52 protein-coding genes and 1 tRNA gene (2 of these 53 cut by a window edge) are annotated in these 56,734 nt (G+C 71.2%); 33 read left to right on the top strand and 20 right to left on the bottom strand.

Going from position 1 to position 56,734, the window contains the following annotated elements; genetic code table 11:
* The 5 genes from E3328_RS10985 to E3328_RS10965 form a co-directional block, all read left to right on the top strand.
* Positions 1-316, top strand: partial view of an endo-1,4-beta-xylanase gene (locus tag E3328_RS10985; protein ID WP_135364597.1) — the 3' end only. Its footprint begins 2,384 nt before the window's first position; the window shows 316 of its 2,700 coding nt (coding positions 2,385-2,700); the start codon falls outside the window, past its left edge; the stop codon is at positions 314-316.
* Between the two features lie 99 nt (positions 317-415).
* On the top strand, positions 416-2,053 hold the full coding sequence (locus tag E3328_RS10980) for a cellulase family glycosylhydrolase (protein WP_135364596.1): 1,638 nt from the start codon (positions 416-418) through the stop codon (positions 2,051-2,053).
* Positions 2,054-2,237: 184 nt separating this feature from the next.
* On the top strand, positions 2,238-4,088 hold the full coding sequence (locus E3328_RS10975; RefSeq protein ID WP_246022970.1) for a hypothetical protein: 1,851 nt from the start codon (positions 2,238-2,240) through the stop codon (positions 4,086-4,088).
* 82 nt (positions 4,089-4,170) lie between these two features.
* A complete protein-coding gene (locus E3328_RS10970) occupies positions 4,171-6,012 on the top strand; it encodes a glycoside hydrolase family 5 protein (RefSeq protein WP_135364595.1) in 1,842 nt (613 codons plus the stop codon).
* 150 nt (positions 6,013-6,162) lie between these two features.
* Positions 6,163-6,726 (top strand): DoxX family protein, encoded by a 564-nt coding sequence (locus tag E3328_RS10965; RefSeq protein WP_135364594.1) that lies wholly within the window; start codon positions 6,163-6,165, stop codon positions 6,724-6,726.
* A 220-nt stretch (positions 6,727-6,946) separates the two neighbouring features.
* On the opposite strand, the gene E3328_RS10960 is transcribed toward E3328_RS10965, so the two are convergent.
* Positions 6,947-7,855 carry a serine/threonine-protein kinase RIO2 gene (locus E3328_RS10960; RefSeq protein WP_135364593.1) on the bottom strand — a complete coding sequence of 303 codons (909 nt, stop codon included), beginning with the start codon at positions 7,853-7,855 and terminating at the stop codon, positions 6,947-6,949.
* Positions 7,856-8,150: 295 nt separating this feature from the next.
* On the opposite strand from E3328_RS10960, the gene E3328_RS10955 reads away from it, so the two are divergent.
* On the top strand, positions 8,151-10,316 hold the full coding sequence (locus tag E3328_RS10955) for an ABC transporter substrate-binding protein (protein ID WP_135364592.1): 2,166 nt from the start codon (positions 8,151-8,153) through the stop codon (positions 10,314-10,316).
* Between the two features lie 174 nt (positions 10,317-10,490).
* Positions 10,491-11,540, top strand: a complete 1,050-nt coding sequence (locus E3328_RS10950) for a TrmB family transcriptional regulator (protein WP_135364591.1) — start codon at positions 10,491-10,493, stop codon at positions 11,538-11,540.
* 31 nt (positions 11,541-11,571) lie between these two features.
* On the opposite strand, the gene E3328_RS10945 is transcribed toward E3328_RS10950, so the two are convergent.
* Positions 11,572-11,955, bottom strand: a complete 384-nt coding sequence (locus E3328_RS10945; RefSeq protein ID WP_135364590.1) for a winged helix-turn-helix transcriptional regulator — start codon at positions 11,953-11,955, stop codon at positions 11,572-11,574.
* A gap of 326 nt (positions 11,956-12,281) precedes the next feature.
* On the opposite strand from E3328_RS10945, the gene E3328_RS10940 reads away from it, so the two are divergent.
* Positions 12,282-12,701 (top strand): DoxX family protein, encoded by a 420-nt coding sequence (locus tag E3328_RS10940; RefSeq protein WP_135364589.1) that lies wholly within the window; start codon positions 12,282-12,284, stop codon positions 12,699-12,701.
* 21 nt (positions 12,702-12,722) lie between these two features.
* On the opposite strand, the gene E3328_RS10935 is transcribed toward E3328_RS10940, so the two are convergent.
* Positions 12,723-14,405 carry an NADH-quinone oxidoreductase subunit D gene (locus E3328_RS10935; protein ID WP_246022968.1) on the bottom strand — a complete coding sequence of 561 codons (1,683 nt, stop codon included), beginning with the start codon at positions 14,403-14,405 and terminating at the stop codon, positions 12,723-12,725.
* An 85-nt stretch (positions 14,406-14,490) separates the two neighbouring features.
* Here E3328_RS10935 and E3328_RS10930 point away from each other — a divergent pair, with 85 nt between their 5' ends.
* The 3 genes from E3328_RS10930 (at position 14,491) to E3328_RS10920 (ending at position 17,045) form a co-directional block, all read left to right on the top strand.
* On the top strand, positions 14,491-15,156 hold the full coding sequence (locus E3328_RS10930; protein WP_135364588.1) for a helix-turn-helix domain-containing protein: 666 nt from the start codon (positions 14,491-14,493) through the stop codon (positions 15,154-15,156).
* A 697-nt stretch (positions 15,157-15,853) separates the two neighbouring features.
* Positions 15,854-16,195: a hypothetical protein gene (locus tag E3328_RS10925; RefSeq protein ID WP_135364587.1), complete on the top strand. Its 342-nt coding sequence runs from the start codon at positions 15,854-15,856 to the stop codon at positions 16,193-16,195.
* A 40-nt stretch (positions 16,196-16,235) separates the two neighbouring features.
* Entirely contained in the window at positions 16,236-17,045 is an 810-nt protein-coding gene (locus tag E3328_RS10920; RefSeq protein WP_135364586.1) for a lipoate--protein ligase family protein, read from the top strand.
* A gap of 30 nt (positions 17,046-17,075) precedes the next feature.
* Here E3328_RS10920 and E3328_RS10915 read toward each other — a convergent pair whose 3' ends face one another.
* Positions 17,076-18,176 (bottom strand): aminopeptidase, encoded by a 1,101-nt coding sequence (locus tag E3328_RS10915; protein WP_135364585.1) that lies wholly within the window; start codon positions 18,174-18,176, stop codon positions 17,076-17,078.
* Between the two features lie 144 nt (positions 18,177-18,320).
* On the opposite strand from E3328_RS10915, the gene cysK reads away from it, so the two are divergent.
* Positions 18,321-19,283: a cysteine synthase A gene (gene cysK / locus E3328_RS10910; protein WP_135364584.1), complete on the top strand. Its 963-nt coding sequence runs from the start codon at positions 18,321-18,323 to the stop codon at positions 19,281-19,283.
* A 615-nt stretch (positions 19,284-19,898) separates the two neighbouring features.
* Positions 19,899-20,693, top strand: a complete 795-nt coding sequence (locus E3328_RS10905; protein WP_135364583.1) for a class I SAM-dependent methyltransferase — start codon at positions 19,899-19,901, stop codon at positions 20,691-20,693.
* A gap of 663 nt (positions 20,694-21,356) precedes the next feature.
* Here E3328_RS10905 and E3328_RS10900 read toward each other — a convergent pair.
* Positions 21,357-22,634 (bottom strand): DUF6498-containing protein, encoded by a 1,278-nt coding sequence (locus E3328_RS10900; protein ID WP_135364582.1) that lies wholly within the window; start codon positions 22,632-22,634, stop codon positions 21,357-21,359.
* Positions 22,635-22,746: 112 nt separating this feature from the next.
* Between E3328_RS10900 and E3328_RS10895 the strand changes: the two genes are divergently transcribed.
* A complete protein-coding gene (locus E3328_RS10895) occupies positions 22,747-24,150 on the top strand; it encodes an FAD-dependent oxidoreductase (RefSeq protein ID WP_135364581.1) in 1,404 nt (467 codons plus the stop codon).
* Positions 24,151-24,168: 18 nt separating this feature from the next.
* Here the strand turns inward: E3328_RS10895 and E3328_RS10890 are convergent, their stop codons facing one another.
* The 4 genes from E3328_RS10890 to E3328_RS10875 form a co-directional block, all read right to left on the bottom strand.
* Positions 24,169-24,762 carry a hypothetical protein gene (locus E3328_RS10890; protein ID WP_135364580.1) on the bottom strand — a complete coding sequence of 198 codons (594 nt, stop codon included), beginning with the start codon at positions 24,760-24,762 and terminating at the stop codon, positions 24,169-24,171.
* Positions 24,762-27,143 (bottom strand): outer membrane protein assembly factor BamB family protein, encoded by a 2,382-nt coding sequence (locus tag E3328_RS10885; protein WP_167837365.1) that lies wholly within the window; start codon positions 27,141-27,143, stop codon positions 24,762-24,764. Before E3328_RS10885 ends, E3328_RS10890 begins: the two co-directional genes overlap by 1 nt.
* A 114-nt stretch (positions 27,144-27,257) precedes the next feature.
* A complete protein-coding gene (locus E3328_RS10880; RefSeq protein ID WP_135364578.1) occupies positions 27,258-28,094 on the bottom strand; it encodes a deoxyribonuclease IV in 837 nt (278 codons plus the stop codon).
* Positions 28,095-28,424: 330 nt separating this feature from the next.
* Positions 28,425-29,078 carry a DUF7095 family protein gene (locus E3328_RS10875; protein ID WP_135364577.1) on the bottom strand — a complete coding sequence of 218 codons (654 nt, stop codon included), beginning with the start codon at positions 29,076-29,078 and terminating at the stop codon, positions 28,425-28,427.
* 151 nt (positions 29,079-29,229) lie between these two features.
* Between E3328_RS10875 and E3328_RS10870 the strand changes: the two genes are divergently transcribed.
* Positions 29,230-30,888, top strand: a complete 1,659-nt coding sequence (locus E3328_RS10870; protein WP_135364576.1) for a sensor histidine kinase — start codon at positions 29,230-29,232, stop codon at positions 30,886-30,888.
* An 88-nt stretch (positions 30,889-30,976) separates the two neighbouring features.
* Positions 30,977-31,996: a tRNA 2-thiolation protein NcsA gene (gene ncsA, locus E3328_RS10865; RefSeq protein WP_135364575.1), complete on the top strand. Its 1,020-nt coding sequence runs from the start codon at positions 30,977-30,979 to the stop codon at positions 31,994-31,996.
* A 324-nt stretch (positions 31,997-32,320) separates the two neighbouring features.
* Here ncsA and ftsZ read toward each other — a convergent pair whose 3' ends face one another.
* From ftsZ to E3328_RS10850, 3 genes are all read right to left on the bottom strand, one after another.
* Positions 32,321-33,568 carry a cell division protein FtsZ gene (gene ftsZ, locus E3328_RS10860; protein ID WP_135364574.1) on the bottom strand — a complete coding sequence of 416 codons (1,248 nt, stop codon included), beginning with the start codon at positions 33,566-33,568 and terminating at the stop codon, positions 32,321-32,323.
* A 3-nt stretch (positions 33,569-33,571) separates the two neighbouring features.
* Positions 33,572-33,760 carry a ribbon-helix-helix domain-containing protein gene (locus tag E3328_RS10855; protein ID WP_006881776.1) on the bottom strand — a complete coding sequence of 63 codons (189 nt, stop codon included), beginning with the start codon at positions 33,758-33,760 and terminating at the stop codon, positions 33,572-33,574.
* A 252-nt stretch (positions 33,761-34,012) separates the two neighbouring features.
* Positions 34,013-34,612, bottom strand: coding sequence for a double zinc ribbon domain-containing protein (locus tag E3328_RS10850; protein ID WP_135364573.1), 600 nt, complete (start codon positions 34,610-34,612; stop codon positions 34,013-34,015).
* A gap of 166 nt (positions 34,613-34,778) precedes the next feature.
* Here E3328_RS10850 and E3328_RS10845 point away from each other — a divergent pair.
* Together E3328_RS10845 and E3328_RS10840 are read left to right on the top strand one after the other, a co-directional pair.
* A tRNA-Tyr gene (locus tag E3328_RS10845) sits at positions 34,779-34,852 on the top strand.
* 331 nt (positions 34,853-35,183) lie between these two features.
* Positions 35,184-35,732 (top strand): SPW repeat protein, encoded by a 549-nt coding sequence (locus E3328_RS10840; RefSeq protein WP_135364572.1) that lies wholly within the window; start codon positions 35,184-35,186, stop codon positions 35,730-35,732.
* A 185-nt stretch (positions 35,733-35,917) separates the two neighbouring features.
* On the opposite strand, the gene E3328_RS10835 is transcribed toward E3328_RS10840, so the two are convergent.
* On the bottom strand, positions 35,918-36,721 hold the full coding sequence (locus tag E3328_RS10835) for a formate/nitrite transporter family protein (protein ID WP_209452155.1): 804 nt from the start codon (positions 36,719-36,721) through the stop codon (positions 35,918-35,920).
* A gap of 103 nt (positions 36,722-36,824) precedes the next feature.
* Between E3328_RS10835 and E3328_RS10830 the strand changes: the two genes are divergently transcribed.
* From E3328_RS10830 to E3328_RS10785, 11 genes are all read left to right on the top strand, one after another.
* Positions 36,825-37,154, top strand: coding sequence for a hypothetical protein (locus tag E3328_RS10830; RefSeq protein WP_135364570.1), 330 nt, complete (start codon positions 36,825-36,827; stop codon positions 37,152-37,154).
* Between the two features lie 44 nt (positions 37,155-37,198).
* Positions 37,199-37,585 carry a hypothetical protein gene (locus E3328_RS10825; protein ID WP_135364569.1) on the top strand — a complete coding sequence of 129 codons (387 nt, stop codon included), beginning with the start codon at positions 37,199-37,201 and terminating at the stop codon, positions 37,583-37,585.
* A gap of 225 nt (positions 37,586-37,810) precedes the next feature.
* Positions 37,811-37,984: a hydrogenase maturation nickel metallochaperone HypA gene (locus E3328_RS21985; RefSeq protein WP_167837378.1), complete on the top strand. Its 174-nt coding sequence runs from the start codon at positions 37,811-37,813 to the stop codon at positions 37,982-37,984.
* 252 nt (positions 37,985-38,236) lie between these two features.
* Positions 38,237-38,866, top strand: coding sequence for an HAD family hydrolase (locus tag E3328_RS10820; protein WP_135364568.1), 630 nt, complete (start codon positions 38,237-38,239; stop codon positions 38,864-38,866).
* Entirely contained in the window at positions 38,857-39,846 is a 990-nt protein-coding gene (locus E3328_RS10815) for a CobD/CbiB family cobalamin biosynthesis protein (RefSeq protein ID WP_135364567.1), read from the top strand. Before E3328_RS10820 ends, E3328_RS10815 begins: the two co-directional genes overlap by 10 nt.
* Entirely contained in the window at positions 39,837-40,673 is an 837-nt protein-coding gene (gene cobS / locus E3328_RS10810; RefSeq protein ID WP_246022966.1) for an adenosylcobinamide-GDP ribazoletransferase, read from the top strand. The genes E3328_RS10815 and cobS overlap by 10 nt, the downstream gene beginning before the upstream one ends.
* Positions 40,673-41,215 carry an NTP transferase domain-containing protein gene (locus tag E3328_RS10805; RefSeq protein WP_209452186.1) on the top strand — a complete coding sequence of 181 codons (543 nt, stop codon included), beginning with the start codon at positions 40,673-40,675 and terminating at the stop codon, positions 41,213-41,215. The genes cobS and E3328_RS10805 overlap by 1 nt, the downstream gene beginning before the upstream one ends.
* An 83-nt stretch (positions 41,216-41,298) precedes the next feature.
* Positions 41,299-41,751: a DUF7992 family protein gene (locus tag E3328_RS10800; RefSeq protein ID WP_135364565.1), complete on the top strand. Its 453-nt coding sequence runs from the start codon at positions 41,299-41,301 to the stop codon at positions 41,749-41,751.
* Positions 41,752-41,873: 122 nt separating this feature from the next.
* Positions 41,874-42,923, top strand: a complete 1,050-nt coding sequence (locus tag E3328_RS10795; protein ID WP_135364564.1) for an aminotransferase class I/II-fold pyridoxal phosphate-dependent enzyme — start codon at positions 41,874-41,876, stop codon at positions 42,921-42,923.
* The gene (locus tag E3328_RS10790; protein WP_135364563.1) at positions 42,910-43,647 is read left to right on the top strand and encodes an adenosylcobinamide amidohydrolase; all 738 of its coding nucleotides are present in this window, start codon (positions 42,910-42,912) and stop codon (positions 43,645-43,647) included. Before E3328_RS10795 ends, E3328_RS10790 begins: the two co-directional genes overlap by 14 nt.
* A 63-nt stretch (positions 43,648-43,710) precedes the next feature.
* Entirely contained in the window at positions 43,711-44,385 is a 675-nt protein-coding gene (locus E3328_RS10785; RefSeq protein ID WP_135364562.1) for a cob(I)yrinic acid a,c-diamide adenosyltransferase, read from the top strand.
* 96 nt (positions 44,386-44,481) lie between these two features.
* Here the strand turns inward: E3328_RS10785 and E3328_RS10780 are convergent, their stop codons facing one another.
* The 4 genes from E3328_RS10780 to E3328_RS10765 all read right to left on the bottom strand — a co-directional run bounded on the left by E3328_RS10780 (position 44,482) and on the right by E3328_RS10765 (position 49,228).
* On the bottom strand, positions 44,482-45,261 hold the full coding sequence (locus E3328_RS10780) for a proteasome assembly chaperone family protein (protein WP_167837364.1): 780 nt from the start codon (positions 45,259-45,261) through the stop codon (positions 44,482-44,484).
* Between the two features lie 122 nt (positions 45,262-45,383).
* On the bottom strand, positions 45,384-47,093 hold the full coding sequence (locus E3328_RS10775; RefSeq protein ID WP_135364560.1) for a hypothetical protein: 1,710 nt from the start codon (positions 47,091-47,093) through the stop codon (positions 45,384-45,386).
* Complete coding sequence (locus E3328_RS10770; protein ID WP_135364559.1) at positions 47,090-47,914, bottom strand: ABC transporter ATP-binding protein; 825 nt, start codon at positions 47,912-47,914, stop codon at positions 47,090-47,092. Before E3328_RS10770 ends, E3328_RS10775 begins: the two co-directional genes overlap by 4 nt.
* A gap of 507 nt (positions 47,915-48,421) precedes the next feature.
* A complete protein-coding gene (locus tag E3328_RS10765; protein WP_135364558.1) occupies positions 48,422-49,228 on the bottom strand; it encodes a class I SAM-dependent methyltransferase in 807 nt (268 codons plus the stop codon).
* 135 nt (positions 49,229-49,363) lie between these two features.
* Between E3328_RS10765 and E3328_RS10760 the strand changes: the two genes are divergently transcribed.
* From E3328_RS10760 to E3328_RS10750, 3 genes are all read left to right on the top strand, one after another.
* Entirely contained in the window at positions 49,364-49,552 is a 189-nt protein-coding gene (locus tag E3328_RS10760) for a hypothetical protein (RefSeq protein ID WP_135364557.1), read from the top strand.
* A gap of 147 nt (positions 49,553-49,699) precedes the next feature.
* The gene (locus tag E3328_RS10755; protein ID WP_135364556.1) at positions 49,700-51,262 is read left to right on the top strand and encodes a cobyric acid synthase; all 1,563 of its coding nucleotides are present in this window, start codon (positions 49,700-49,702) and stop codon (positions 51,260-51,262) included.
* Between the two features lie 288 nt (positions 51,263-51,550).
* The gene (locus E3328_RS10750; protein ID WP_135364555.1) at positions 51,551-52,864 is read left to right on the top strand and encodes an MFS transporter; all 1,314 of its coding nucleotides are present in this window, start codon (positions 51,551-51,553) and stop codon (positions 52,862-52,864) included.
* A gap of 51 nt (positions 52,865-52,915) precedes the next feature.
* On the opposite strand, the gene E3328_RS10745 is transcribed toward E3328_RS10750, so the two are convergent.
* Together E3328_RS10745 and E3328_RS10740 are read right to left on the bottom strand one after the other, a co-directional pair.
* Entirely contained in the window at positions 52,916-54,583 is a 1,668-nt protein-coding gene (locus tag E3328_RS10745; protein ID WP_135364554.1) for a PKD domain-containing protein, read from the bottom strand.
* 133 nt (positions 54,584-54,716) lie between these two features.
* Positions 54,717-55,532, bottom strand: a complete 816-nt coding sequence (locus E3328_RS10740; protein ID WP_209452154.1) for a TrmB family transcriptional regulator — start codon at positions 55,530-55,532, stop codon at positions 54,717-54,719.
* A 351-nt stretch (positions 55,533-55,883) separates the two neighbouring features.
* On the opposite strand from E3328_RS10740, the gene E3328_RS10735 reads away from it, so the two are divergent.
* Complete coding sequence (locus tag E3328_RS10735) at positions 55,884-56,678, top strand: TrmB family transcriptional regulator (RefSeq protein WP_135364553.1); 795 nt, start codon at positions 55,884-55,886, stop codon at positions 56,676-56,678.
* 1 nt (position 56,679) lies between these two features.
* On the opposite strand, the gene E3328_RS10730 is transcribed toward E3328_RS10735, so the two are convergent.
* A protein-coding gene (locus E3328_RS10730; protein WP_135364552.1) for a DUF7344 domain-containing protein crosses the window boundary here: on the bottom strand, positions 56,680-56,734 show its 3' end. The gene runs 266 nt beyond the window's last position; only the last 55 of its 321 coding nucleotides appear in the window; its start codon lies beyond the right edge, outside the window; its stop codon occupies positions 56,680-56,682.

The following is a 56,734-nucleotide window of genomic DNA, read 5'->3' as shown; positions in this document are numbered from 1 at the left end:
GGACGGCTCCGACGGCTCCGACGGGTCGGACGGGTCGGACGGTTCCGACGGGTCGAGCGGCGACCTCGTCGCGGAGATCGACCCGAGCGCGACCTCGGCGTCGGTCGGCGAGCGGGTCAGCTTCCGCGTGACCGACACCACCGAGTCGGGCAACTGGGTCGACTCGCTGTCCTGGAGCCTGGGCAACGGCGAGTCGGCCAGCGGCTGGTACGCCGAGGCGACCTACGGCTCGGCGGGCACCTACACCGTCGAACTGACCGCGACGAACAACGAGGGCGCCTCGACCACCGACACGGTCGAAGTCACCGTCTCCTGACGGCCGCGGCGGCGGGTCGGCGACACATCGCCGGCGGTCCGCCGCGGCGCCCGTCCGGCGACACCCCACGCGAGACACGACACAGGCGAGACACGACCCATGGACTCCGACGACTCACCACGACAGGCACAGGACGGCGAACAGCGACGCGGCCGGGCGGTCGACCGCGCCCGGTCCGGTGGCAGCGGCGACGCACCGGGCGGCGGCGGTGACGCGTCGAACGGCGGCCCGCGGCGGCGGACGGTGCTGCGCGGGCTCGGCGGCGGCGTCGCGCTCGGCGCGGTCGGCACGCTCGGCGCGACCGTGTCGACGGCCGCCGGCGCCTCGTTCGGCGACGGCGTCAACCTCCAGCCGTCGTACTTCTGCGACGGGGACCAGGACCTGGGCTACGACCTCATGGCGGAGTACCCGGACATCGAGACGGTCCGGATCGAGATCGAGCCGTTCGACTTCGGCGAGGTCGCCACGACGGTCGAGGACGCCAAGCGCTGGATCGACGAGGCCGCGGCCCACGGGCTGGACGTGATCGCCACGTACCACCACTACCCCGACAACGGGTCGGCCAGTGCCGCGGCGCTCCAGAACGCGGCGGAGTTCTGGGCGGAGCACTACGAGACGCTCTCGGCCGACACCTCGTTCACGGTGAACATGATGAACGAGTGGGGCAACCACCAGGTGACCGCCGGGGAGTACGCCGACGCGTACGACGAGGCGATCGGCACCGTCCGCTCGGAGACGAGCTACTCGGGGCCGATCGTCTGCGACGCGCCCGGGTGGGGCCAGGGCACCTACCGCCTGGCCGACGCCGCCGAGGGGATCGACGACGACGACCTGATCCTCTCGGCGCACGTCTACCCCAGCGCGTGGAACGCGACGACGGGGGAGTACCTCGTCCCGGAGGACCTCGACGCGATGGACGAGACGAGCTACCCCTGCATGATCGGGGAGTTCGGCAACTACGCGAACTCGACGGGCGCCGACTGGTCGGCCATCGTCGACTACGCGAGCGAGCTGGGCTGGCCGGTCGTCGGCTGGGCCTGGAACGGCGACGGCTCGGCGGACCCGATGAACATGGCCTCGCCGTACTGGGGCGACGACTGCTCGGCCGACAGCTACACGGCCAGCGACTACTTCTCGGTCGTCTACAGCCGGCTCGGCGACGGCGGGACCGCGACGGACTCGCCGACCGACGAACCGGGGACACCGACGGACGAGCCCGACACGCCGACGCCCACGGACGAACCGGAGACCCCGACGCCGACCGACGAGCCGGAGACGCCGACGGACACCCCGGCGGCTGACGCGCTGGTGGTCAACGACTACGACGGGGACCCGGCGTGGTCGTCCCATCGCAACGACCTCGGACAGTGGTGCGGGGCCGGGTCCTTCGAGAACGGCGGCGGCGAGGTCGAGGACGGCGCGCTCGTGTTAGCGTACGACAACGGCGGCTGGTTCCAGGAGCAGATCAACCGGCCGGTCGACGGCTACAGCGACCTCGTCCTGCGCGTCAGCGGCGCGGACGGGGGCGAAGAGTCGGAGGTCCTCTTCGACATGGGCGGGGTCCGCACCATGCTCGCCGACGTGACCGACGACGCCGTCGGGACGAGTGCGACGGACGTGCGCGTCGACATGGCGGCGGCGGGGATCGACCGGTCGTCCTCGGCGCTGTCGGTGCGGCTGAACTTCTGGCAGGGCGGAACCAGCACGCTGCGGATCGAGGAGGTGCGATTAGAGTAGGGACCGCCCGCCGCTCCACGGCTGCCGTTCCCCGGGGCTTCGCCCCGCCTCCACACCGTTTCCGGCCCGCGCTGCGGGGGCCGGCCGTCGCCGGGTCCGCTCGACCCGGCGTGGTTAGCGTTCCGCAAAAATTATTTTTCTATTCGTTAAATTTAACAGCTATCGGCCGTATGTGTATTCTGCAATGGTCGACAGACGAACCGTACTGAAGGGGGGTATCGCATTCGGAAGCCTGGGGCTGGCCTCGACGGCCCTGGCCCAGGAGTCCGCGCTGGTCGTCCACGACTTCGACGGGGGGAGCTATCCCGGGTCGAACGACCTGGGCAACTGGGCCGGCGCGGGGAGTTTCGCCAACGGCGACGGCAGCGGCGAGGTCGCCGACGGCGCGCTCCGACTGGAGTACGACAACGCCGGCTGGTTCGCGAGCAACGTCTCGCAGTCGGTCGCCGACCGCGGACACCTGACGATGCGGGTCCGCGGGGACGCCGGCGGCGAGGAGAGCGACTTCCTGGTCGACGTGGGGGGCGCCAGGGACCTGCTCGGCAACCTCACCGACGACGCGATCGGGACGGAGTGGTCGACGGTGTCGGTCGACCTCGCGGCGGCCGGCGCCGACCTGGAGCGTCCGCAGTCCGTCCGGCTGAACTTCTGGCAGGGCGAGTCGGGGGCGGTCGAGATCGACCGCATCGCGTTCACGAGCGACGGCGAGGCGCCGCCGTCGACCGCGACGCCGACGCCGACGGACCCGTCGACGCCGACGGACACGCCGACCGACACGCCGGAGGACGACACACCCACCGACGAACCCGACGACGACACGCCGACGGACGCGCCCGACGACGGGAGCACCTGGGACGTGCCGTTCCCCGACCGGCCGCCGGAACCCGACTCGCTGCCGCCGGCCTCGGAGATCACCGAGAGCACGACCGTAGCGGAGCTGTACGAGCACTTCGACGACCCCTACTACGTCCCGCGGGACTTCACGGACTACCTGCCGGGCGAGACGGGCTCGAAGCTCCAGGAGTGGACCGACTCCGAGAAGGCCGAGGAGTTCGGCTACGACGTGAGCGCCGTCGAGAACAACGTCGGCGACGGGTCGCTGACGCTGGGTCAGCTGGGCACCCAGGCGCTGCCGTACGTGAAACAGCTCGCCGAGAACGACTTCCCGGCCCACGCGACGGTGAAGCTGCTCCCGCGGCTGGCGCTGTTGCCCGACGAGGAGGAGGACCCCGGCGTCCACGACGAGCCCGAGACCGTGTGGGACGAGACAGCCGGGCCGACCGCGGCGACGAACGACCCCGACCAGTTCGTCCAGGACCGCTGGCCGACCGACGCCCGGACCTACCAGCCGATGGAGGTCCGCGTGCGCGACCGCGCCCACGACCAGCCCCAGTACGACGACAGCCGCGAGTGGGGTAGTTCGGGGAACCTCCCCGACTCGGTCTACAACGACGAGACGAATCCGGTGCTGGACGCCGCGGCCGAGAAGGTCGACCCGGTGACCGGCGAGTCGCTCGGCGGCGACGGGTTCACTGCAACGGCGCCGATGGCGGCGGAGATCCGCATCCACGAGACCGGCGGGAGCTACCTCAACCAGTACATCAAGCTGAAGAACACCAGCGAGGTGCCGTACTTCCAGGACGCGGCGGTCATCTGGTGGCTCGGCCCGTCGGGCGACGCCGCCAATCTCTCGGACGGCCACTGGAACAACCCCCACCGTCCGAGCGCGTCGCTGGGCCACCCCCAGCGCGACGTGATCGAGGTGAACCACCCGGACTACGACGAGCTGTCGGTGTACGCCGTCCGGCTGGCCAACCACGACGAGCCGTACCACATGCGGACGATCTACCCCGGACAGAGCGTCGCGATGGAGATCGGGACGCCCCGCGACGGGAGCGCGTGGTCGACGAGCGCCGAACGGCAGGACCTCGTCGACACGATGCTCGACTCGCTGCACGTCGAGCTGGAGACGGACCTGAACCGCAACGACCCGATCATCGACGCCATCGACCTGACCTACCGGGTGCCGAACTGACCGCGACCGGACGCTCCACTCCGGGGACGCCCTCGCGGCAGTCGCGGCGTTCCCGCGAACCGCGACCCGAATTTTTCGACCGATGTCACACGAACGACCACGACCCGACGAATCGACCGACGACCGACCCGAGCGCGACCGGACCCACGGAACCGCCGGGTCCGCCGACGGCCTCAGCGACCGCGTCGACGCCGTCTCCCGGCGGAGGTTCCTGCGGACGGCCGCGGGGGCGGGCGCCGCGACGGCGCTCGGCGTCGGGATCACCGGCAGCGCCGCCGCCGACGGCATTCCCACGCCGTGGCTCCACCGCGACGGCAACCTGATCCGCGACCCCAGCGACAACAAGGTGATCCTCCGGGGGGTGAACGTCCCCGACGCCAGGCGGATGAACGTCAAGGACTTTCGCCCCGACGCCGACGAGACCATCGAACGGGCGACCAGCGCCGACGAGGGGTGGTACTCGCGGATCGTCCGCCTCCCGATCCAGCCGACCGACGTGGGGGACCACGACCCCGGCGGTATCCCGCCGGTCCCCGGTTTCTCGCAGTCCCAGCTCGAACGGTACGTCGAGAACCACCTCCGCCCGGCCGTCGACACCTGTGCGGAGCAGAACGTCTACTGCATCGTCGACTACCACCGCCACCGCGGCCAGGACGACGAGCACGCCTACACCAGCGAGGGCATCGACGAGGAGCTGACGATGTTCTGGGAGACGGTGGCCCCGGAGTTCGCCGACGAGTCGCACGTCCTCTTCGAGGTGTACAACGAGCCGATCCACCCCTACCAGGGCCACTACGAGCCGAACGTCGACGTGGCGCCGAACGACGACGAGGCCATCGAGACGTGGAACACCTGGAGGGAGGCCGCCCAGCCGTGGGTCGACACCATCCGCGAGCACGCCCCGCGGAACCTGGTCCTGATCGGCTCGCCCCGGTGGAGCCAGTGGACCTACCAGGCGCCGAGAAACGAGTTCGACGGCGACAACCTCGCCTACACCGGCCACGTCTACGGCCATCAGAACCTCCGCCCGCTCTCGGAGTACTTCGGGACGCCCGCCGAGGAGGTGCCGGTGTTCGTGACCGAGTTCGGCTGGGGCGAGCACGGCGCCGACTACATCACCGGGACCGCCGACGACGAGGGCCAGGAGTTCCTCGACTTCTTCGCCGACTACGACGTCCACTGGCAGGTCTGGTGTTTCGACAGCAAGTGGCGACCGGCGATGCTCGACCACGACTGGTCGGTCAAGGAGTACGGCGAGTTCTGGCGGGAGGAACTCGCCGCCCACCGCGACGAGGACGTGCCCGCCGGCGAGGTCGATACGGACACCGACTCCGACACGGCCACCGCGACGCCCACCGGCACCTCGACCGCGACGCCGCCGCCGACGGCCACGCCCGCGCCGACGGACACGCCGACGCCCAGCGGCCCCACGTCGACGGCGACGCCGACCGACGAGCCGGAGACGCCGACCGACACGCCGGCGAGCGACGCGCTGGTGGTCAACGACTACGACGGGGACCCGGCGTGGTCGTCCCATCGCAACGACCTCGGACAGTGGTGCGGCGCCGAGTCCTTCGAGAACGGCTCCGGCGAGGTCGAGGACGGCGCGCTCGTGTTAGCGTACGACAACGGCGGCTGGTACCAGGAGCAGATCAACCGTGACGTGAGCGACTACGACACGCTCGTCCTCACGGTTGCCGGCGCGGACGGGGGCGAGGGGTCGGAGATCCGCTTCAGCATGGGCGGCGCCAGCGGACTGCTCGCCGACGTGACCGACGACTCGATCGGTACCTCGCTCTCGCCGGTCGTCGTCGACATGGCGTCGGCGGGGGTCGACCGCTCTGTGGGGGACCTCTCGCTGCGGCTGAACTTCTGGCAGGGCGGAACCGGTACCCTGCGGGTCGGCGGCGTCCGGCTGGAGTAGCGCCGTCGCCCGCCCTCGCGCCCGGTGGGGCCGAACCGTCCGATCTCGTGGTGAGCGATTCTCAGCCGCCGGGAACAGTTCCCGAAAGCGGAGAACAGCCTGTCGGGTATATACTCGCGTCCGTCGTCTCTACAGATAGAGGTCACACCAATGTCGACGACTACCCCCGGAGTGAACGAGTTCGAGAGCAAGATCGGCGGCTACACGGTCCGCGGCAAGGCACACAGCCTGTCGGCGTGGTTCGTGCTGGCGCTGCGGCTCATGATGGGCTACGCGTTCCTGTACTCGGGCGCGACGAAGGTCCTGGAGGGCGGGTTCTCCGCCCGGGGCTACCTGGTCCACGCGGCCGGGACGAACGGCAACCCCCTGGAAGGGGTGTTCGTCTGGATGGGGACGACCGACTGGTTCGTCGCGTTCGCGAACGTCGCCGTCCCGTGGGGCGAGGTCCTCATCGGGCTGGGCCTGCTCGTCGGCGCCCTGGTCCGCCTCGCGGCCCTGTTCGGCGCGCTGATGATGCTCCTGTTCTACTTCGGGAACTGGAGCATCGAACACGGGCTCATCAACGGCGACTTCGCCTACATGCTCGTGTTCCTCGCCGTCGCCGCCTTCGGCGCCGGCCGGATCCTCGGACTGGACGCCCTGATCGAGCGCTACGAGGTCGGCGGCGAGGCGCTCGTCGAGCGCTACCCCCGCCTGCGCTACGTCCTCGGCTGACGCCGGGGGCCGAACCGGTCCGGTGTTCCGCATCCGCCTGTTTCCGTCTGTCTCCCGGACCATCACCGAAGCGGCGCTGTCTCGCCGCATTCTGTGGGCGTTCGGATCCGGCCCGGTTCGTATTTAGTATCGCGATATGTAGTTTATACGTTCGAGATGCTAACGGCGTTTCTGTCGGAACTTGTCGGACAGAAATCTGCAGGCCGGCCGAGAACGGGGTCTACTCCGCGAACTCGTCGACGGACTCGAAGGAATCGTCGGCGAGCGACTCGGCGAGGCCGGGAACGTCCACCTCGTCGACGTGGCCCGGGTACTTGCGGGCGAAGTAGCCGACGAGGTTCTCCACGTCGCGTTCGAGGAGTTCGCGCGCGTTGTCGTGGTCGGTGGGGACGGCCTGGGGCCAGTCGAAGACGACGACGCCCTCCTCGGTGACGAAGACGTTGTACTCGCTCATGTCGGCGTGGACGTACCCCTCGGCGTAGGCGGTCGCCATCTCCTCCAGGATCAGCTCCATGACGGGGATCACCTGGGCGTCGGTGAGTTTCGTCCGGGAGAGCTCGACGCCGTCGACCTTCTCCATGACGAGCGCGTGGCGGTTGTGGTCGACCGGCTGGGGGACGGACACGTCGGGATACAGCGTTTCGAGGGCGTCGTACTCGCGCTCGGCGGCCTTGCGCGCGGTGTACTGCCAGGAGACGTGGTCCCGGTCGGCCGTGTAGTCGCGTTCCTTCATCACCTCGCGGAAGTTGGTGTAGCCCTCGCGGTGGTACTTCAGCGCGAGCGGGCGATAGGAGCGGACCTCGTACACGTCGCTCTCCTTGCCGACGCCGAGGGGGGCGCCGACGCCGTCGAAGGTCTCCCGTTCGGCGAAGGTGTGCAACGCGAGCGCGTCGTACCCCTCGAAGGTGAGTTTGAACCCCTCGTACTGGATGGTCTTGCGCTCGACCAGCCCGCGGTCCTCGCAGCGGTCCAGCCGGTAGTCCACGTCCTCCGGGGAGAGACGGGTGTACTCGGGGAGCTTCTCGCGGTTGACGTACTCCGAGAAGCGCATCCCCTGCTCGACCCCCGAGAGCAGATAGAAGTCCTCGGCCTCGAGGTCGGCTATCACGGATGCCACGTTCTGGACCATCACTCGCCCGTACTCCGTCGATAGGGAAAAGCCCGACGCGTCGGGCCCGTTCCGGCGATAAATCCCATAGCGCGATATCGAATCGGCCGGTGCACCCTGACTGGTGGCCGGGAGCGAGGGTCCACCCGACCTCGCGGGGGTCGACCACTCGTTCGCGATCGTTGCAACCGGGAGTCGGTAAACGGAATCGGCGTTTTCCAGGCCTGAACGGGCGGACGAACACGGTGAAAACATCTCGAAAAAATATTTCTTCCAGAAATTATTTCAAGGGGTGGGCCACAGTAGGGCACGAACCATGGTAGCCAATAACGAGGGTGGCGAGGCGGGCGGCGACTCGACGGGCGGCGTCTCGCGTCGCCGGTACGCACAGTTGATCGCGGGGCTGGGCGCGGCCGGGCTGGCCGGCTGTCCGAGCGAGAGCGGGTCGACGGCGACGCCGGGGTCGAGCGACGACACGGTCGAGCCGATCGAGCGTGAGAACACGGTGGCCAACGGGTCGGGGAACACGGCGGCGCCGACGGCGACGGACCGCGAGCCGGTCGTCGACACGATCGCCTACGCGCACGCGAACTCCCCGGACGTGTTCGACTGGAACCCCTGGACGCCCCAGGACAACACGGCCGGGGACCTGTGGATGTCGGACCTCCACGGGCTGCGGAACGTCCACACGACGAACCTGTCGTACTCGGGGACGACGGTGCCGACGCCGCACAAGCCCGACCACGAGGAGATCGAGATCATGACGTGGATCGAGGGGACCGAGGTCGAACCGCCCTTCGACTGGTACGACCACCACGACGACCGGTCGGCCTACTGGAACGGCGACCCCCACGACGCGGTCGCCCGCGAGAAACACAACCACGTCGAGTTCTTCCAGGCCGGGAACAAGTTCACGGAGGACGCCACGTTCAACCAGCGCGCCGAGGAGCAGTGGACGCTCCACCGGTGGACGGACAAGGGGTCGGTCCCCGAGCAGGAGCCGGACCCGACCGCGCGGAACATCCTGGAGACGAACGCCGGGCCGGTCGACGGCGACCCGCCGCTGCATCCGTCGTTCACGGAGCCGTACCTGGAGCGGTACCGCGACGCGGGGTCGCGCGACCAGGTGACGTCGGTGACCGATGAGCTGAAAAGCGACCGGGTCTCCCTCGACCGCATCGCGCTCTCGGGCGGCACCGACGAGTACCTCGCCGGCACCGGGCCCTACCGGCTGGAGTCGATGGACGACGTGGGCTCCGAGCGGATGGTCCTCCACCTCGACCCGGAGCATCCGAACGCCGGGAACACCAACGTCGAGAAGCTCGCCATCTACTGGGCGGAGGGCGACCGCGCGGAGACGCTGAAGACCGAGGGCGTCCTCGACGTGAACGTCGGTGACGTGTCGCCCGGCGCGTCGCTGAACCGGGAAGTGCTGCCCGACTACATGCAGGAGTTCACCCGGTGGCTGCGCGCCACCGGCGGGGACATGTGGAAGTTCAACTGGAACAACCCGCACCTGGCGAACCTCTGGGTGCGCCGGGCGCTGGTCGAGGCCGTCGACTGGAACGCGGTCTCTCAGAACGGCTGGGGGGAGGGCGGCGCCCAGCCGCTCGCCCACGACACGTTCCTGCTGGACGCCCAGTCGGAGGCGGTCTTCTCAGAGGAGTTCCTCGACGGCCTCCACACCTACTCGCGCGAGCGGAACGTCGAGAACGCCGACCAGTACATGCGAAACGCGGGGTACAGCAAGCAGGGCGGCCAGTGGGTCGACCCCTCGGGCAACGCCGCCGAGATCGACCTGTTCGCCACGTCGACGATCCCCGAACACATCCAGGCGGCCCAGACGATCCGGGCGAACCTGGCCAACTGGGGCTTCGGCGTGAACCTCTCGACGCAGGGCTGGAACACGTGGTCGAACAACCTGGACCCCAACGGCGGGCTCAACTACGAGTCGTCGCTGTACTGGCACGGCGACCCGTACGTCTTCCAGTACTACCACGACGTGGGCGCCTGGTGGGACGAGACGCTCGTCGCCGGCAGCCCGACCGCGCCGGACCCCTTCGAGGCCAAGCCCGAGGACACCGTCGACACCCAGGGCAAGCCGATCGTCCAGCAGGTCCCGAACGAGCCCGGCGCCTTCGACGCGCCCGAGGAGGCCGGGAAGTCGCCCGATCTGGACGACGCGACCGAGGTCAACCTCGTCGAGACGGTCAACAGGATCCGCCAGCCGGGCAACTCCGAGGCGGAACGCCAGCAGCTGTACCGCACCTGCGCGAAGTACTACAACTTCTACGTCCCGCATTTCCCGTTCCACCAGTACATGCAGGGGTCGTTCGGGAACGTCCGCGACTTCGACTGGCCCGGCCCCTCGGCGCGGGCGTTCGACTACGAGCGCTCGTTCGGCATCGAGGACGTGCTCGTGCTGGGCGGGATCGCCCAGGCCAGCTACGACACCGAGTTCGAACCGCCGGAGGAGGGGTAAGGATGTAGCGACGCCGCCGTCGCCGGGCCCTGCGTCGGTCCGGCACCCGACCGTACTCCTTGTCACGCAGTTCCGGCGACCGCGACGCCGCGCGTCGCTCCCATCCGTCGCGGTCGTCGGGGCGACTCCCGCCGAACAACACACGGATTACTCACGAGCGAGAGGTCGATACAAATGGACTCCGACGACGCGGCGCTGCGCGAACAGTTGCGGGTGTTCGGGCTCTCGGACAACGAGATCAACACGTACTTCGCGCTGCTGGAGCTGGGCGAGGCGACGACCAGCGCCGTCGCCGACGAGGCGGGCGTCACCCAGCGGACGGTGTACAACATCGTCGAGCGCCTCGAACAGCGGGGGCTCGTCCGGGTCAACGACCACGTCTCGCCGACGACGATCCGCGCGCTCCCGCCGCGGGAGGCGATGGCCGACATCTCCGAGCGCATCGACGCGATGACCCCCGCGCTGGAGGAGCGGTTCACCGAGACCGGGCCGCGCACCTCGGAGATCGAGATGGCCAAGTCCCGGCGGAAGGCGCTGAAGAACCTCCGGGAGGACGTCGAGAGCGCGGAGTCGGAGGTGCTGGTCTCGGTGCCGGCGGACGTGGTCCCGGAGGTCGAGTCGGAGCTGCGCGCGGCCCGCGAGCGCGGGGCGCTCGTCCTCCTGCTGGTCGGCGAGGTCGACGACCTCGACCGGGCGGCCGAGCGCTACGCGGGGCTCGCGACGGTGGTGCGCTGCTGGGGCGACGAGATGGCGTTCGCCTACGCCGCCGACGACGAGCGGGCGATGATCGGCAGCCCCGAGGTGTTCGACGGCGCCTACTTCGAGGAGGGGGTCGTCTGGGTCTCGGAGTGGGGCCTGACCGGCGCGGTCATCGCCACCTTCCTCGGCGCCTACTGGCCGTTCCCGTGGGAAGTCCACGTCGCCGACCCGCCCGAGCTCCCGGCGACGTTCGAGTGGTTCCGCAAGGCGACGTTCACCGCCGTCCGCCACCGGCGGATGGGGACCGACCTGCGCGCCGAGGTCGAGACCGAGTCCGGCGAGCGCGTCGCCGGGCGCGTCAACGACGTGCGTCAGGCGCTGGTCGACCCCGCGACCAACCAGTTCACGCTGGAGAACGGGTTCGTCCTCGACACCGACGAGGGAACCGTCAGCGTCGGCGCTCCCGGAGGCTTCCTCGAAGACTATCGCGGGAAGTCGGTCCGGCTCCGGCCGGTCGAGGAGTGAAAACCGCCGGAATCCGCTCCGCAGTCGGGGACTACTCGCCGGCGACGGCCTCGACGGCCGCCATCGCCTCTTTCCCGTCGGCGTCCTCGCCGAGCCACTCGTCGGCCCACGACTCGATGGCGTCGAACACCGGACAGAGCGACTCGCCCTTCGCGGTCAGCGAGTAGAACGTCGCCACCGGGGCGTCCTCTTCGAGCCGGCGGTCGACCAGATCGAGTTCCTGCAGGTCGTCGAGCACGCGCGAGAGCGTCCGCGAGCTCGCGCCGGTCGACCGTTTCAGCTCGTTGAACCGCTTCTCGCCCTCTTGGAGGTCGTACAGCACCACCAGCCGCCACTGGGAGCCGATCTGTTCGAGCGAGTCGACTACCGGACAGGCCTCGGGGTTGGCCGCCTCCGCGTTCGCGTTGGTCGCCATGTACCCCGCCATACTGCGCCCACACACTTAGGTAGTTCGTTCACGAACCCGGTAACACGGAGACACCTGATTTCCGGCCGACACTCGGCGGCCGCCGCGGTCGACAGGCGCTACTCGCTACCGGGCGCGTCGGGGAAGTCACGTCGAGCACAGCCGGTAACACCGGTGTCTCCCGGTGACATGAGTGTCAGATAACGTATATTTGTGTGGGGGCTGTACGTGGTACCGATGTCAGAGGCACGCGTTCACGACGGTAGCACGCGCGACGATAGCACGGGCGGCGAAGACACGGACGACGGCTCCGCGGTTCCGGGGGTGACGGCCTGATGGCCGTCGAGTCGGCCGCCGGCGAGGTCGTTTTCCTGCTCGCGCGAGTCCTGTTCGGCGGCGTCCTCGCGTTCATGGGCCTCAACCACTTCTCGGGTGTCGAGCAAATGAGCGGCTACGCGGAGATGAAGGGGATCCCGGCGCCGGCGTTCTCCGTGATCGCGTCCGGCGTCGTGCTCGTCCTCGGCGGGGTCGGGATCGCGCTCGGCGTCGCGCCCGTACTGGCGGCCGGCGCGCTCGCCACCTTCCTGCTGGTCTCGGCGGTGACGATGCACGACTTCTGGGCGGTCCCCGAGGACCAGACCCAGGACGAGATGACTGGCTTCCTGAAGAACGTCGCGCTGGCCGGCGGCGCGCTCGCGCTCCTCGCGCTGGGCGGCCAGGCGTGGCCCTACGCGCTCGGCGTCGGTCTTTTCTAGAGCGGGTCGCCGGCGTCCCCGTCAGCGGTCCACGTCGCCCATGATGGGGTCGAGGCTGCCGATGGTCGCGATGAGGTCGGGGACGAGTTCGCCGCGGGCGGCCTCCTCCAGGACGGAGACGTGCGAGAAGGAGGGGCCGCGGATCTTGAAGCGGGCCGGCGAGTCGGTGCCGTCGCTGCGGACGTAGATCCCCAGCTCCCCCTTCGCGGACTCGACGGCGCGGTAGATCTCCGTGTCGGGGTCGGGCCGCAGCGTGCGCGGGACGTTCGCCTGCACGGTGCGGTCGCCCTCGGGCCACTCCTCCAGCAGGTCGACGCACTGCTCGATGATCCGGGCGGACTCCTCTATCTCTCGCAGGCGCACGAGCACGCGCGCGTAGTTGTCCCCGCCGTCCTCGGTGACCACGTCCCAGTCGAGTTCGGGGTAGTAGCCGTACGGGTCGTCCCGGCGCAGGTCGTAGTCGACGCCGGACCCGCGGGCGACCGGCCCGGTACAGCCGTACTCCCTGACCGTCTCGGCCGACAGCTCGCCCGTGTCGACCGTGCGGATCTGGAATATCTCGTTGCTGGTCAGCAGGTCGTGGTACTCGGCCAGCCGGTCGGGCAGGCCGTCGAGGAACTCGCGTATCTCCGCGAAAAACTCCGCGCGGGGATCAGGCAGGTCCCACGCCACGCCGCCCAGCCGGAAGTAGTTGAACATCAGCCGCTGGCCGGTCAGATCTTCGAGGATCGACTGGACGCGCTCGCGCTCCTCGATCCCGTACATGAAGACGGCGGTGAACTCGCCGACCACGTCGAGCGCGTAGGTGGCGACCGCGAGGAAGTGCCCGAGCAGCCGCGAGAGCTCGGCGCTCATGGTGCGGATCACCTGGGCGTACTCGGGCACCTCGATGTCGGCCAGATCCTCCGCGACGCGGGCGTAGGCCCACTCGTTGCAGAGGCCGGCGCCGCTCCAGTCCCACCGATCCGGGTAGGGCATGATCTGGTGGCGGTAGGTGCCCTGCTGGCACAGCTGCTCCTCGCAGCGGTGGATGTAGCCGATGTCGGGTTCGACCGCGGCGACGTACTCCCCGTCGAGCGTGACGCCCAGCCGGAGCACGCCGTGGGTCGCCGGATGGTGCGGTCCCATGTTGACGTACATCGTGTCGCCGTCGCGGCGGTCGTCGGCCAGCGGGTTCTCGTGTTCGCGGAAGGTGACGATCTGCGGCTCCGTCTGGTCGAAATCGGGATCGAGCGGATGGCCCTGCCATGTCTCCGGCAGGAGGATCCGCCGCAGGTCGGGGTGGTCGTCGTACTCGATGCCCACGAGGTCGTAGGCTTCGCGCTCGTGCCAGTCGGCGGTCGGGTACACCGGCGCCGCGCTCTCCTGTTCGGGGCGGACGGCGGGGGTCGGGACGACCACCGAGAGCTCCCGGGTGGGGTCGTCGTAGCTCCGGAGGTGATAGATCGACTCGTAGCGGTCGCCGTAGGCCTGGCCTGTGACGCAGGCGCAGTGGTCGAAGCCCGCCCGCTCGCGCAGCGCGGACAGCGCCGCCTGTACGCGGTCGGCCCGGACGACGAGTGCAGGCGCGTTCAGGTGCTCCTCTGTACTGGTGACGGCGTCGTCGGGGACGACCGACAGGGCCGTCTCCAGCGGCGAGTCGGCGTCCGCCGCCGGTGTGGCGCTCCCGGCCCGCTCGCCCACCTGTCGCTGTCGTTGGTCCATACGCGCCGTTGGCGCGGCCGGACAATCGCCGTTGGCCCTCACGGGTGGGCGGGATTTAAGTCGAACCGGCGGAACCGATCGGGCGATGCGGTACCTGCGCGTCGCGGTCCACCAGGAGCCGGCCGTGCGACACCCGATGCATCAGTTCGTCGTCGAGCGGGAGGGCTACAGCGTCTCGCGGCTGCTGCAGTACAACACGGCGCTGGACGAGGACCCCGCCTTCCTGTTTCACGTCGACGGCGACCCCGACCCCTACGAGCCGGCGCTGCGGGAGACCGAGAGCGTGAGCGCCTACGAGATCTCCCGGTGTCCCGACGACACGTTCTACCTCTACGTCCGCGAGTCGATCCCGGAGCACAGCCGGGACTTCGTCGGCGCGCTCACCCAGCCGGGGCTGGTCGGGCTGATGCCCATCGAGTACCGCGCGGACGGGACGGTCCGGCTGACCGCCGTCGGCCCCGCCGAGAAGCTCCAGACCGCCGTCGAGGAGATGCCCGCGGGGATGGACGCCGAGGTGCTGGAGGTCGGGGAGTACGACGCCCGCCGGCTGGACGCCGGGGGCGACCTGACCGACCGGCAGTTCGAGGCCGTCGTCGCGGCGGTCGACTGCGGCTACTACGAGACGCCCCGCGAGGGCAGCGTCGAGGACGTGGGCGACCGCCTCGGCTGCGCGCCCGGCACCGCCGCCGAACTACTGCGCCGGGCCGAGCGCTCGGTCATGCGAAACGTCGTCTCGACGGGACCGTTCTGAGTCGTCGCGTCTCGTTCGATCGGATGTGCTCGTTGAGTGGATGTTTCTGTTGGGTCTATCGTGGAAGGAAGTCGTCTCGGAGTGGCCGCCTCGCCGGTGAGCGCTGAACGCCCTCGGCGCGCTCGCTCGGAGTTGGATCGACCGCACTCGACAGCAAGTGTTGAAAGCCCTCGGCCCGCTCGCGGTCGCTGAGCGACATATCCTCGCGGCCGGAGGCCGCTTCGGATAGGGGTCGCTCAGACGACTACATAAACGCGAGCGCGCCTCGCCCGTTCAGTCCACCGGGAGAGCAAGCTCTCCCGAGCCCGCGCTCACACGTTCGCGCGGACGCCAGGAACAGCACGGCACCGCGACCGCCCCGCACAGCAACCGCAGCGGGCCTCACACCTCCCCAACCTCTTGCGCTGTCTGCGGGCGACCCGAGCGTCGCCCGCATGGCCCGAGGGACCGCCGGTCCCTCGCTGCTCGCAGGCTGCGCTTCTCATCCACCGTCAGAGCTCGCTCTGACGAGCCTTCGTTCACACGTTCACGAAGACCTCGCGCGGCTATTTCGAGCGGCCCGCCAGGAGGCGGGCACGCTCGACAGCGCACGCCGACCGCACCGCGCCCGCTCACCGCAACAGCTACTGCCTGTACTGACCACTGCCGCCCCGGTGACTGACGTTTATCAACTTCGACTGTCAACTTCCGACCACCGATGAACCGAGCGACACCGATCGAGGCGCACGGCCGGCGCAGCTGGGTGGTCCGCGCGTACGGGCGCGCGGTCGGCCGGCTGTTCGCGGCGCTGGTGCTGACGTTCCTGTTGTACCTGCCCTTCAGCACGCGGTTGTTGCCGGCCGTCCGGCCGGTGGCACCGCTGGAGCCGGGGTTCCGAGCCGAGTGGGCGCGCCTGTTCGGATTCGACGTGGTCCAGCCGTACGCCTTCCAGTTCGTCGACTTCCTCGTCTCGCGGCTGACGAGCCCGCTGGTCGCCGGGCCGTTCGTCGTCGCCGGCGTCGTGACGCTGGTCCTGGTCGCTCGCAGTCGTCGGGCCTGACGAACGCAACCGATTTCCTGGCGCCCTGCCAACCCCGAATATGAGCCTGGCCGACCGGGAGTGGCGGCTGATCCCCGAGGAGTCCCGCCCGGGGCCGATGAACATGGCGCTGGACGAGACGGCCGCCGAGTCGGCCGCCGAGGAGGGGGTCCGCACCCTCCGGGTCTACCGCTGGGAACCAAGCACGCTCTCGCTGGGCTACCACCAGGACCCCGCGACGGTCGACTGGGAGTTCTGCGAGCGCGAGGGGGTCACGGTTGCCCGCCGACCGACCGGCGGCGGCGGCATCTACCACGACAGCCACGGCGACATCTCCTACTCCATCGTCGCGCCGGCCGAGGAACTCCCCGGCGACCTGATGGACTCCTACGAGTTGCTCTGCGAGCCGCTGTTCGACGCCCTCGAAGGCATGGGTGTCGACGCGCGGTTCGTCGACGAGGAGCGGCCGGCGGTGTACGAGCCGGCGTGTTACCTCCGGGCGCTGCACCCCGCTCACGACGTGGTCGCCGGCGACGGCCGGAAGATCTCGGGCAACGCCCAGTACCGCCGGAAGGACGCGGTCGTCCAGCACGGGTCGATCACCTTCGCGCGGACGACCGACCGCCACCTGAACTGTTTCGACGACCCGGACGCGACCGCCGCCGAGTTCGACGAGCGCGTCACGAGCGTCCGCGAGCAGTCGGGGATCGACCGGGAAGAGGTCGTCGCGGAGCTGGAGGCCGCGCTCCGGTCGTGGGCCGATGCCCACGAGGGCACGTGGTCAGACGCGGAACTGTCGCGGGCGCGGGAGCGCGCGCGGGAGAAATACGAGACCGACGGGTGGACGCGGGACGACGACGACCCGCTGTGAGAGTAGGGGTGTTGGTGCGGTCGAGGCGGTCTACGCGTCGAAGCCGTCTTCGAACCGGAAGGTGCCGTCCCGCTGGACGACTTCGCCGTCGACCTCGATGTACGAATCCTCGCTCATGTCGACGATCATGTCGGTGTGGACGGCGGACTCGTTGGCCTCGACATCGCCGTCGTCGGGGACGTTCTCGGGGATGGCGCGACCGAGCGCCATGTGGACGGTGTCGCCCATCTTCTCGTCGAACAGCATGTTGTAGGTGAACCGGTCGATGTCGCGGTTCATCCCGATGCCCAGCTCGCCGACCCGCTTCGCGCCGGGGTCGGTGTCGAGCATCGCGGCGAGCACCCCCTCGTTCTTGGCGGCCGACGAGTCGACGACCTCGCCGCCCTCGAAGACGAGGCGCACGTCCTCGACCTCCCGGCCCTGGGCCATCAGGGGCTTGTCGAAGAGTACTTCGCCCTCGACGGAGTCGGGCACGGGCGCGGTGAACACCTCGCCGCCGGGGAGGTTCTTCTCGGCGTAGTCGTTGACGGGGTTCATCCCCGCGACGGACATGGTCACGTCGGTGGTGTCGCCGGAGACGATCCGGACCTCGTCGGCGCCCTCCAGGATCTCGACCATGCTGGCCTGGAACTCCCGCTGTTCGTCCCAGTCTTTGGTCACCGCGTCGTAGACGAACGCCTCATACGCGGCGGTACTCATCTCGGCGGCCTGGGCGTCGCCGGGGGCGGGATACTGGGTGATGACCCGGCGCTTGTCGGCGACCGCGTCGAACAGCGGCTCCATGATCTTCGCGTAGGCGGCGTTCTTCTCGGGCGGCACGTCGCTCGTCTCGTGGGTGTTGCGCGAGGCGCGGATCGACACCATCGCGTCGACCGAGTCGACCATCGCCTCGACCACGTCCGGCACCTCGTCGTAGTCGTCAGGGTCCATCGCGCGCATGAACGCCCGCCGGGCGCGGCTGTTGCCGCCCATCGAGAGGCTGTAGGCGCCTCGCTCGCCCACCCGCTCGGCGAGCGCGACGGCCAGCTCCTCCGCGGCGGGCGGCGCGGTGATCAGCACCTCGTCGCCGGCCCGCAGGTCGATTGAGTGGTCGACGATGACGTCGGCGTGGTCCTCGACTCGGGGATCCATACCGGCGTGTCATCCGGCAGCCAATTAACGGTTCCCCGACGGAGCGGTCCCGTCTCCTTCGAGGGACCGACTCAGGGGGAAGGGGTCGTTACCCCCGATGTTGAGGGCGGCGACCCAACCGCGGCGAGCGCCTACGGCGAGACGATGGAAATCGCAGACGACATCGCCGCGGAGATCGGCGACACGCCGCTCGTGTGGCTGGACTCGTTCGCCGACAACCTCGCGGGAAAGGTCGAGTCGTTCAACCCCGCCAACTCGGTGAAAGACCGCATCGGCGCCGCCATGCTCGACCGCGCCGAGCGGATGGGCCACCTCGACGACGCCGATCTGGTCGTCGAGGCCACCTCCGGCAACACCGGCATCGGGCTGGCGATGGCCTGCGCCGCCCGCGGCTACGACCTCGTGCTCACGATGCCCGAGTCGATGAGCGAGGAACGGCGCGCCCTGCTGTCGGCGCTGGGCGCCGAGGTCGTGCTCACCCCCGCCGACGGCGGGATGGACGGCGCCATCGAGGCCGCCGAGGCCATCGCCGACGAGCGCGACGGCGTCGTCGCCAGCCAGTTCGAGAACATCGCGAACCCCGAGGCCCACCGCTCGACGACCGGCCCCGAGGTTTGGGCGGACACGGACGGCGAAGTGGATGTCTTCGTCGCCGGCGTCGGCACCGGCGGCACGATCACCGGCGTCTCCGAGTACCTCAAGGAGGAGCGGGGCGCCGACGTGGATTCGGTCGCCGTCGAACCGGCCGATTCGCCGGTCCTCTCGGGGGGCGAGCCCGGGTCGCACTCCATCCAGGGGATCGGCGCCGGTTTCGTCCCCGAGATCCTGCGGACCGAGCTCCTGGATGAGGTCCGCGCCGTCGAACACGAGCGAGCGGTCGAGACGACCCGCAAGCTCGCCCGCGAGGAGGGTATCCTGACGGGCGTCTCCGCCGGCGCCGCCCTGGCCGCGGCCGCCGAGGTCGCCCGCGAGCGCCCCGACGACCTCGTGGTCGTCGTCCTCCCCGACACCGGCGAGCGCTACCTCTCGACGGATCTCTTCGAACCCGCGAACGTCAGCCACTGGGAAGCCGGCGAGTCCGGCGAACCCGCACCCGCCGACGACTAGACACCCCAACCTTCCTCCTCGGCGCGCGCTGGAGCGCGCGTTCATGCGCGCGACCGTAGCCGCGCGAGGGATGAGCACCGCACGCCGCAGGCGCGCGGAGCGCAATCGGCTGGGGAGGTGCGTGGCCTGTTGCGGTGCTGTGCGGTGCGGTTGCGGTGCCGTGCCGTGCAGTCGCGGTCCCTGGCGGACTGAACGGGCGAGGCGCGCTCGCGCTCGTGTAGTCGTCTGAGCGGGCACTATCCGGGCGGTGCGAGGCGCTGCGCGCCTCGAAGCGAACGGCTATGCCGTGACGGGCGGTGCGGAGAGCGCGGATATCCCGCTTGGTTCGAGAGAGCTCCGCTCTCTCGTCACTGAGCGAATCGGAGATTCGCGAGGTCCGCAGGAGCTCCGCTCCTGCGAGATCCCGAAAATCTTCGATTTTCGGAGACAGCGACCGCGAGCGGGCCGAGGTGTTCAACGCTCGCTGTCGAGTGCGGTAGCGTCTCCAGCGAGCGAGCGGGCCGAGGCGTTCGACTTCGATACCCAGTGTGGAGGACGGTTCGACCGCTTCACTCGCGACCGGTACCGAGTATCGACCGACGCGCCTATGCGGCCGCGGTGTCGAACGAACGCCCAGTGCGAGAGTTCAGCGCCGACTACCTGGAGACGACCCGCGAGGGGATGTGGGCCGACTCTCGCGAGGCCCTCGCCGATCTCGACCTCGACGGCCGCGAGCGGATCCTCGACGTGGGCTGCGGGACGGGCGAACTCACCCGGGTCCTCGCCGAGGAGAGCGGGGCCAAGGTGATCGGCGTCGACGCCGACCCGCGGCTGCTCGCCGCCGCGAGCGAACTCGCCCCGGTCGTCCAGGCCGACGCGACGCGTCTGCCCTTCTCCGCGGACGCCGTCGACCTGGTGGTCTGCCAGGCGCTGCTCATCAACCTGCCCGACCCCGTCGGCGCGGTCGAGGAGTTCGCCCGCGTCTCCTCGGATCTGGTGGCCGCGGTCGAACCGGACAACGGCGCCGTCAGCGTTGACTCGACGGTCGACGCCGAGCCGTCGCTGGCCCGCCGCGCCCGCGAACGGTTCCTCGACGGCGTCGAGACGGACGTGACCCTCGGTGCGGGCGCACGCGACGTGTTCGAGGAAGCTGGTCTCGACATCGTCTCGACGCGCCGGTACGACCACGAGCGAGTGGTGGCGCCGCCCTACTCCGAGGCGGCCGTCGAAGCCGCCCGCCGGAAGGTCACCGGGGAGGGGCTGGCCGACGACCGCGAGACCATCCTCTCCGGGGAGACCACCGAAGGGGAGTACGACGACCTGCGCTCGGCGTGGCGCGCGATGGGGCGCGACGTAGTCGACCAGATGAGCGACGAGGAGTACGTCCGCACCGAGACGGTCCCCTTCTTCGTGACCGTCGGCCGCGTGTAGTCGATACTGACCAGGGACTCCCTGCAGTCGTTTTCGGCGGAGGTTCGACTGCAAGATGGCTGAACGCTGAACGCCCTCGGCCCGTTCAGTGACTGCGACCGCTGGAGACAGCAGATTGTGAACGCCCTCGGCGCGCTCACTAGCAGTCGACAGCGAGCGATGACCGCCCTCGGCGCGCTCGCTGGAGACGCTACCGCACTCGACAGCGAGTGATGACCGCCCTCGGCGCGCTCGCGGTCGCTGAGCGACATATCCGCGCTCTCGGCACCGCCCGCGCGGATAGTGGCCCGCTCAGGCGACTATCGGCGCGAGCGCGCCTCGCCCGTTCAGTCCACCGGGACCGAGCTCACACGTTCGCGCGGACGCCAGGAACAGCACGGCACCGCGACCGCACCGCACAGCACCGCAACAGGCCACGCACCTCCCCAGCCGATTCGCTCCTGTCGTCGCTCATCCACCGTCGGAGCAAGCTCCGACGAGCCTTCGTTCGCACAGTTCACGAAGACCTCGCGCGATGCCGTCGCGCGCACGAGAGCGCGCCAACGTCAGAGCAAGCTCTGACGGCCCTCGGAATCGCAAGCGATTCCGAGACGACAGCGCGCGCCGACCGCACCGCAACCCCCTCCGCACCGGCACTCGCCCGTATCGGCCTCACGGGATGGCTCAGTCCGCGGCGGCGGGCGACTCGACGTCGCGCTCGTAGAGCCAGCCGACGCCGAGCGCGTCCGCGAGCGCCTCGGGGTCGTCGACGTGGGCGGCGACCAGCGACCCGGGCGTGTCGTCGTGCTCGACGTCCTCGGGGTCGGGGACCGTGAACTGCAGCGGCGGGGTGTCGTCGCCGCGGTCGAACTCGATCGTGGCGGTGTCGAACCACCGGTCGACGGGGTCGGGCTCGACGGCGACGCGCTTCACGTCGTCGCGCTCGATCCGGTCCTGGGGCTCGTCGAACAGCGTGTCGTAGGCGACGAGGACGCCGTCGTAAGAGCGGTACTCCAGCCGGCCGAACCGGAGGTAGCGCGTCGTCGCGCGGACCGCCCCGAACGCGAAGACGACGGCAAGGGGGACCGCCACGAGCCAGGAGGGGGCGAAGACGGCGAGCAGCCCCGCGACGACGTAGCAGAGGACGACGGGGCTGGTCAGGGTGTAGAAGCCGCCGCGGAAGAGCGCGTCGGCGACGGCGACCGCCCGCGGGGGACGGGCGCGGACGACCGGCTCGCCGTCGGGTTCGGGGATCGGCTCGGGCTCGATCTCGGTCTCCTTGCTCCCGTAGAGGCGGTAGAAGACGCCCCGCCTGTCCGGGTCGCGCTCGACCTGTATCGTCCGGAGGTCGTAGGCGAGTTTGCCGGCGACGACCAGCGCCAGCACCGCGCCGCTGTCGAGGCCGAACGGGCCGACGACGAACAGGAGCGTCCCGACGCCGAAGACGTACTTGAACGGGGCCAGCACCACGGACCGCGGCGAGTGGTCCCGGTAACCCCCGCTGTGGAAGTAGTCGGCCCAGGTCTCGACGCCGCGGGCGGCGAACACGCCGACGCCGCCGACCAGCAGCTGCCCGGTGGTCCCGGTGGTGATCGTCGGGTCCGAGAGCGCGAACACGAGGAACGCGGCCCCGAGTTCGATCGGCGCGAGGAGGGCGACGAGCGCGACCAGCGTCGGGACGTTCCGGAGGTAGACCGGCGGGACCGGACCGGGGAGGTCGATCCCGCCGCGCTTGGCCTGCAGCGGGCCCAGCAGTCGCTGGTCGTCCATCAGGTTGTTCGGGCGCTTGGCCGCGAACGGGACCTTCACCGCCGACCAGAACAGCACGGCCGCGAGTTCGAGGACGAACACGCCGAGGAGGACGGTGGCCGACCACCCGAGCGCGAGGACGCCCACGGGGGCCACCGCGTTCGAGGCGACCACCGCGAGCGGTCCCGGGCGGCCGACGGCGGGGACTCGCATAGCCGAATCTCGGCGGTCGCTCAGTTGAGGGTCACGGTTCCCGGGCGGGATAGCCGCCGAACGGGCCGGGGAGTCAGACATATGGTGGCCGGGCGAAAAGGGCGGACAACGAATGGGAGCGGACGAGCCGGAGTTCGACCGTGGGGTGTCGCTGTGGGAGCAGGCCCGCGAGTACCTGGAGTGGTACCCGACCGCCGACGTTGACGTGCTGGTCGTCGGCGGCGGGGTCCAGGGGCTCGTGCTGCTCGACGAACTCGTCGACCGCGGCTACGCCGCCGCGCTCGTCTCGAACACGCCGCTGGGCGGCGGCCAGACGTTCGACTGGCCGGGCGCCCTCGCGAAGGGCTACCTGAACCCCGACCGCGCCCGCCGCGAGGCCGTCGACGAGCGGTGGCTGCCGTTCGCCGAGGACGCCCGCGTCCCCGTCGAGGGCGGCGAGTGGTACGTCTGCTCGACGGACCACCCCTACCGGCACCTCGTCGACCAGTGGGACGAGGCCGGCTACGAGTACGAGGAACGCGAACTCGCGGACCTCCACGACGTCTACCGCGAGGGGACCGTCTTCGCGAAGGGCAGCGGCGAGCACGTCGCCGCGATCGACGAGTACGTGATCGACCGCGAGGCGCTCGTCGAGGCGCTCGCGGCCGACCACGAGGAGCGGGTCGTCGTCGGTGACATCACGGCCGCGGAGTTCGCGACGGGGGAGGCGTCCGCCCCCGCGCTGGAGCGGCTCACCGTCGAGACCCACCAGGAGCTGACCCTGCAGGTCGAACCGGACTACGTCGTCGCCGCGACCGGCACGGGCACCCATCGGTTCGTCGACTCGCTGGTCGGCGGCGAGTCGTTCCGCGACGCGGGGGGCGACGCCGACGCGGTCCGCGGGTCGATCGACCCGGTGACCTGCCGCAACCAGCTGGTGCTGGCGGTGCGCGGCCCGGCCGAGGACCTCCCGGCGGTCGGCGCCTACCTCCCGCACAAGGGGATGTCCGTCGTCCCGCGGCGCCACCGCCACCGCGAGGCGAACTACGTCACCTGGTACGTCACCAACGACTCCGCCGCCGAGGACGTCGACCCCGAGGACACCACCGACGAGGCGATGGGCACGCTCGACCCCGAGAAGGTCGAGGTCGGCTACAACAAGCTGTTCGACCTCGTCCCCGCGGTCAAGGACCGCGCGGCCGACGGGGCCGACCTGGAGTTCTACGCCTACGCGACGCTCCAGCAGCGAATCGACGGCGACGCGGTCCCCCACGCGGAACCGCTGGCGGGGGTCGAAAACGTCGGAGTGGCGCTCCCCTCCTGCGCGGCGGGCGTCTGGCAGGCGACCGACGACGCCCTCGATTTCGTCGCCGACGCCGTCGATCCCAGCGGCCCGGTCGACGGGGTTCCGACGGGCGGGGATCCGCCGTACGGGCAACTCGCGGACGACCGCCCCGGCGCGCGCTGGCTGGACTGGAAAGCGCTGGGTGTCAGGTACCCCCGCGTGCAGAACCGACCCGACGCCGTCGAGAAGTAGCGGCGGTCGCGGCCGGTCCTACGACTCGGGGAGCTCCCACGAGGAGACGACCCCGTCGAGCGTCGCCTCGTCGACCGCCCGCGCGCCGACGACCAGACCCCGGCCGTCGACCGTCCCGAGGACGGCGATCACGCCTCCGATAGCGCCGCCGCGGAGCTCGACGGTCTCGCCGGCGAGCGTCGCCTCGCCCCACCGCTCGTCGGGGAGGCCGAGCCACCGCCGAAACGTCGTCAGCACCTCGTCTGGCGAGCCCGTCCCGGGCGTCGCGCGCATCCGGTCGCCGTCCCCGCCGTTCGCCGGGCTCGCGGCGAACCGGCCGAGCCACCGGTCCTCGAAGCTCACGTCGACGGGGTCGTAGTCGAAGCGGGTCGGCTCCGGGAGCGACGGCGGCTCCGTCAGGTCGCTCCCGACCCGCTCGACGGCCGCGGCGTAGTCCTCCCTGCCACCGGACTGAGGCTCCCCTCCAGTTGTCGGCGTTCCCACGTCGGACGCTGTCGAGGGCGAGTCCGAGGGTTGGTCGCCGTCGTCGCCGGAGAGCAACACCGCCGACCCCGCTCCGCCGACGCCGAGCACGCCGAGCACTTTCAGCAGGTCGCGGCGGTCGGGGTCCATCAGCTCCCACCCCCCGCCCGGAACTCGGCGTTGATCGACCCGGTCACGTCCTCGCCGATCCGGGTCTGGGCGAGGCCGAACAGCCGCTGGGTCGTCCGGGCGGTCCGCTTGGCCGTCTCGGCCCTCGTCGCGTACTCGTCGGCCCTGCGCTGGGCGCCGGACCACGCGTCCCAGACCCCGCCGAGCCACCCGTCGGAGATCGCCTCCCAGTACAGCTCCGAGGCTGCGAACAGTAGCGCGTCCATCTGGTAGGCCGACAGCAGGTACGCGTTGTACCTGTAGATGTCGCCGACGGTCCGGTCCCCGCTGTCGAACCGGCCCTGGAGGTCCCGCAGGGTCTCGACGACCGGGAGCCGCATGTTGGCGTAGGCGTTCTGGAGCCCGTGAACCGCGGTCTTCTTCTCGACGTCGCCCTCGATCATCCCGCTCGCGGCGCCGACGAAGAACCCGACGAAAAACCCCTTCGCGGTCGACAGCGCGGTCGACGCCGAGGCCGAGTAGCCGCCCCCGCTCTGCAGCGCCGTCGACAGCTGGCTCCAGGCGGTCGCCAGGTCCGACCCCGTGTCGTAGGCGCCGTGCATCAACTGGGCGGCGCCGACCCAGGTCTCGATCGCCTCCCCCAGCCCGCCGTGCGAGACCACGTTGCGAGCGTGCTGGTCGATGGACCGGGCGTTGTTGAGGCAGGCGGTGAGCCGCTGGAACGCCGCGCGATAGGGGCGCTGGACCTCGTCCATCGTCCAGCTGATCGCGTCGGTCGCGATCTCCAGCGCCGGCGCGACCGCCGCCTTCTTGTACGGCGACGCCAGGAAGACGACGATCTCGGCCAGATCCCACCCGATCTCGTTGAGACGGCCGAGCGTCTCGTAGGCGGCCGACGCCTCGCGGACCGTCCGCATCCGCTCGACCTCCCGGCCCCAGTCGGCCGCCCACAGCCCCTCCGAGAAGGTGTCGAGCGCGACCACGTCCTTCGTCGTGGTCCGACCGACCAGCCCGTAGTCGGTCGTCGTCACCGCCACACGCTCCGGGTCGACCTCCGGGATCGACCGGATCAGGTAGTAGGTCCCGTAGCCGGTGTCGACGACCGTCTTCACGCCCTCCCGGAGCGCGTAGGGCACGTCTCCAGGCGTTGCGGACACGCTCTCGGTCGGCGTAGGGGCCTCGGTCGGTGTCGGCGACGGCGTCGCCGTGGGCGTCGCGGTCGGCGTGGGCGTCGGACTCCGTGTCGGCGTCGGGGACGGCGTGGGACTGGGCGTCGGCGGCAACTCGTCGCCGAGGGCGACGAGCCCGCGGTTCCCGCTGGCCACGTAGACGACGCCGCCGGCGACCGCGACGGGCGCGGTCGTCCCGCCCACCTCGCGACGCCAGCGGACTGACCCGTCCGAGCGCGCGAACGCGGTGACGACATCGCCCGCGCCGCCGACGACCACCGCCGACTCGGTGACCGCCACCGCCGTCGCCTCCCCCTCGACCGACCCGGTCCACCGCTCGCTCCCGTCGGCGGGCGACCGGGCGGTGATCCCCTTCACATCCTGGAGATAGACGGTGTCGTCGGTCACCGCCGGCGACATGTCGAGACTCCCGGACGACCGTTCGAGGCGCCAGCGCTCGCTCCCGTCGTCGGTCGACAGCGCGTAGTAGTAGCTCCCGCCGTCGACGCGCCCGACCGGCACGTACACCGTCCCGTCACCGACCGTCGGCTCCGTGAACATGTACTCGCTGTCCGTCTCGAAGCGCCACCGCTCGCTCCCGTCGGCGGTCGCCAGCGCGTGGACGTTCCCGCTCTGCGTGCTCACGTAGAGCGCCCCGTCGCCCACCGGGGGCCGCGTCGCGACCCGTTCGTCGAGCGACGCCGTCCACTGCTGTTCCCCGTCGGACGCCGACAGCGCGTAGACGTTCCCGTAGTAGGTCACGACGTAGACGGTGCCGTCGGCGACGGTGACCTGCGGATTCACGCTCCGTCCGGGGTTGACCGCCCACCGTTCGGTCCCGTCCTCGACGGCGAGCGCGCGGACCTGCCCGTTGTTCGGCGCGACGTAGACGGTTCCGTCCGCGACTGCGGGCGCCGTGAATATCGGAGCGTCCGGGTCGAACCGCCACCGCTCCGTCCCCTCCCGTAGCGAGACCGCGTACAGCACGTCGTCCCGGGGCACCACGAACGCCGACCCGCCGGCGACGACCGGTTCGGTCTCCAGCTCGGCGTCGACCCCGAAGGTCCAGAGTCGTCCCGGCTCCGTGTCCGGTACAACGGTGTTGGGGGTGTACGCGCTGTTGCGCGCGTCGTAGTGCGGTTGCGGCCACGACGACCCGGTCGCACCCACTCGGCCGGCGTCGTCGCCCGAAACCCCGCCCGCCGGTGGTTCACCGAAACCCTGTCCGTTCACACCGAGTCCTGCGTACAGGCCACAATAAACGCTCGTGTGGCGGCACATACTCCGCCACCAACTTCCGTCCGCTATCGCCGCGATCGTGACCGAGTGGGACTCCGCTCTCGTCCGCTACTCCCCGTCCCGCAGTTCGTGCACGCGCTCGACGTTCCAGGCGTAGCTCTTGCCGTCCTCGGTCGGCGTCTCCAGCACGAGCGGCACGTCCAGAAGATCCTCGTGGTTCAGGAACGCGCGCATGCCGTCCTCGCCGATCTCGCCCTCGCCGATGTGGGCGTGCTCGTCCTTGTTCGTCCCGCAGGCGTGTTTCGAGTCGTTGAGGTGGATACACTCCAGGTGCTCCAGCCCGACCACGTCGTCGAACTCCGCGACGGTCTCTTCGACCCCTTCGGGCGTCGAGAGGTCGTAGCCCGCCGCGAACATGTGGGCGGTGTCGAGACACACGTCCAGGTCCTGCTCGGAGCGGTCGAGCACGTCCGCGAGGTGTTCGAACTCGCCGCCGAGCTTCGTGCCCGAGCCGGCGTCGGACTCGACGAGGACGGTGACGCCCTCGGGGATCTCCAGCTCGTCAAGGGCGCCCGCGGCGTTGTCGAGGCCGCCGTCGACGCCCGCGCCGGTGTGGGCGCCCAGGTGGACGTTGACGTACTCGATGCCGAGCTTGTCGGCGGCGTCGACCTCCTTCTGCATCGAGTCGATCGACTTCTCGCGGAGGTCGTCTTTCGGGGTACAGAGGTTGACGAGATAGGAGGAGTGGATCACCCACGGGCCCAGATCGTGCTCGTCGGTCAGTTCGCGGAACTCGGCGGCTTCCTCGTCGCCGATCGACGGGTCCTGCCAAACCTGCGGCGAGTGGGAGAAGATCTGGCCGCAGTTGCCGCCGATCTCCAGCTGTTCGTCGACGGCGTTGGGGACGCCGCCCGCGATCGATGTGTGTGCGCCGACACGGGTCATGGCCGACCGCAGGGAGTCGACCGGGAAAGTCGTATCGGACCGCCGCGGGCGGTCGCGGGCCCCGCCGGGACCGCGGACACCGCGGCGCCGGCAGTCACGCGCGCGCCCGGCGACGGGATCGGTCCCCGTAAGCGTACACGAGTGCCAGGAACAGCAGGGTGACCAGCGCCCAGGCGAGGAGGCCGAGGAGGATCGCCCACAGGAGCATACCCCGACGTAGACCGCCGCGGCCGATTGTAATGCACCGCTTGATCGGCGTCAGGCAGTCATTGATTCGGGAGCGACTGCAGTTCGGCGGTCGTTACCGCGGGGCCGTCGGAACGGGGTCGATCAGACCACGTCGCCGCGGACGGACGCGCCCTCCTGGCGCTCGCGGTAGGCGCGGAGGGCGTCGGCGGCCTCCTCGGCGACCTCGGGGTCGGCGCCGAGCATCTCCAGGGCGCCCGAGAGCGTCGGGAGGACGAACTCGCCCTCGCGGAGCTTTCGGAAGGCCTCCTCGCTGCGCTGGCCGTCGACCCACAGGCAGGCGCCGCGGGGGTCGAGGATCTGCTCGTAGTCGCCGGTGGCCAGCGCCCCCTCCAGGCGCTGGGTGACGTTGTCGTCGAAGGAGGCGTTGCACACTTCGAGGTGGACCGGTTCGTCGTCGTCGACGAGGTGGGCGCCGAGGCACTTCTCGGGGGCCGCGTAGCCGTTGGCGTTGGTGCGGACGTGCTCGGTGTGTTCGGCGGCCCAGTCGGCCCGGACCGTCTCGCCGATCCCGTCGACGCCCAGCGCCACGTCGTCGGGGTCGACCTCGCTGTCGTCGCCGCCGACGAGGATGTCCTTGGTGAGATAGACGTCGAGGCGCTCGACGGGGTCGAGGCCGAGCGTCACGTCGCCGAAGACCCAGATCTCCCGGACTGGGACGGGCATGCGGTCGTCCTCGACGCGGGCGACGAGCTCCTCGACGCGGGCGACGGCCTCCTCGCGCGAGAGGTCGGTCATCGGGCCGGAGTAGCCGCCCGAGGGGGAAAACGGTTTCTCGACGGCGTCGCCGCCGTCGCCAGCGCGGTCGCCGGCCCCCCGAACCGCCGCAGCTATCAGTGGTCGATCCCGGAGGCGCGGAGTTTTATGTGGGTATCGGAAACAGGTAGCTGTGCGACTCCGGACGCGGTTCGTCCTGGCGCTGGCGCTGGTGACGCTGGTGCTGTCGGCCACGTCGCTGGTCGGGTTCGTCCTCTACCGGGACGCGGTCGTCGGCCAGGAGCGGACGGAGCTGGCCCACTCCGCCGACTCCGTGGCGTCCCAGCTCGACGCCGTGCTCGCCGAGAAGGAGCGGCAGGTCCAGCTGTGGGGGGAGGCGCCGTCGCTGGTCGAGCACGGCTCTCCCTCCCAGGCGGCGCGGCTGCAGTCGTTCGTGGAGACCACGGAGTTCAGCGGCGCCTCGGTGATCGCCGCCAACGGGACGATGACGGCGCTGTACGCCGAGGGGCTCTCCGCGAGCGCCCGCGAGCGGGTCGTCGGGCGCCAGTTCGACGAGCGGACGTACTTCCGGCGGGCGATGGCCGGCGAGACGTACGTCAGCGACCCCGTCAGGGCGGAGACGGGCAACCTCATCGTGACGGTGAGCACGCCGCTGCGCCGGGCTGGCGAGACGGTCGGGACGTTCAACGCCGCGTTCCACCTCGACCGGGGGGACCTGGCGTCGATCGTCCGGGCGAACTCCGGTCCGACACAGGGGGTCCGGATCGCCGCGAACGAGACGACGCTGTACGCGGCCGGGCCGGTCGCGGGGACGGGCGCCGGGACGGACGCCGATCTGATCGCCGCCGACGAGACGGTTGAGGGGACGGGCTGGACGGTCTCGGTGACGACGACCCGGGCGGCCTTCGAGTCGCGGCTGTGGGAGGCCACGGTCGCGCAGGCGGCCGCGCTCGGGCTGGTGTTGCTGTCGCTCGCCGCGTTCGGCGCCTGGCTCTACCGCGAGTTCCTCGGCAACATCGAGCGGCTCCGGGACGGGTTCGGGGCGCTGGTCGCCGGCGACTACGGGTCGACCGTCTCGCTGACGGGCGCGACCGAGTGGACCGAGCTCGAAGGGGGGTTCAACGACCTGAGCGAGGTGCTCGCCCAGCGCCGCTCGGAGGTGATCGTCCTCAACCGCGTGCTGCGGCACAACCTCCGCAACGCGATGACCGTCGTCGTCGGCAACGCCGACCGCATCGCCGACCGGACCGACGACGAGACGACCCGGACCGAGGCCGAGCGCATCCGCCGCCGGGGCGAGTCGCTGCTGGAGCTGGCCGACCACGCGCGGGCCGTCGAGTCGTCGCTGGGCGCGCGCCCCGACGAGGTGGCGACCCGCCCGGCCGCCGACATCGTCGGCGACGTGGTGACGACGCTGCGCGAGGAGTTCCCCGACGCGGACGTGCGGACGACCGGCCCCGACGAGCCGGTCGCGGTCCCCAACGGGGACCTGCTGCTCGTGGCGCTGGACGAACTCGCGCGCAACGCGGTCACCCACAGCGACGCCCCCGAGCCGACGGTGGAGATCGGCGCGGCGGTCGACGGCGGGACAGTGCGGTTCGCCGTCGCCGACGACGGGCCGGGGATGCCGGCCGTCGAGCGGCGCGTGCTCACCGAGAGCTTCGTCGAGACGCCCACCCAGCACGGCGCGGGCCTCGGCCTCTGGCTGGTCACCTGGCTGGTCCACTGGGCCGACGGCGAGATCGATGTCGCGGTCGACGACGGCACGACCGTCACCGTCGCGGTCCCCTGCCAGCCCGACGGCGGCGCGGACGGATCGAGCGACGGGTGAGAGAGCCGAGCGGGGAGCGACCGGCGGCGAGCGCCTCGACGGGCGGGGAGCGAAACCCTGAGGGCCGTCGCCCCGGTAGGTCGGGGCGATGGACTGCGACAAGTGCGGGTCGGCGGCGGTGATGGGCGCCGCCTACTCGGGGCTGCACCTCTGCGAGGAGCACTTCTGTCGGACCGTCGAGACCCGCGTCCGCCGGCGCGTCCGCGAGGACAACCTGGTCCCGCGGTCGGCGACGCCCGACGAGCCCGAGACGTGGGTGATCGGCCTCTCCGGCGGGAAGGACTCGGTCGTCCTCACCGAGATCCTCCACGACACCTTCCGCGAGGACCCCCGGATCGAACTGGTCGCCCTCTCGATCCACGAGGGCATCGAGGGCTACCGCGACGAGTCGATCGAGGCCTGCGAGGAACTCACCGCGGACCTCGACCTGCGCCACGAGGTCGTCTCCTACGCCGAGGAGTTCGGCGTCCGGATGGACGACGTGGTCGAGGACGACCCCGAGGGGATGGCCGCCTGCGCCTACTGCGGCGTCTTCCGCCGGGACGTGCTGGAGCGGTACGCCGAGAAGCTCGGCGCCGACAAACTGCTGACCGGCCACAACCTCGACGACGAGGCCCAGACCGCGCTGATGAACGTCTTCGAGGGGGACGTCGAGCAGATGGCCAGCCACTACGACGCCTCGCTGGGCCCGTTCCCCGAGGAGGACCGCGACGGGGAGCCGGTCGACCCGCCCGCCGACCCGACCGAGCGGCCGCGGAACCCACAGGACCACCACGTCCCGCGGGCCAAGCCGCTCCGGGACGTGCCCGAGAAGGAGGTCGCGCTGTACGCCCACCTCCGGGACCTGCCCGCCCACATCACGGAGTGTCCCCACGCCGAGGAGGCCTACCGGGGGGAGGTCCAGCAACTGTTGCTCGACATGGAGGACAACCACCCCGGGACGCGCCACTCGGTCATGGCCGGCTACGAGCAGTTCGCGGCGCTCGCGGCGTCGGCGTTCGGCGGGAGCGACGCCGCCGACTACGGCGAGTGCGAGCGCTGCGGCGCGCCCACCGGCCGGGACGTGTGTCGGAAGTGCGACTTGCTGGACGCGCTGGAAGCGGTCTGACCGCCGCTCCCGCGCGGGTCGCCGCCCCCGTGGGCGCTCGTCTGTCGTCGTCTCCACCGTCGGACACCGTGTGACGATCGGTGCGGCTCCGGCTGTCGGACAGCCACGGTGGGTCGGACACGACCGTCACACGCCCGCGAGCCGGTCGGCGTCGTCACTGGCCGGTCGAAAACGGAAAGAGAGAGTGGGTCGAGCGGTCCCTGGAAACAGTGGAGGGGTCTCCAGCGGGTCGACCCGGGAGCCGTCATACGGTCGATTGTACGTCGTTTCCGGAGTTCCCCGGACCGCCCGGCGAACCACCGGAAACAGTTACAGCCGACCGTATCAGTCCGGGCGGATGACGTCCAGCCCGTTGTTCTTCTCGAGGTTGTCGCGGCCGCCGTCGGTGTGGCCGTAGTCGGGCTCGCCGCCCGAGCTGCCGCCGGCACCGCCGCCCATGCCGCCGGAGTCGCCGAACTCGGTGTCGACGTTCTGGCTGGCGTCGAAGGTGGAGTCGTCCACGTCGTCCACGTCGTCCAGCGCCTGGCGGGACTTGTCGGCCTGCTTCTGGGTCGTCGGACCGAGGACCTGCGCGGACTTGACGCCGGTCATGATGGCCATGACCCGCACCTTGCCCTTGTACTCCTCCTCGATGCGCGCGCCCCAGATGACGTTGGCGCTCGCGTCGAGGCGCTCGGTGATGTTCTGCGCGATGCCCTCGGCCTCCTTCAGCGCGAGGTCCGGGCCGCCCGTGATGTGGACGAGGCCGCCGGTGGCCCCGCGGTAGTCCACGTCGAGCAGCGGGTGGTTCATCGCGTCTTTCACCACTTCCTCGGTCTTGTTCTTGTCCTGGGTCTCGCCGACGAGCATCACCGCGACGCCGCCCTGGTTCATGATGGCGGTCATGTCGGCGTAGTCCAGGTTGATGAGCGAGGGCTGGGTGATCGTCTCCGAGATGCCCTTGACGGTCTCCGCGATGATCTGGTCCATCACGGAGAAGGCCTTGCCGATGGGCAGGTTCGGGACGTAGTCCAGCAGGCGGTTGTTGTCCAGCACGATGATGGAGTCGGCCTCGCTGCGGAGGGTCTCGAGGCCCTTCTCGGCCTTGACCGTGCGGGCGCGCTCGACGTTGAACGGCGTCGACACCATGCCGACGACGATGGCGCCCTGGTCTTTGGCGATGTTCGAGACGACCGGCGCCGCGCCGGTGCCCGTCCCGCCGCCCATGCCGGCGGTGACGAACACCAGGTCGGCGTCACCCAGGACTTCCTCGATGGTGCCCTGGGCCATCTCGGTGGCGCGCTTGCCCATCTCGGGGTCGCCACCGGCGCCGAGGCCGGAGGTCAGCGACTTGCCGACCAGGATCTTCGTGTCGGCCTCGATCATCTGGAGGTGCTGCTTGTCGGTGTTGATGGCGACGGTGTCGGCACCGTCGACGCCGATGTTGTACAGGCGGTTGACGGTGTTGTTCCCGGCGCCACCGCAACCGACGATGACGATCCGGGGGTCGCCGAAGCCGTCGCCCTCCTGCTCCTCCATCTGGTTCTGCTCGGCCTCGTCCCGTTCGAGGGCCTCCTTGACGATGTCCTGCATCGTTCAGGCCCTCTGGAAGCTGCGGCGCTTCCGTTTCTCCGACGGGCGCTCCTTGCTCCCGTCCTGCTCGTTCAGTTTCTCGCGGACGGCCGCCCGGATGGCTTCGCTCCGGTTGGGGTACTCCCCCGTTTCGACCATTCGCTCGACCTCTTCGATCTGCTGCTTCGGAATCCGTAGTGTCACACGCTCCATGTTTGATGTTCCCCTTTGGGTAAGACGGCATCCGCGGACGCGGTCGCCCGTTCGTCTTACACGGTGGCTTCGAACGCCCATCCGGCGTAATCGCACGATGGCGCGGGTCACACGTCCGCGCCGCGGCCCGTGTAAGACGACCGTCTTACGCAAGAATTACATCCGGGTGCAGGGTTATAAAGGTAACGGCGAGCGTCATACACTCGCGCGTTTACGCCGTTTAACGGTCTGTGGGTGGCGTTTGCGGCGTATTCACGGCTGATCGAGCACGTCCGCTGCGGGGGTGCGGCGGCCGCAACTGGGGCAGAAGGCCCAGTCCGACCGGAGCTCGTCGCCGCAGTCACAGAAGACGCGGTGGGACGCCTTCTCCCCGCAGTTCGGGCAGTAAACGTGCCCAGCGGAGACGGTTTCGCCGCATTTGGCGCACGAGCGTTCCGCGTCCTCGGGCGCGTTTTCGCCCGCGTCCGCGCCTGTCTTACGACCGGGGTCGGCGTTGGACGCCCCCGTCTCTGGGGCCGGTGAGGCGTCCGCCTCGGCACTGCTCGCACCGGCGTTTTCGCCGTCGAGAGCGATGTTTACGTTGATGTCCTGCGGCTGGCTCGGCGTAAACGCGCCCTCCAGCCGGTCGGCGACGATGGCGTCGACGCGCTCGGCGATGAGGTCGTCGATGGACTCGCTCGTGTCCGACGCCTCCGCAGTCGAGGTCGGCGTCGGCGACGCGCTCGGCCGCGCGTCCGACGCGTCGCCGAGGTACTCCCGCAGGGCCTCCCGCATGATCTCGCTCTTCGAGGCGTCGAACTCCTCGAGTCGCTCGATGAGGTCGTCGTCCGCGCGGAAGGTTATCTTGCTCATCCGGCTCGTCCGATCCGTCGTCGCGCGGGTATTTCAATCTTCCCGGAGTGTCTGACGCGTGTCTGTCGCCGCGGGTGTCCGCCGCCGCGCGTGTGGCTGGGTCACTCTCCCACCCCCGCGGCGAGTCAAAACGGTTAAGTCCGACACGGCGGCTACCTTCGTGTGCCCGCCCTTAGCTCAGACTGGTAGAGCAGTCGACTGTAGATCGACTTGTCCCCCGTTCAAATCGGGGAGGGCGGACTTGTCTTCCCGTTGAACCACGACAGACAGCTACGCATCTGTTTTCGTGGGCAGTGGGCCGGCTACTCCCGGAACCGGGTTCGGGAAAACCGGCCCGGTTTGGGGAGTTCAACCGGATACAAGCCGCGGGTCCGTGCTGTCCTGCGAATCCTGTGGCCGAGGAGGGGTCGGCACGAGTCAGCGCGCGCCGAGCGAGCCCGCTAACCCGCTCGACGAGCCGTCGACGGGCCCGCTCGGCGGTCCGGGTTCTCGGGCGGTCGACGCGTCAGCGGACCGTTTCGCACACAAGCTCTCCGCTTTTGCGGGTTCGGACCCGAGTCGGGAGGGAATCATGAGCGACCGAGACGACGACACCGCGGCGTCAGACAGGGACGGCCCGGGCGTGTCCGACGGGGACGACGCGGGGTCCTACGGGGGCGAGCCGGACGACGACGTGGGCGCGGAGGGGGACCGCGACCAGCGAGCGGCGGGCGTCGACACCGCGGAGCCGACGGTCGACACGAACCCGGCGGAACACGGGACGTGGGTGTCGCTGGCGACCGCGCTGCTGGGCGCGTACCTGGTCGCGTCGCCGTGGCTGTTCGCGCTGGAGTTCGGCGACACGATGGGGTTCAACAGCGTGGTCGTCGGGGTCACCCTGGCGCTGCTGGGCGGGTACAACTACGCCCGCCGGGCGGGCGAGCGCCTGGGGAGCGTCGCGGCCGCGGGGTTCGTCGGTCTGCTCGGGCTGTGGCTGCTCGTCTCCCCGTGGCTGTTCGAACTCGACCCCGACGCCGCCGTCGCGTGGAACTACGTCGCGACCGGGCTCCTGGCGGGCGTCCTGGCGCTCTACAGCGGCTACGAGGCTCGGGACACGGACGTCGAGGCGCCGGCCGAGTGACGGGCTCGGGCCGTCGGCCCGGGTCGGACCGAGCGATCCGGGGGGTTTTCCCCGACCAGTCCTGAGTTCCCTGGGGTTGGCGTCTGCCAGCTCACCGTGATATCCCGGCCGCCGGCGCGCATCCGACCCCCGACCCCTCCACAGGCGCGCCGGCGGACTCCGGGTATCAGGGGCCGCACTCGCTGTCACTCCTCGGATTCCCCGGACTCCCCGGCGGTGTCGGCGCCCATCGCCTGTGTGACGTGGGTGACGGTGACGAGGCCGAGGCCGCCGACGAAGTTGCCGGCGGTGACGACGGCGGTCAGCGCGCCGAGCGTCCCCCAGCCGACCGCCGCGCCCAGCAGCCGTCCGAGGACGAGATGGAGGACGGAGACGACGACGTGGTCGAACGGGCCGAGCGCGAGCAGAAAGCCGACGGCGTAGGCGAGCCACAGCCGGCTCCCGTCGCTCCGAACCGAGACCACGAGAAAGGAGAGCAGGCTCACGAGCGCGCCGCCGGCGACGCCGCGGGTGAACCAGGTGTGTGCGGGCCGGTGTGCGGTCTCCTCGGCGAAGCGCTGGAGCGCGTCGGCCCCGGCCGGGGGGATCGCGCCCTCGACGGCGAACACGAGCGCCAGCAGGCCGCCGCCGAGGAGGTTGAAGACGAACGTGAGCGCCCACAGGCGGAGCAGCGACGGCAGCGCGGCGACGCCGCGCTCGACGGCGGCCGCGGCCGGGTCGGAGAAGTTCTCGTTGAACAGCTCGGTCTGGCCGGCGACGAGAAAGACGAGCCCGGGCGCGAAGGCGAGCGCGCCGGCGACCTTGGCGGCGTGGCCGACGGCCGGCTCGACGAGCCCCTCGACGATGCCCAGCGCGACGATGCCGAACAGGACGGTAAAGCCCGCGATGAAACTCGTCGAGACGAGTTCGAGCGCCGACTGGTCGAGCCGACGGTCGCCTTCCTCGACGGCCCGGTCGAAGATCTCACCGGGTGTCAGCTGCTTGCTCACGTGGCCGATTGGGCCCTCGGCGGGAAAAGCCGCGGGTCGACCACTGCAGCCCCTTGCGAGCGCGCGCCGCGACCGCATCCACGGCGCTCCCGTAGGGCGGGCGATGCGTAACCAACTGCGCGCCGCCCTCGGGGCGGCCGTCCTCGTCGCGCTCGCGGTCGCCGCGGGCTGTGGCGCGCCGGGTCCGAGCGCGACCGAGATCGAAGACGAGGAGACGCCGACGACGGCCGACGCCGTCGGCGCGGAGTCGCCGACGACCGTCGACAACGACGCGGGCGCCGAGCCCGTCAACCCCGGCGTGGGGACCACTTCGGCCGGGACCAGTGCGACGACGCCCGCCGGGACCGTCACCCCCGGGGAGGACGGCGACCTGGCCGCGACCTCCGACCGACCGAACGGGACGGCGACGACTGGCGGGTCGGACGGTGCGTGACCGGTCGCCGCCGAGCGTAAAACCCTGGGACCCCAAGCCGAGGTATGGACGAGATCGAACTCGGCCAGGCGACGATCGTCTACGACGACCCGGACGAGGGGACGACCGAGCTGACGGTCGACAACGAGGAGGTCGTCTACGCGCGCGACCACTGGATGCTCCGGTCGGGCAGCGACGACGACGGCAACGACCTGATGAAACAGATCCCCAGAGATCGGGTCCACTACGTCGAGCGCAACGTCGAGCGCTTCGAGGAGGAGGCCTCGACGGTCCGCCACCGCGTGGAGTCGTTCGCCAGCGACGTGCGGGAGAAGCTCCCGGTCGGCGGCGACGGACAGCGCCGCCACCGCGGCGACCGCGGGGACGACGACGGCCCGACGCGCGTCCCGGTGACCGAGGGCGACGACGGCGAGGGGTCCGACGGGGCGTGACCAGCGACGCGGTGCGGACGGCGGCCCCCGCGGACCGCGCCGCCGGCGTGCGTCGGCGGTATCGGCCCGTCGCGGTGCTCGTTGACGGGGTCGATCGGCCTTCAGGCCCCGGTCGACGGGATCACGGGGTAGCGCGGATTTAGGCCGGGACGGGAGCGTTTTCGGCGGGTGTAAACTATCCTCGCTCTTTTTAGTGGGAGCGGTCCTGTGATCGGTGTGGTCACGATGGGCGTCTTGGAACGGGCCAAACGCGCTTCAGGGCTGTCGAAGTCCGAGGCGTCGCCGTACCTGTGTCTCGCCTGCGAGACGCAGTTCGACGTCCAGTATCACACCTGTCCGGTCTGTGGGAAGTACGACATCCGACGGGCCAAGTGGGTGAACGCGGGCGGCAGCCGCTGACGACGGCCGTCCGGACGCCTCGCCGACAGCCCAGGCCTGCCCGAAGCCGGGCGCGCGGCCCACGACCCATGTGACCCGGGGCCGAACCGGCCCGCATACCCCTTATTTATCGCGACCCTCGTCGCAGAGCCGCCGGTCCGCCGGTCACGGACCGGGACGGCGGTCGGCACCCGAGCGCCCGCCGCGTCCCGCGGTCGCCGCGGGGCTGAACAGTCCGTATCGTTCAAGGTGCGGCGGTTCGACGGGGGGTTCGTGGCAGTCTCCGTCGACCTGTTCGGCACGCTCGTCGCCGTCTCCCGGCCGGCCGAGCCCGCCGACGCGGTCGCTCGCGAACTCCGCGAGCGCGGCGTCGCGGTCCCCGACGACTGGGCGACGGCCTACCGCGAGCCGCAGGTCACCGTCGAGGCGGGCGCGGAGCTCCCGCTGTCCGAGCACGTCCGGGAGGCGCTCGCGAGCCGCGGCGTCGACGCCGACGCAGAGACGGTCGCCGCGGCGGTTCGCGGGGCGTTCGACGGGCCGGTCGAGACTCGCGAAGGCGCCGAGACCGCCGTCGCGGCCGCCGCCGAGCGCGGGCCGGTCGGCGTGCTCTCGAACTGCAGCGTCGCGGGGCTGGTCGAGCGGACGCTACGGCGGTCGGCCCTCGACCCCGACCGGTTCGACGCGGTCGTCGCCAGCGTCGACTGCGGGTACCGCAAGCCCGACCGCCGCGCGTTCGAGGCCGTCGCCGGGGCCCTGGACGTGGCGGTCGCGGACCTGGTCCACGTCGGCGACGACCCCGCGACCGACGGCGGCGCCGAGGACGCCGGCGCGCGGAGCGTCCTCCTGACCGACACCGACCTGGCGGACCTCCCCGGGGAGCTGGAGGCGATGGGATGTCGCTGAGCGCCGGCGCGGTCGGGCTTGCGCTCGCGCTCGACGCGGCCGTCGGCGAGCCGCCGACCCGCACCCACCCGGTCGCCTGGTTCGGCCGGCTGGTCGGACCGCTGGACCGCGCGTGGGCCCACCCGCGGGTCGTCGGTGTGCTCGCGACGGTCGCGCTTCCCCTCGCGGCGGCGTTGGCCGTCGGCGTCGCCGTCGCGGGAGCGGGCGCCTGGCGGCCGGTCGCTGGCGCCGTCGCCGGCGGGGTCGCCCTGTTCCTGACGACGAGTCTCCGGCGGCTGCTCGCCGTCGCCCGCGAGGTGACGGCGCTGACCGAGACGGACCCGGAGGCGGCGCGGTCGGAGCTGCGCGCGCTGGCCGGCCGGGACGCCGCGGCGCTGTCGCCCGGCGAGGTGCGGAGCGCGGTCGTCGAGAGCGTCGCCGAGAACCTCGCGGACGGGCTGGTCGCGCCGCTGGGCGCGTTCGCCGCCCTGGCGGTCGCCGCCGACGCCGTGCTGTCGGCGGGGCCGCTGTCCGCACCCCCGGCGAGCGTCGACCCCGCCGTCGCGGCGGTCGCGCTCGGCGCGGCGGGGGCGGCGTGGGTCAAGGCCGTGAACACGATGGACTCGATGCTCGGCTACCGCTCGAAACCCGTCGGGTGGGCGCCCGCGCGGCTGGACGACGCCGTGATGTGGCTCCCCGCGCGGGCGAGCGCGGTCCTGATCGCCGCCGCGGCGCTGTCGCCGGGGTCGCTCCGCGCCGCGCACCGCTGGCTCGACCGCGTCCCCTCGCCGAACTCCGGGTGGCCGATGGGGACCGTCGCCGCCGCGCTGAGCGTGCGGCTCGTCAAGCCGGGCGCCTACGACATCAACGCCGACGCGGCGCTGCCGACGGTCGACGACGCCGAGCGGGCGGTCCGCCGGGTCGGGCTGGCCGGCGGACTGGCGTACCTGGGTGCGGGCGCGGTGACGTACCTGACTGGGGGGGTGGTCACGTGGGTCTGAGCGGCGGACTGACGGCGGTCCGCGGCGCGCTGGGCTTTCTCTCCCGGCTGCCCGTCGGCCGCGACGAGCGCGCCTGGGAGGCGTTCCGCCGGGCCCCGTGGACGCTGCCGGTCGCGGGCTACCTGCTGGGCGCGCTCGTCGCCGTCCCGGTCGCGGTCGGCGTCGCCGCACCCGTGCCCGCGGTGACGGTCGCGCTCGCGTACCTCCTCGCCGTCGTCGCGCTGACGGGGATCAACCACTTCGACGGCGTCGCGGACCTGGGCGACGCGGCGGTCGTCCACGGCGACGCCGAGCGCCGCCGGGAGGTGATGGGCGACACCGTCCTGGGCGTGGGCGGGACGCTCGCGCTCGCGGCGGTGGTGGCCGGGCTGGCGCTCGCAGGGACGGGACTCGCGGCGCTGCCGGTCGCCGCCGCTGCGGGGCTGGTCGTCGCCGCGGAGGTCGCGGCGAAGGCCGCGATGGCGATGCTGGTCGCGCTGGGTTCGGCGGCCCACGACGGCTTCGGCGCCGCGGTCGCCGACGAGACGCCGCCCCGCGGGCTGGTCGCCCCGCTCGCGCTCGCCGTGCCTGCGGTCGCACTGACGCTCCCGTCGCTCGCGGCCGCCGCGGCGCTCGCGAGCGCCCTGGTGGTCGCGGTCGCGCTCCTGTGGTGGGCCCGCGAGCGGCTGGGCGGCGTGACCGGCGACGTGGTCGGCGGGGCGAACGAGCTCGCGCGGGTGGTCGCGCTCCACGCCGGGCTGGTCGCCTGGCGCGCGGACCTCGCGACCCCCGCGGCGCTCGGGGAGTCGGTGGGGCTCGGGGAGGTGGTCGCGTGGACGCCCTGGTGATCTGCGGCGGGAAGGGCACCCGACTCGACTACGACGGCGAGAAGCCCCTCTTTCCCGTCGGCGGCGAGCCGATGGTCGACCGGGTGCTGGCGGCGCTGGCGGACAGCCGGGTCGACCGCGTCTACGCCGTCGTCTCGCCGCACGCGCCGGAGACCGCGGCCCACGTGGACTGCCCGACCATCGAGACGCCCGGCGAGGGGTACGTCGCGGACCTGCAGCACGCGCTGGCCGACGACCGGGTCGACGGGCCGGTGGTGACCGTCGCCGCGGACCTGCCGCTGCTGGACGCCGAGGCGGTCGACGGCGTCCTCGACGCCTACGAGTCGGGGTCGCTGACCGTCGCGACGCCGACCTTCCTCAAGAGCGCGCTCGGCGTGAGCGTCGACACGACCTTCGTCCACGACGGCGAGGAGCTCGCTCCGGCCGGGGTCAACGTCGTCGGCGACGGTCCCGACCGGACGCTCGTCCGCGACGACGCGCGGCTGGCGGTCAACGTCAACCGCCGCGAGGACGCCGAGGTCGCCGAGCGACTCCTGCTCTGAGACGGCGACGGGCGGTCGTCCCCCGACTGGGGTCCCGGTCACGGGTGGGAAACCCTCAATGGGCTGACCGCCGAAGGTGGGGTATGTCATTCGACCCCGAGGTGCCCGACCCGCCGAGACTCGACGCCGCGGAGGACCCGGGCGACTACGACGCCGTCGAGGAACCGGAGGACCGACCGGGCGAGGAGGGTCGCCGCGAGGCGCTCGCGGAGTTCCTCGAAGAGGGCGCCTGGGAGGACGGCTTCGTCGAGTGGGCGGACCACACCTACATGGACGACGACCAGTTCGAGGCCGCCCGCGCGCTGGGCCTGCTCGACGCCCTCGATTTCTACTGGAACGAGTCGGCCGGCGACGTGGGGTATCTCGCGCCCGAACTCGCCGCGGACCTTCCCGAGCCGTGGGACGAGCGGCTCGACCGGAGCGACCGCGCCGACATCGAGGAGGCGCTGGACGAACTCGGCCGGACCGTCAGCGAGGTGCTCGAAAATCGCTACGTCGACCGCAGCTCCGAGGCGTTCGGCTACACCTGGGAGTGAGCGGGACGGCGGTAGAACCCGAACCGCCGCTCGCGGGCGTCCCGATCGCCTGTGTGTGCGATGTTCCGGATCGGCTGTGACCGGAGCGGGAGCTTCTTGTCGCCGCTTCCCGACCCCTCGGTATGGACAACGAGGCGGTCGCGCGGCTCGCCGGGAGCGGGGTGGTCCACGGGAGCAGCGACGACCCCGACGCGCTCGATTTCAGCGCGAACGTCAACCCGGAGGTCCCCGACGGCGTCGCCGAGACCTACGCGGGCGCGCTCGACGACTCACGGACGTACCCGCCGGAGGACTACCCCGAGTATCGGCGGGCCGCGGCGCGGTACGCCGACTGCGAGGCCGGCGACGTGGTCCCGACCGCGGGCGGGCTGGCGGCCATCCGGCTGGCCGTCGCGGTGACGGTCGACCCCGGCGACCGGGCGCTGGTCCCCGCGCCGACGTTCGGCGAGTACGCCCTCGAGGTCGAACTGCAGGGCGGCGAAGCGGTGACGGCCGACCACGACGCCGTCCCCGGCCGCGACCCCGGCGAGTTCGCGCTCGCGATCCTCTGCAATCCGAACAACCCGACCGGCGACGCCTACGAACCGGGGGCCCTGGCCGACTTCGCCGACCGCTGTCGCGCGGCCGGGACGCCGCTGCTCGTCGACGAGGCGTTCCTGGGATTCACGGACCGACCGTCGCTGGCGGGCGAGCCGGGCGTGGTCGTCGCGCGGTCGCTGACGAAACTGTTCGGGCTGCCGGGGCTGCGGGCGGGCTTCGCCGTCGCGACGGGCGAACTGGGTGAGCGGATCCGCACTGCGGCGATCACCTGGGGGCTCGGCTGGCCGGCCGCCGCCGTCGGTGCGCACTGTATGGACCGTCCGGGATTCGTCGCGGAGACGCGCGACCGCGTCGCGAGCGAGCGCGAGCGACTGCGGGCGGCCTTCGATCGGGACCCGCGGTTCTCGGTGTACGAACCCGAACCCCCGATGGAAGACGCGACCGCGCCGTTCCTCCTCGTCGACTGCGGGAGCGAGGAGAGCGTCGAGGAGTTGCTCTCGCGGGCGCGGGCGGCCGGCATCGAACTCCGGGACGCCCGGTCGTTCGCGGGGCTGGACTCGCACGTCCGGGTCGCCGTCCGGACGGCCGACGACCACGACCGCCTGCTGGGGGCGCTGGATGTTCGAGAGTGAGGTGTCCGCGGGCGTGTTGCGGGTTCGGCGGCCGGACACCCGCTGGCTCTCGACGGGCTTCTCGGGCGGGTACCGCCGGGCCGACGCCGCGTACAACTGCACGGTCCCCGAGGGGTTCGACCGGACGGACCTGGCCGCCTACGTCGCCGAGCGCCGCGAGCGGGCGGGCTTTCCCGACGAGGGGCCGGCGATGCTGACCGGCGTCGAGGTCCGCCACGCCCGCCGCGCCCGCCTGACCGGCGTCGAGGTCGTGGCGACCGCGGGCGTCTCGAACCCGGCCGCGCTGCCGATGGGTGACGGGGTCGAGGCGGAACCGGAGGACGCCGCGATGCGCTCCCGCAGCGGCGACGATCCCCCACGGCCGGGGACGGTGAACCTCGTCGTCGGGACGACGCGGGCGCTGGAGGAGGGTGCGCTCGCGACGCTGCTGGCGACGGCCGTCGAGGCCAAGACCGCGACGCTGCTGGCCGAGACGGGCTTCACGGGGACGACTTCCGATGCGGTCGTCGTCGGCTCGGACCCGGCGGGCGAGTCTGCGGCGTTCGCCGGCAGCGCGACGCCCGTGGGGCGGGCCGCCCGGGTCTGCGTGCGCGACGCCGTCCGGGCGAGCCTCGCCGCGCGGTACGAGGGGGCCGACGGAGCGGCCGTCCCCGAGAGCGTGGGGACGGCCGAGTACGGCGCGGTCTCCGACGGCGAACCGACGGTCTCGCGGGTCGACAGGTAGTCGGCCTGGGACCGGGATCGCCGTGTCGAAGCGGCTACGACCCCGGGGGCCGTCGAGCCGGGTATGAGCGACGACGCGTCCGGCGACGGAGCCGACCGTAGCGACCCGCTGGAGCCCCGACCCATCGAACCGGCGGCGCCCGAGGAGTTCGGGCTGACGCAGGTCTGGTGGGGCGACGGCAAGGGCAAGACGACCGCCGCGATGGGCATGGGGATGCGCGCGGCCGGCCACGGCTACCGCGTCCACATGCTCCAGTTCATGAAGGGCGGGACGAGTACTGTGGAAGACGTGCGCGGCGAGTACAACGCCATCCACGCCCTGCCGGGGTACTCCTACGAGAACAGCGGCCACTACGGCTGGCACCGCTTCCACGACGGCACCGACGACGACGAGCACGCCGCCCGCGCGAAGGGCGGGTTCGAGCGCGCGAAGGAACTCGTGGCGGCCGCCGGCGAGGCCGACCTGTCCGCGCCCCTGCCGCTCGACGGCCCCGCCGACGACGGCGTCCACATGCTGATCCTCGACGAGATCTGTTACGCGGGCAACCGCGGCCTCGTCGACCCCGACGACGTGCGGGAGCTGGTCGAGTCCAAGCCCGACGACCTGGAACTCGTCCTGACCGGGGGGCACGAGCGACCGGCGTTCGTGACCGACCTCGCGGACCTGGTGACCAACGTCCGCAAGGAGGCCCACCCCATCGAGTCGGGCCACAGCGCCCGCAAGGGCACCGAGTACTGATACGGATTATTGCAAGCGTTTACCGGACCGACCCCACGCAATCGTGCGGTCGATCCCGGACTGTCTTGCAATAATCCGTATGACGCGGTTTCGAGCCTACTGGAACATGCTCGGTTCGTCGTCCTCCGGCGGCGGGCGCTGGAAGCCCTCCTGGGCGTCGACGCGCTGCATCTGACGGGCCATCTCGGCCATCCCGGCGGCGAGCGCGTCCGCGCTGGCTTCGAGGTCGCTCGTGTCGAACGTCGCGTCGACGACGGGTTCGAGGCCCTCCCGGAGGAGCGCGCTCGCGGCGGCGGGGTCCGGGCGATACGGTTCGACGCCGACGACGAGGGCGACGGCGGGGACGCCCTCGCGGACGCAGGCGTCGACGATGGCCCCCGTCGGACCGCCGATGGTGCCCACGCCCGGCGCGGGCGGGACGCCGGCGTCGCGCAGGGTCCGTTCCAGCGAGTCGGTCGTGGCGACGGCGGTCACCGCCGCGTGGTCCTCGACGGACTCGTAGGGCGCGCCGATGGGGATGACCACCTGGTCGCAGCCGTCGGTCAGGTGTTCGACGACGCCCTCGGCCAGCGCGCCGAACGAGCGCGGGGGGAACACCAGATCCGACAGCAGCGCCGTCACGTTCGCGCCCTCGCCGCCTTCGCCGGCGTACACCCGGACCGACTCGCGGACGCGCCCCTCGGCGTAGGTGGCGACGTGGGGGAACCGTTCCGAGTCGAAGTGGCCCCGCTCGGCGAGTCCGAATTCGTCGGCGACGTGCTCGACCGCGATGACGCCGGCGAGCCCGAGCCCTGGCAGGCCGACCAGCACCGTCGAGCCCGCGGTGTCGAGGTCGCGGCTCGCCTCGAACGCCGCGGGTTCGGGTCTGTGTGTCATACTGTGGGACTCGGCGCCCGGCCTCAAGAGGACGCTGCGCGCGCAAGCCGGGTTGGGGCGACGGCTCGCGGGCATCGGGCGGCGGTCGTCCGCCGTCTCCTGCCGTCGGTCGCTCGCGTCGCTCACGCCAGTTCGTAGCCGTCGAAGGTGCGGACGGCGTAGCGATAGGAGAGGGCGGGCAGGAGCAACAGGGCCACGAGCGCGACGGCGCTGGCGTAGTAGAGCGCGGTCGTCGAGAGGGTCACCTGCGCCGAGAGGGCGAAGGAAGCGACCGCGGCGACCAGCGCGACGCCGAGTTCGCGGGCGCCCTCCAGGCCGACGAAGACGGCGGCGACGGCGGTGACGACGACGTGAGCGCTGAAGAGGACGAACGCCCAGGGACTGGGGACGACGGCCTCCATCGAGCGGGTGACGTTCGTCGCCTCGAAGCGGGGGAATGCGGTCCCGATACCGACCGAGAGGCCCGCGGCGACGACCATCGCCACGGGCGAGAGGCCGACCAGGATCGCCGTGTTCCGGGCGCCGACCGGGCTCAACAGGGCGGCGACGGCGACCAGCGCGGTGCCGGCCGGGATCACGACGACGAGGCCGGCGAGGACGTGCGCGAGGACGAACTTCCGGCCGGTCACCGCCGAGAGCAGCGTCGTGGCGAGCACGGATCCCTGGTCGCCCAGCGGGTTGAGCGTGAAGACGACGCCGCCGGCCCAGGCGACGAACACGAGCAGGCCGTACGGGAGGTAGGCGGGGATCTGCCCCGTCTGGACGATGTCGACGAAGACGCCGGTCGCGAAGAACAGGGGGTAGGCGGCGTACATGAGCTTGAGCGGGGCGCGGGCGGCCCGGCGCCACGCGAGGACGACCAGCGCAGCCGTCGGCCGGTCGACGACGGCTTCGAGCCGGCGGGTCAGCCAGTCCTCGTCGGTCGTCGCCGGGGTGACCGCGTCCGCGATGGTGTCGGACTCGGCGGGTTCGTCCTCGTCCTCGCCGGCGAGCGCGGGGTCGGCGAACCAGTGGCGGTCGGCGATCGCCGTGCCGGCGGCGACGGCGACGGCGGCGAACGCGACCGTGGCGGCGACGACCGCGCCCGCCCGCGTCGCGTCGAGGGCCACGTTCGGCAGGCCGACCAGCGCCAGGTCGGCGTACCAGCCCATCGGCGAGGCGGCCATCGGGTCGAACAGCGCGGCGATGGCCTGGTTGAGCGACCCGCTGACGATGGCGGCCATGTAGAGGACGAAGACGAGGACGATCAGCCCGTTCTTGTGCCGGGCGACGAACGGGAAGCGGGTGACGACGTGCCGGAGGGCGAGTCCGAGGGCGTAGGCCGCCGTGACGACGGTCGCCCCCCCGAGCGCGACCGCCAGCGGGACGCCCGCGGCCGGCCAGAGCACCCCGGTGCCGAGCGCGAGGCCGACGCCGGCGCCGACGGCGGGCAGCAGCGTCCAGAGGAGCAGGTATACGTACTCGCCGGCGACGTGGCCGAGGTACGCCTCCGGCGTCGGGACGACGGTGAGGACGCCCTCGGCGTTGGTGAGCGTCCCGCGCTGGCCGACCGCGCGGACGCCGAAGACGACGACGGTGATCACCCACACGACGCCGGCGAACCCCCGGACGGCGACCGCCGTCGCCGTCGGGATGAACTCGAGCGACCCCGCGGCCAGCGCCTCGCCGAGCGCCCGGCCGCCGTAGACCCCGCCGGCGGTCAGCCCGAGCATCAGCAGGGCGTACAGCCCCACGGAGACGACCGAGGCGAGTCGCCTGTCCGGGTCGGTCCGCTTGCGGAGCATCCGCCGCACGTCGATGCGGGTCAGCCGCAGGCTGTGGCCGAGGTTCATCGCTGGGAGTCCGGCGCCGTCGCGTCCCGGTCGGCCGCGCTCGCCCCGGTCGCCGTCGCCTCCTCGGCGTGGTCGGTGGTCACTTCGAGGAACACGTCCTCCAGCGACCCGGCCTCCCCGCGCTCGGCGCGCTGCTTGAGCCGGTCGGGCGGCCCCTCCGCGACCAGGTCGCCGCGGTGGAGCACCCCAACCCGGTCGGCCAGCTCGTCGACGACCGGCAGGATGTGCGTCGAGAGGAAGACAGTCGTCTCGCCGCCCGAGAGCTCTGCGATGAGGTCCTTGACCGTGCGGGCGGCCCGCGGGTCGAGCCCGCTCGTCGGCTCGTCGAGGAACAGGACGGGCGGCTCGTGGATCACCGTCGCGATCAGTCCGACTTTCTTGCGCATCCCCGTCGAGAAGCCCTCCAGTCGGCGGTCGGCCTCGCCGGCCAGCGAGAAGCGGTCGAGGTAGCGGTCGATGCGGTCGCGGGCCCGCTCGCGGGGCACGTCGTGGAGGGCGGCGACGTGGCGCAGCTGCTCGCGGGCGGTCAGCTCGTCGAACAGCGGCGGCTCCTCGGGGAGATAGCCCACCACCGAGATCAGCTCCCGCCGGTCGGCCACGTCGATGCCCATCACCCGCGCCGACCCGCTGGACGGCCGGGTGAGCGTCGTCAGCATCCGCATCGTCGTCGTCTTCCCCGAGCCGTTCGGCCCGAGGAAGCCGTACACCTCGCCGCGGTCGATCGAGAGGTCGAGGCCGTCGACCGCCAGCACGTCGCCGAACCACTTCGTCAGGTCCGCCGTCTCGATCGCGGGCCCGTCCGGGGGACGTTCAGGGGACATACTCGTCCTTTCACGCGTCCAACCCTTATGTGATCGGTCGGACGGTGACCGGGCTGTCTCCCCGACCCGCTCGTGGTCGTGAGCTTCGCACCAGTGGTTTCGCTCTCTGAATCTCCGAGCCGGCGCGCGCTGGAGCGCGCTTTCATGCGCGCGACAACACCGCGCGAGGGATGAGCATCGCAGGCCGAAGGCCGAGACGCGCAAGAGGCTGGGGAGGTGTGAGGCTCACGCCTGTCCGTTCAGCCGCCGTTCCGAGGCCACCGTGACGAGATAACTCCTGGCGGACTGAAAGGGCGAGGCGCGCTCGCGTTTATGTAGTCGTCTGAGCGACCCCTATCCGAAGCGGCCGGAGGACGCGAGGATATGTCGCTCAGCGACCGCGAGCGCGGCGAGGGCTTTCAGCGCCTGCTGTCTCGTGCGGTGGAGTCGAGTGCGGTGGAGTCGAGTGCGGTGGAGTCGAGTGCGGTCGGATCCACTCGGAGGAACGAACCAAACACATTCGCAACCCTACTCGGTGAGCTCGGCGCGGAGACAGAGCGACCGGGGCGGTCGGTCGAGCAACTCCGGAACCTCGTCCACCAGTTCCGGGTCGAGCCGCTCGGACAGGTCGGGCTCCCGGAGGTCCGCCAGCGCGAAGCCGGCGTCGAACAGCGGGCCGGCGAGCGCGTCGAGCGGCCGCCGGTGGAAGACCGTGGGCTCCGCTACCCCGTCGTCGTCCCCGTCCGATCCTTCCGCGGGTACTTCACCGCCCCAGTAGAGCTCGTAGCGTTCGGTGTCGGCGTAGGTGGGGGAGCGGCCATCGGCGTCGATTGCGGGCTGGGCGTCGAGCCCGTCGATAGCACGGGCGTCGGGATAGGACTCCTCGCGGACGACGAGATACTCGTGGAATGGGTGGTGCGTCGACAGGACGACCCCGCCGCCGGGGCGGAGCAGGCGGGCGAACTCGGCGGCGACCGGTTCGAGGTCGGCGACGTGCGAGAGCACGTGCTGGCAGAGTATCAGGTCGAAACCGCCGTCGTCGGGGTAGTCGAGTCCCTCGGCGAGGTCGCCGCGGCGGAAGTCGACGCGGTCGCCGTAGCGCTCGCGGGCGCGGTCGACCATCGCCTCGCTCGCGTCGACGCCGAGCACGTCGGCGCCGCGGTCGGCGAGTCGGGCCGCGTGGTAGCCGTCGCCGCAGCCGGCGTCGAGGACCCGGAGCCCGTCGAGGTCGGGGAGCAGGTCGGTCAGCGTCGGCCAGAGGACTTGTGCGCGCCACGGTACCTCCGCGTAGTCGCTCCAGTCCGCTGCGAGGTCGTCGTAGTGGTCGTCGGACATACCGTCGGGTTCCCACTCGGTCTGTTCGGGGCGCTCACTTCAGTTGATCGACCGTTCCGTTCGAGCCGCGGACCGGACGGCGCCAGACATATCTGTCAGGGACAGTAACCGAAGCTATAGAAGTGTAACTCAGATATGAGTGACGACACCGGACCGACGACGGATGCAGAGTTGCGAGCCGCGCTCAATGACCTGCTCGTCACGGCCTCGAAGAACGGTGTCCAGGTCGCCGAAAGTCGATGGGCCTTCCACAACACGGAATCCGACGTGCGGAGTTGGGAGGTAGAGATCGTGCCCGTTTCGGAGTCGGCGCGTACCGAGTAGTCGGCTACCGCTGCGGGACCGGCCACCCCCGACTGGGCGGTCTCGGCCGAGCGGCCGACGGCCCCGCTCGCGACCGGCCGTCACGGCGGCTGACCGAACCCCGTCCCGTATTTACCGCTCGCGGCCGAACGGACGAGACGGTACCGAATGGCGTCGACGATACTCGTCGCGGGCACCGCAAGTCACGTCGGCAAGAGCACCGTCGCCGCGGGGCTGTGCCGGCTTCTCGCCGACCGGAGCGTCGCCGTGGCGCCGTTCAAGGCCCAGAACATGAGCAACAACGCCCGCGCGGTGCCGAAAGCCGAGGCCGTCACGGAGGCCGGGTCCGACACCGCGTTCGGCGAGATCGGCGTCTCGCAGTACGTCCAGGCCCGCGCGGCCCGCGTCGCGTCGACGACGGACCACAACCCCGTCCTGCTCAAGCCCCGCGGGGACAGCGAGTCGCAGCTCGTCCTCGACGGGGAGGCGGTCGCCCACTACGAGGCCGGCGAGTACTACGACGACCACTGGGAGCGCGCTCGCGAGACGGCCCGCCGCGCACACGAACGGCTCGCGGCCGACCACGACGTGGTCGTCGCCGAAGGCGCGGGCTCGATCGCCGAGCCGAACCTCCGCGAGCGCGACCTCGCGAATGTCGAGACCGCGCGGTTCGCCGACGCCCGGATTCTCCTCGTGGCGGACATCGAGCGCGGGGGCGCGTTCGCCAGCCTCGTGGGCACGGTCGAACTCCTGCCGGCGGACGTGCGCGAGCGGGTCGCGGGCGCGGTCCTGACGAAGTTCCGCGGCGACGCGTCGCTGCTCGACCCCGCGATCGAGGAGGTCGAGGAGCGGACGGGCGTCCCAATTCTGGGTGTCGTCCCCCACGACGACCCCGGGCTCCCGGCCGAGGACAGCGTCGACCTCCCCGCGGAGGGCGAGCGGGCCGTGCGGGGGCGCGACGACGGCGTGTCCGACGACCGGGCGGTCACCGTCGCCGTCCCGAGACTCCCGAGGATCTCGAACTTCACAGATCTGGAGCCGCTGGCCCGCGAACCCGGCGTCCGGGTGGCCTACCTGCCGCTCGACGCCGACCTCGCCGACCCCGAGGCGGCCGGCGCCGGCACCGGTCGCGGCGCCGACGCGGTGGTCCTCCCGGGCACGAAGAACACGGTCGACGACCTGCGGGCGCTCCGGGCGGCCGGGTTCCCCGAGCGACTCCGCGCGTTCGACGGCCCGGTCGTCGGCCTCTGCGGGGGCTACCAGATGCTCGGTCGGCGGATCACGAACGCCGGCGTCGAGAGCACCGACGACCTCGATACCCTCGAAGGTATCGGGCTGTTACCGGTCGAGACGCGGTTCTCGACGGACAAGCGGGTCGAGGAAGCGACCCGCCGGATCGACGGCGCGGGCCCGCTCGCGGGCGCCGCGGGGCGGGTCTCGGGCTACGAGATCCACATGGGCGAGACGACTCCGGTCGACGGCCCGACCGCCGACATCGACCGCCCGTTCCCCGAGGGCGGGACCGGCGCGGCGACCGACCGCACGCTCGGCACCTACCTCCACGGGCTCTTCGAGAACGCGACCGCCCGCGAGGCGTTCGTCGACAGCGTTTTTGCCCACGTGGGTATCGAGCGACCGGAGAGTGACGCGGCGACTCTATCCCCGTACGACCGGGCGGCCGCGCTCGTCGGGGACAACGTCGACCTCGGGCCGTTGCTCCCGGACCGCTGACCGCCTTCGGCTCGCGGTTGTCGCCCGCCGTCGGTCGCCGCCCGCCCTCGCCTCCCCGGGTCATCGCCACCGGTGAGATCCTCATCCGCGCGCGAGCGCACAGCACCGGCGACGGGCAACACCAGGCCGCGGTCGCGGCCAACCCACTCGGTGACTGGCGAACGACTGTGAACGTTCGTCCGAATAACGTAGCCGAATGTGTTCGATCACTCCAGGATGCCGCGGAGCGATGCAGTATTTGCGAGACAGATCGGAACAAAATTACGGTCGTACTATTTCCGACTCCGTATGAGCGTGCATCGGATACGTGGCAGCTCGCGCCGGGGGCTGGTGTCGGCGACCCTGGGGTTCTTCGTGGGCTTCGCCGGCGTGGTGCTGTACGGGCCGGTCGCGACGGAGTTCGAGTCGGCGATGGGGCTGTCCGGGCTGGCGCTCGGGCTGCTCGTCGGCGCGCCCCAGCTGACGGGGTCGCTGCTGCGGGTCCCCTTCGGCGCGTGGGTCGACGAGGTCGGCCCGCGCAAGCCATTTTTAGTCCTCCTGGGCCTGTCGATCGTCGGGATGGCGGGGCTGTCGGTCCTGCTGGTGACGGGCTATCCCGGGGGACTGACGATGGAGCTGTACCCCCTGGTGTTCGTCTGTGGCGCCCTGAGCGGCTGCGGGATCGCCACCTTCTCCGTGGGGACCACCCAGACCGCCTACTGGTACCCGAAGGACCGACAGGGGACGGTACTGGCGGTGTACGCGGGGCTAGGCAACAGCTCGCCGGGGCTGTTCACGCTCCTGCTCCCCGTCGCGCTGTCGGCGCTCGGGCTGACGACCGCCTACCTCGTCTGGTTCGCGTTCCTCCTCGTCGGGACGGTCGCCTACGCCGCGCTGGCGGTCGACCCGCCCTCCTTTCAGCTGCGCGAGCAGGGCCTCGACACCGACGAGGCACGCCAGCGGGCCGAGGCGTACGGCCAGGAGCTGTTCCCGGGCGGCGACGCGTTCGCCTCGATCCGCGAGGCGGCGGCGATCCCGCGGACGTGGGCGCTCGTGGCGCTGTTTTTCACCTCCTTCGGGGGCTTCCTGGCGCTGACGGTGTGGCTGCCGACCTACTGGACGGCGATCCACGGGATGGGCGTCCAGGGAGCCGGGGCGCTGACGGCCGTCGCCTTCACCCTGCCGGCGGCCATCCTGCGGGTGCCGGGCGGGTACCTCAGCGACCGGATCGGCGGCGAGGTGACGGCGGTCGGGAGCTTCGTCGTCGTCGGCCTCGCGGCGCTGGGGCTCGTCGTCACGCGCACCTACGGCACCGCGCTGGGGGCGACCGTCTGCCTGGCCGTCGGGGTCGGCGTCGCCAACGCCGCCGTCTTCCAGCTCGTCCCGAAGTACGTCCCGGAGGCCGTCGGCGGCGCCTCGGGGCTGGTCGGCGGGCTCGGCGCGTTCGGCGGGTTCGTCGTCCCGCCGGTGCTGGGGCTGTTCGTCGATAGCTTCGGCGAGTCGGGCTACGCCACCGGCTTCGTCGTCTTCGTCGCGCTCGCGCTGGCGTCGGTCGCGCTCGCCGAGCGGCTCTACCGCACCCGCGCGAGCGTCGGGGTCGACGCCGCGGCCGCCGGGGACTGATCGCCGGTCGCGGCCCCGCTCACGATCCGCCCGGGCGCGAGCCGGGCGACCTCACTCGACGGTGATCTCGACCTCGTGGGTCGTCGAGTGGCCCGTGTTGTCCGTCGCCGTGAGCGCCACGGTGTAGGTCCCCGCGGCCTCGTAGGCGTGGGAGGCCCACCAGCCCTCGGCGGTCGCCCCGTCCCCGAACTCCCACGCGAGCGCGTCGACCCAGCGGTCGTCGCCGGTGGTGTCGCGGGCCTCGAACGCCACGGCTTCGTCGACCTCCACGTCGGTCGCGCCCGGGTCGGCCTTCGCGACCTTGTCGGTCAGCTCGGTGACCGTGATCGCCAGCCCGTGGGTCGTCGACTCGCCGGCGTCGTTCGTCGCGGTCAACTGTACCTCGTACTGGCCGGGGTCGTCGTACTGGGCGTCGACCCACCAGCCCTCACCGGCGGCGCCGTTCCCGAGGTCCCACTCCAGGCCGGAGACGTGGCTGTCCGCGCCCGAGGCGTCGCGGGCCTCGAACTGGACCCAGTCGCCCTCCGTGGCCTGGGTCTTGCCCGGTACGAGACGCGCGATGGGTTCCTCGGAGGTCTCGGCGAGCCACTGGCGGACGAACCCGCCGTGTTCCTCGGGCGCCGAGCGTAGCGTCCAGTCGTCGGCGCCGCCCGCGCCGGGGGAGTCGAACATCGCCGGCGCCCACGAGTCGTCGAAACACCAGGCGGCCCACCCCATGTTGTCGTAGCTCTCGACCCACTCGCGGAAGGGCTGGCCCCAGTCGGTGTTGGTGCCGTAGTCGAGGCCGTCGCTGTAGGGGTCCCAGCCGAACTCGGTGACGAAGACGGGCACGTCCTCGGCGGGCGCGCCGTAGGTGTCGTCGAACTCGTCGGGCTGGCCGTTGTCCGGGTAGATGTGGGCGGCGTAGACCAGGTTCTCGCCCTCGAAGGGGTACTCCGGGGCGAAGTTCGTCCGGGAGGTCCAGCTGGGCGACCCGATGACGATGGGCGTCTCCGGGGCTTCCTCGCGGACCATGTCCACCCACGGTTGAGCGGTCTCGCGCCACAGCAGCCACTCCGCCTCGGGGCTCTCGACGTTCTCGCCGTTGTCGCTCCAGAAGATCGGGTAGGTCGGTTCGTTGAACAGCTCGTAGAGGACGTGTTCGTCGTCGGCGAACGCGGGCGCGACGCCGCCCCAGAAGTTCCGGACGATCTCGTCCGGGCTGGTGTCGTAGCCGGCGTCCTCGGAGGCGGCCTCGGTGTAGGGGCGGATGAGGTGGTAGTCGATCATCGCGTAGGTGCCCCGCTCGCCCAGCAGGTCGACCACCGGCCGGAGCACGTCCGAGACCAACGCGTCGACGCCAAGCTGGTCCACGTCCCACTGGGTGACCGGCAGGCGGACGACGTTGGGGTACCAGCCGCGGGCCGGGTCGCTCGCCCAGCCGACGACCTCCGTCGGCGTCTTCGGGTGGGTGTCCTCGACCTCGTAGAACCCCATCGACGCCGTCGCGAGGCCGCGCAGCCTGACCGCCTCGCCGTCGGCGTCTCGCACCCACTTGCCCTCTGTGTGTAGCCGCGGCGGCGTCCCCTCGTCGGCCGCAGCGGTACCGGAGATCCCGCCGAGCGCGACGCCCGCGGCCCCGGCGCCCGCGGCGCGCAACACGCCCCGCCTGGTCGCCGTCCGCCCGCCGTTCCGTGCCTGTCCCCCGTCGGAATCGCGACCCTCGTTCGCAGGTGTCATGCGACCTTGCAGACGAAAGCCGTCACCGTAATACCGGTCCCGACTGAAACGTCACGATCGTTGAAACACACCGTTCCCACATCGTGAAACGGCGCCGGTCCGTCGAAGCGGCCGGGGTCCGTCCGTCGGCCGGTCAGTCGGTGCCGGGGTCGTCGACGGGCAGCAGGCCGGTGGCCATCAGGCGTCGGACGATGGTGACGAGGCCGTTGTCGAACCCGCGGCCGAAGACGGCCTGTTCGTCGGCTTCCTCGTCGGACCCGTGGGTCGTGCTGATCAGGATCGTCGAGCGGTCGATCAGCAGGATGCGCGTGATCTCGATGTCCTCGTCGAGGGCCGACCCGCGGAGCCACTCCAGCTCGGAGACGAACACCTCGGCGTCGGGGAGGGCCGCCTGGACCCGGTCCCGCAGCGTCTCGGTCACCGTCCCGACGACGATCGAGGCGTCCCGGGTCTCGGCGGACGCGAGCGAGTCGAACAACGACTCCGTGGCTACCGCCTCGGAGCCGAGGATCAGGACGGCCTCCTCGTCGGCCTCCCCGAGGAGCTGTCTGGTCCGGTTGCCGATGGCCGCGCGCCCGGTGAGCGACCAGACCTCGTGGGTGCCGTCGGCCTCGTCGGTGTCGCCGGCGGGCTCGATGCCTTCCAGCGCCTCCCGCAGCGAGTCGGTCTTGGTCTCGTACTCCGCCCGGAGCGTCTCGGCGGCCTCGTCGATGTCGACCGCGCGGAACTGCTGGGGGTTGGCGTGCTGGATCTCGACCAGCCCCTTCGTCTCCAGCACGCGCACCGCGTCGTAGACGCGGGTGCGGGGCACCTCCGAGACCTCGCTTATCTCCTTGGCCGTGGCCTGGGGCAACCGCGTCAGCGCGACGAACGCCTTCGCTTCGTACTCCTTGAGCCCGAGGCCCTGTAACAGTTCGATCGCCTCGTCCGTATTCGAGATATCATCCATAGGGTCCCAACCTAGCGCCGGTCGCCCGGTCACTATCGTCAGTGTAACCACTCCACGTGAAAACCACTTGTCCTTGGCAACTCCCGGCCTCCCGTCGCTGCCGTCGTTCGACGCCGCTCTCCCGACCGATTTATCGGGTTCTGGACCCGTACGGCGATCCATCCGGTCGGGCTGCGACCGCTCGGCGGGTCGTCGGTGCCTCCCGGCCGCCAGCTTGTTCACCCAAATAATCACAACATCACTATATGGGAGGGTACCGAACGATCCGATGGCACGCGGCAACCAGTAGGGTCCCAACCACGCTGTCGCCGCGTGCCCCACTACCCTCCGGTAGTGGTTTCGAGAACACCAATGGCTCAGGACGCATCGCCGGCGGCTCGCGCCGTCGCGATCGACACGCTCACCGAACTCGGGTTGAGTACCTACGCCGCGCGGACGTTCGTGGCGCTGGTCGAACTGGGCGAGGGGACGGCCCAGGACGTGAGCGACGTGGCCGACGTGCCGCGGACGCGCGTCTACGACGCCGCCGCCGAGCTACGGGACCGAGGGCTGGTCGACGTGCGCCAGTCGACGCCCAAGCGCTTCTGGCCCGTCTCGGCGTCGACGGGCGCGCGCCACTTCGAGCGGTACTACCGCCACCGCGTCGAGCGACTGACCGAGGCGCTCGACGCGGTCGAACCCGTCGACCGCGCCGACGAGCAACGCGGCGTCTGGACGGTCACCGGCCGGGAGACGGTGACCGAACGAGTACTCGAACTGCTCGACGACGCGGAGGAGGAGGTCGTCTTCATGACCGTCGAGTCGCTGCTGACCGACGAGGTCGTCGACCGCCTGGCCGCCGCGAGCGACCGCGGCGTCTCGATCCGGGTGTCGGGACTCTCCGACTCCGTCGGTGCGGTCCTCGACGAACGGGTTCCCGGCATCGAGACGTTTGACTCGATCTGGGTCGGATCGGACATGCCCGCCGGCCGCCTGCTGATGGTCGACCAGCAGCGTGCGCTCGTGAGCGTCCTCGTCGAGGGCGAGGGCGACCGACCGCTCGAACCGCGCGACGAGACCGCCATCTGGGGCGCCGGCGAGACCAACAGCCTCGTCGTCGTCCTCCGTGCGATATTCACCTGGCAACTCGACGGCGCCCGCGACTGAGCTACTCCAGTTCCGCCGCGACGAACTCCAAAAGCGCCGCGACGCGCTCGTCGCCG

It is taken from the genome of Halosimplex halophilum (assembly GCF_004698125.1).
Taxonomy (GTDB): Archaea; Halobacteriota; Halobacteria; order Halobacteriales; family Haloarculaceae; genus Halosimplex; species Halosimplex halophilum.
This window is presented reverse-complemented; position numbering and strand designations above follow the sequence as displayed.

Coding starts and splice junctions, on each gene's coding strand:
- E3328_RS10980 (WP_135364596.1), top strand. CDS start 416: ATGGACTCCGACGACTCACCACGACAGGCACAGGACGGCGAACAGCGA.
- E3328_RS10975 (WP_246022970.1), top strand. CDS start 2,238: ATGGTCGACAGACGAACCGTACTGAAGGGGGGTATCGCATTCGGAAGC.
- E3328_RS10970 (WP_135364595.1), top strand. CDS start 4,171: ATGTCACACGAACGACCACGACCCGACGAATCGACCGACGACCGACCC.
- E3328_RS10965 (WP_135364594.1), top strand. CDS start 6,163: ATGTCGACGACTACCCCCGGAGTGAACGAGTTCGAGAGCAAGATCGGC.
- E3328_RS10960 (WP_135364593.1), bottom strand. CDS start 7,855: ATGGTCCAGAACGTGGCATCCGTGATAGCCGACCTCGAGGCCGAGGAC.
- E3328_RS10955 (WP_135364592.1), top strand. CDS start 8,151: ATGGTAGCCAATAACGAGGGTGGCGAGGCGGGCGGCGACTCGACGGGC.
- E3328_RS10950 (WP_135364591.1), top strand. CDS start 10,491: ATGGACTCCGACGACGCGGCGCTGCGCGAACAGTTGCGGGTGTTCGGG.
- E3328_RS10945 (WP_135364590.1), bottom strand. CDS start 11,955: ATGGCGACCAACGCGAACGCGGAGGCGGCCAACCCCGAGGCCTGTCCG.
- E3328_RS10940 (WP_135364589.1), top strand. CDS start 12,282: ATGGCCGTCGAGTCGGCCGCCGGCGAGGTCGTTTTCCTGCTCGCGCGA.
- E3328_RS10935 (WP_246022968.1), bottom strand. CDS start 14,405: ATGGACCAACGACAGCGACAGGTGGGCGAGCGGGCCGGGAGCGCCACA.
- E3328_RS10930 (WP_135364588.1), top strand. CDS start 14,491: ATGCGGTACCTGCGCGTCGCGGTCCACCAGGAGCCGGCCGTGCGACAC.
- E3328_RS10925 (WP_135364587.1), top strand. CDS start 15,854: ATGAACCGAGCGACACCGATCGAGGCGCACGGCCGGCGCAGCTGGGTG.
- E3328_RS10920 (WP_135364586.1), top strand. CDS start 16,236: ATGAGCCTGGCCGACCGGGAGTGGCGGCTGATCCCCGAGGAGTCCCGC.
- E3328_RS10915 (WP_135364585.1), bottom strand. CDS start 18,176: ATGGATCCCCGAGTCGAGGACCACGCCGACGTCATCGTCGACCACTCA.
- cysK (WP_135364584.1), top strand. CDS start 18,321: ATGGAAATCGCAGACGACATCGCCGCGGAGATCGGCGACACGCCGCTC.
- E3328_RS10900 (WP_135364582.1), bottom strand. CDS start 22,634: ATGCGAGTCCCCGCCGTCGGCCGCCCGGGACCGCTCGCGGTGGTCGCC.
- E3328_RS10895 (WP_135364581.1), top strand. CDS start 22,747: ATGGGAGCGGACGAGCCGGAGTTCGACCGTGGGGTGTCGCTGTGGGAG.
- E3328_RS10890 (WP_135364580.1), bottom strand. CDS start 24,762: ATGGACCCCGACCGCCGCGACCTGCTGAAAGTGCTCGGCGTGCTCGGC.
- E3328_RS10880 (WP_135364578.1), bottom strand. CDS start 28,094: ATGACCCGTGTCGGCGCACACACATCGATCGCGGGCGGCGTCCCCAAC.
- E3328_RS10875 (WP_135364577.1), bottom strand. CDS start 29,078: ATGACCGACCTCTCGCGCGAGGAGGCCGTCGCCCGCGTCGAGGAGCTC.
- ncsA (WP_135364575.1), top strand. CDS start 30,977: ATGGACTGCGACAAGTGCGGGTCGGCGGCGGTGATGGGCGCCGCCTAC.
- ftsZ (WP_135364574.1), bottom strand. CDS start 33,568: ATGCAGGACATCGTCAAGGAGGCCCTCGAACGGGACGAGGCCGAGCAG.
- E3328_RS10855 (WP_006881776.1), bottom strand. CDS start 33,760: ATGGAGCGTGTGACACTACGGATTCCGAAGCAGCAGATCGAAGAGGTC.
- E3328_RS10850 (WP_135364573.1), bottom strand. CDS start 34,612: ATGAGCAAGATAACCTTCCGCGCGGACGACGACCTCATCGAGCGACTC.
- E3328_RS10840 (WP_135364572.1), top strand. CDS start 35,184: ATGAGCGACCGAGACGACGACACCGCGGCGTCAGACAGGGACGGCCCG.
- E3328_RS10830 (WP_135364570.1), top strand. CDS start 36,825: ATGCGTAACCAACTGCGCGCCGCCCTCGGGGCGGCCGTCCTCGTCGCG.
- E3328_RS10825 (WP_135364569.1), top strand. CDS start 37,199: ATGGACGAGATCGAACTCGGCCAGGCGACGATCGTCTACGACGACCCG.
- E3328_RS21985 (WP_167837378.1), top strand. CDS start 37,811: ATGGGCGTCTTGGAACGGGCCAAACGCGCTTCAGGGCTGTCGAAGTCC.
- E3328_RS10815 (WP_135364567.1), top strand. CDS start 38,857: ATGTCGCTGAGCGCCGGCGCGGTCGGGCTTGCGCTCGCGCTCGACGCG.
- E3328_RS10800 (WP_135364565.1), top strand. CDS start 41,299: ATGTCATTCGACCCCGAGGTGCCCGACCCGCCGAGACTCGACGCCGCG.
- E3328_RS10795 (WP_135364564.1), top strand. CDS start 41,874: ATGGACAACGAGGCGGTCGCGCGGCTCGCCGGGAGCGGGGTGGTCCAC.
- E3328_RS10790 (WP_135364563.1), top strand. CDS start 42,910: ATGTTCGAGAGTGAGGTGTCCGCGGGCGTGTTGCGGGTTCGGCGGCCG.
- E3328_RS10785 (WP_135364562.1), top strand. CDS start 43,711: ATGAGCGACGACGCGTCCGGCGACGGAGCCGACCGTAGCGACCCGCTG.
- E3328_RS10780 (WP_167837364.1), bottom strand. CDS start 45,261: ATGACACACAGACCCGAACCCGCGGCGTTCGAGGCGAGCCGCGACCTC.
- E3328_RS10775 (WP_135364560.1), bottom strand. CDS start 47,093: ATGAACCTCGGCCACAGCCTGCGGCTGACCCGCATCGACGTGCGGCGG.
- E3328_RS10770 (WP_135364559.1), bottom strand. CDS start 47,914: ATGTCCCCTGAACGTCCCCCGGACGGGCCCGCGATCGAGACGGCGGAC.
- E3328_RS10765 (WP_135364558.1), bottom strand. CDS start 49,228: ATGTCCGACGACCACTACGACGACCTCGCAGCGGACTGGAGCGACTAC.
- E3328_RS10760 (WP_135364557.1), top strand. CDS start 49,364: ATGAGTGACGACACCGGACCGACGACGGATGCAGAGTTGCGAGCCGCG.
- E3328_RS10755 (WP_135364556.1), top strand. CDS start 49,700: ATGGCGTCGACGATACTCGTCGCGGGCACCGCAAGTCACGTCGGCAAG.
- E3328_RS10750 (WP_135364555.1), top strand. CDS start 51,551: ATGAGCGTGCATCGGATACGTGGCAGCTCGCGCCGGGGGCTGGTGTCG.
- E3328_RS10745 (WP_135364554.1), bottom strand. CDS start 54,583: ATGACACCTGCGAACGAGGGTCGCGATTCCGACGGGGGACAGGCACGG.
- E3328_RS10740 (WP_209452154.1), bottom strand. CDS start 55,532: ATGGATGATATCTCGAATACGGACGAGGCGATCGAACTGTTACAGGGC.
- E3328_RS10735 (WP_135364553.1), top strand. CDS start 55,884: ATGGCTCAGGACGCATCGCCGGCGGCTCGCGCCGTCGCGATCGACACG.